The organism is Streptomyces sp. NPDC001401 (genome assembly GCF_042895385.1).
GTDB lineage: Bacteria > Actinomycetota > Actinomycetes > Streptomycetales > Streptomycetaceae > Streptomyces.
In genome coordinates, this window is record NZ_JBIAWI010000006.1 from 271044 (window position 1) to 326631 (window position 55588).

Here is a 55588-nt window from a genome sequence, read left to right on the forward strand (position 1 = left end):
GGGTGCGGCGATACCTCGTACGGAACGGTATCGCGGTCGACCCGGCTCGCTGGCTGTCGGCCCTGGAGACGGTGGAGAGCCGACTGCCGGCCGCCTTCCCCGAGCTGGCCGCGGACCCGGCGTTCACCGCCCTGATCGACGATTTCATGGCTCAGCCCAACGCCGAAGAACTGGTCGAGCGGCTTCGTGAGGGTGTTCCCGTACTGCTGGCGGGTGGCGAGGAGATCGAGGCACCGCACCCGCCGGCGGGCGGCGTTCCCCTGATCTCCGAGCGCATCGATCTCGTGTTCATCGGCGTCCCTGCCTCGGGCAAGACCACGCTGATGGCGCACATGGTGAACGCATTGCAGAGCGGCGCCAGCAGACGGGGCTACATCCTGCAGCCGGCCGACCCGGACGACGAGCGCTGGGGCCGGGATGTACGCAACCTCGCCGTACATGCGGCGTTTCCTCCGGCAACCCGCGCAACGACACGTCAGTCCATGCTCCTGAAGGCCGGGCGTACAGAGCGCCTCCTCACGATCGTCGACGTCACCGAATTGCCCCGCACCGGGCAGCACGCGTCGGGCCTGAGCCAATGGGTCAGCGGCAGGACTGCCACCACCGTGGTGCTGGTGCTGGACCCTGTCCGCCTTGTCGCGAGGGAGCGTCAGGCCGACTCGCTCCCGGGGGACGTCGTTCCGCCCGACCAGACCGAGTTCTTCCGGAGTTGGGCGGACCCGGCGCGGTCCACTGGCGTTTCCCTGCACGAGGTGAGGCTCGCCGTGGTCCTGAGCAAGGCCGACCGGCTCGTCGGTCCCGACCAGCTGGCCGAGAACTTCAACAGGGGCAGCTGGGTGAGGAACTGGGCCGTCGAGGAGCTGGGTCTCGAAAGTCTCATCTCATTCGTGGAGCTTGAGTTCAGGCAGGTCGAGTACTTCTTCACCTCCGCCGTCACCCCCGACGCGGGCGGGGTCCATTCCGGAGTCGTCGCCCTCACGGACTGGTGCATCGGATAGGCGATGCCGGTTCATGACCTCTGCACCACCCCCGCCAACCGAGTAGGCGGCAGATACTCCCGCACATAGGTCCGCTCCCAGCACGCCCCCGTCTCCCGCAGCTCCCGCCAGCTCGTGTACTGGTAGCGGAAGAGGCGGGCCCGGATGTAGCGGGGCGGGGCGTCGGGCGGGAACGGGGAGCGGCGCAGCAGGCGCAGGGTGTCGCGGTCGTTCTCCAGGAGGCGTTCCACCAGGGCGCCGAACCAGGCGCCGGCGTACGAGGGCGAGAGCGCGGCGAACCACATCAGCCAGTCCAGGCGCAGGTGGTAGGGCGCGAACTGGCGTGGCCAGTGCCGTGGATCGCCCGGCTTGCCCTTGAACTCGTACTCCCGCCAGTCCGAGTCCTCGTGCGGTACGGCGTCGTCGGTGCCCTCGACGACCACCTCGTACCGGATCCGGCTGACGCTGCCGAACGCGCCGTAGGTGTTCACCAGGTGGAGGGGGTCGAAGGAGCGGTTCATGATCTGGCGGCGGGAGATCATGTTCGCGACCGGGTGGTAGCTGAGCCCGAGGAGCAGCGCGGCGACCGCGAGGACCACGGCCTCGTACCAGAGCGGGGCGCCCGGCACGGAGGACGGTGGGCCGGCCGGGAACTTCAGGGCGCAGACGGCGAGGACGATGGTGATCCAGTTCAGCCAGGCGAAGTTGCCCGACAGCACCAGCCACAGCTGGGTGACGATCATCAGCGACGCGGCGGCCGTGGCGACCGGCTGGGGGGTGAACAACAGCACGGGCACGACGAGTTGGGTGACATGGTTGGCAGCCGCCTCGACCCGGTGCAGGGGCCGGGGAAGGTGGTGGAAGAACCAGCTCAGGGGACCCGGCATCGGCTGTGTCTCATGGTGGTAGTACAGACAGGTCAGCTTCCGCCAGCACGCGTCGCCGCGCATCTTGATCAGGCCCGCGCCGAACTCCACCCGGAACAGGATCCAGCGCAGCAGGAAGAGGACCACGATCGGCGGGGCCACCTCGTCGTTGCCGAGGAAGACGGCCAGGAAACCCACCTCCAGCAGCAGCGACTCCCAGCCGAAGGCGTACCAGGTCTGGCCGACGTTGACGATCGAGAGGTAGAGGATCCAGGGAGCCAGCCACAGCAACATCCCTGCCCAGAGGGGAAGTTGGGAGTCGACTCCGGCGATCAGTGCAGCCGAGACCGCGCAGCCCGTCCAGGCGCAGGCCGCGAAGAAGCGGTCCGAGTAGTGGAGTTGGAACAGGCTGGGAGCCTGTCTGAAGCGCACCCGGCCGACGAAGCGCGGGATAGGAAGCATGCCCCGCTCGCCGATCAGCGCACGGAACTGCAGGGCTGCCGTCAGGAACGCCACGAGGTACAGGCCGGCCAGAGCCCGCTGGAAGACCAGCCGGCTCCACCAGTACTCGGGTGCGATGAACCAGTCCACGGCCGTGTGCCTCTCGCTCCATTGTCGCGCCGACCCTATGTCACTCTCCGTATGTCCATCCTCCGCTTGCGTAACCCAAGTGAGTGACGCAGACAATAGTGATGAATTGCCTTCAGTGAGGTGAATTGCCTTCAGTGAGGCGGGAGGAAGAGGTGCGGACAGTCACCGGAACCTTCGCCACGGCCTGCGCGCTCGCGGTGGCGCTCCTCGCCGCCGGCTGCGGCGGCAGCGGCGGCCAGGACACGAAGTCGAGTGGAGAGGTCTTCCTCCAGCCCGTTGCGGCGCAGGGACCGGACCCCTTCACGCCCTCCACGGCCGTTTCGACCGCCACCCCGTCCCGCGTCACACCCCTGCCGCAGCCGGACCGGTCGGCATCGACGGGGGCAGCGCAGGCGGTGCGGTCGATTTCGGGCTCCATGCCCGGCCTCTACGGCGGCACACAGCGCGTCGGCAGCTGCGACGTCGACCGGCAGATCGACTACCTGACCTCGGACCGGGCCAAGGCCCGCGCCTTCGCCGGAGTCGAGGGCATCTCCCCGGCGTCCGTCCCCGACTATCTGCATGCTCTCGCCCCGGTCGTGCTGCGCGCCGACACCCGGGTCACCAACCACGGGTTCCGCGGCGGCCGGGCCACCGGCTTCCAGTCCGTGCTCCAGGCCGGCACCGCCGTCCTCGTCGACAACCGGGGCGTGCCCCGGGTGCGTTGCGCCTGCGGCAACCCCCTGAACCCGGCCGTGGCGACACAAGGCAGCCTGCGCCTCAACGGCCGCCCCTGGTCCGGCTACCGGCCTGCCCAGGTGGTCGTGGTGACACCGGCACCCCAGGTGATCACCAACATCACGATCATCAACATCGTCGACAACACCTGGATCGAGCGGCACATCGGCCATGGCGTCCACCACGACCACATCGTGCCCCCACCGGTGCTGACGACGCCCCCGCCGAGCCCGGACCACAGTTCTCCGAGCTCGGGCCCGAGCACCGGCCCGAGCAGGAGCACCGGCACCCCGTCCCCGGGCGACACGAGCCCCTCCCCGTCCGGGTCGGCCACCGACTGCGCAACCCCGACCCCCGCGCCCACACCGACCCCGACGGTGACCGTCACGCCCGGCGCCACCGACGACGTGCCGACCGGGGAGCCGTCCGCCGCGCCCACCGGCTGTCCGTCGACGACGGCCACGGCCGTACCCCCGACGTCCAAGCCCGGCTCCAGCACGCCCGGCCGGGAGACGACCGTGCCCGGATCGCCCCGCACCTCCCCGGGCGCCACGGACGAGATCGGCCCGGAGACCGTGCCGGACACCCCAGCCCCGCCCGACAGCAGCGGACCTGTCCCCGACGACACCACGAGCCGCAGCATCCTCGACAGCCCCACCCGCGTTTTCGACGGCTGAGCACCGATGGCGACCGGAGAGCCGGGAATTCCTCCCCGCATCCCGGTCGAAGAATCGGGTGAATCCTGGCAAGGTGGGCCCATGGTTGATCGGGGCGTGAGCGCCCTGTCTCTCCCGGACGACTGGCCCGCCCACCCGGATCCGATCCTGGCGCTCAACCGCATGGGCAGCTTCGACTGGGACCTGGACACCGGTCTGTTCCACATGGACGCCCAGGCCCACGAGGTCTTCGACCTGCGCCCCGACGAATACGACGACCACCCCGAGACGCTCGCCGTCCGGGTGCCCAGGGCCGAGGCCTACCGGCTCGACGGCCTGGTCGCCCAGGCCATGAAGGACGGCAGCGAGAACTACGGCGCCTACTTCCGCATCCGCCGCCGCGACGGCACCCTGCGCTGGACCCACACGCAGGGCTACATCCGGCGCGACGAGACGGGCCGCCCGCGCCGGATCATCGGCATCGTCCGGGACGCGACCGAGGAGCTCCGCGAGAGCCAGGACGGCCGCGCGGAGGACGCCGAGGACGCGGCGCGGCGCGAGCAGACCAACGTCGTCCAGCTCACCACGGCCGCCCTCGCGCACGCCCGCACCGTCCAGGACGTCATCGACGTCCTCAAGGACACCCACGGCCTCACCCACCTCGGCGCCACCAGCCTGGTCGTGGGCCTGGTCGAGGCCGGCCGCATCCGGCTGATCGCCGAGGGCCCCGCGGGCAGCTTCGTCCCCGGCACCGACATCACCCGCATCGACGAGCCCTACCCGATGAGCGAGGTCGTACGGACGCTCACGCCGCGCTTCATCGAGTCGCCGGAGGAGTTCGCCGAGGGCTACCCCGTGCTGTGGCCGCACCTCACCGGCCTGAGCATCACGGCGGCCGCCTATCTGCCGCTGATCGTCCAGGCCCGGCCGATCGGCGCCATGGGCCTGCTCTACAGCGACCGGCGCGGCTTCTCGCCCGAGGAGCGCAACGTCCTGCTCGCCCTCGGCAGCAGCATCGCGCAGAGCATGCAGCGGGCCATGTTCTACGAGCAGGAGAAGGACCTCGCCACCGGCCTCCAGCAGGCGATGCTGCCGCGCACCATCCCCAGCGTCCGCGGCGCCGACGTCGCCGTCCGCTACCGCTCCGGTTCCACCGCGGGCTCCCTGGGCCGCGACATCGGAGGCGACTGGTACGACCTGATCCCGCTGCCCGGCGGCCGGGTCGGCGCCGTCATCGGGGACGTCCAGGGCCATGACACGCACGCGGCGGCCGTCATGGGCCAACTGCGCATCGTGCTGCGCGCCTACGCCGCCGAGGGCCACACCCCCGCCACCGTGATGGCCCGCGCCTCCGTCTTCCTCCACGAACTCGACACCGACCGCTTCGCGACCTGCCTGTACGCGGAGGCCGACCTGGCCACCGGGGTGGTCCAGGTGGTCCGGGCCGGTCATATCGACCCGCTGATCCGGGGCGCCGACGGCAGCTGCCGCCGTATCTCCCTGCCGGGCGGACTGCCGCTGGGCCTGTCCGCCGAGTTCGGGAGCCTCGAATACCCCGTCGGCACCCTCGAACTCGACCCCGGCAACACCCTCCTGCTGTGCACCGACGGGCTGGTCGAACAGCCCGGCGCCGACCTCGACGACGGCATGCGGACCCTCACCGCCCTCATCACCGGCGGCCCGGACGACGTACGGGACCTCGCTGACTGCCTCATCGACGTGGCCGAGGAACGCGGCGGCGACGACGACGTGGCCCTGCTCCTGCTGCGCCGCCGCGGCCTGGACACCCCGCAGTCCGGCGGCCGGCTCCAGCAGCACGTGGCACCCGGCGACCCCGAGGCCCTCACCGACGCCCGGCACATGATCCGGGCCGCGGTCCGCGCCTGGGGCGCTCGCGACCGAGCCGACGAGATCGAGCTGGTCGCCGACGAAATGATCACCAACGCGCTGATGCACACCGAGGGATCCGCGATCGTCACCCTCCGGGTCCTCGGCGGCAGCGACCGCCGCCTGCGCGTCGAGGTCGAGGACTCCTCCAGCGCCCTGCCGCGCCGCCGCGAGGCGGGGGAGTCGGGCGTCTCCGGGCGAGGCCTGCTCCTGGTCGACCTGCTGACGGACGTGTGGGGCGTGGAGGCGCGGGGCGGCGGCAAGTGCGTGTGGTGCGAGTTCGTGGTCCCGGACCCCGACTGACCCGCTGCGGCCGAACCCACCTGGCACTGTCGGTGCCGGGTGGCACTCTGGACCTATGCCGGAACTCCCCGAGGTCGAAGCGCTCAAGGACTTCCTCACCGAGCACCTGGTCGGTCACGAGATCGTGCGGGTGCTGCCCGTCGCCATCAGCGTCCTGAAGACGTACGACCCTCCGCTCACCGCCGTCGAGGGCCGCGAGGTCACCGCCGTGCACCGGCACGGCAAGTTCCTCGACCTCGAGACGGACGGCGGCCCGCACTTCGTCACCCACCTGGCCCGCGCGGGCTGGCTGCACTGGAAGGACAGGCTCCCGGACGGCCCGCCCCGCCCCGGCAAGGGCCCCCTCGCCCTGCGCGTGGCCCTGGAGACGGGCGAGGGCTTCGACCTCACCGAGGCGGGCACCCAAAAACGCCTCGCCGTCTACGTCGTCCACGACCCCCAGGAGATCCCGGGCGTCGCCCGCCTCGGCCCCGACCCCCTGGCCGACGACTTCGACGAACGCCGCTTCACCGACCTCCTCAGACCCGAGCGCCGCCGGCTCAAAGGCGCCCTGCGCGACCAGAGCCTGATCGCCGGCGTGGGCAACGCGTACAGCGACGAGATCCTGCACGCGGCGAAGCTGTCCCCCTTCAAACTGGCCGCGAGCCTCACCCCCGAGGACACCGCCCGCCTCTACCAGGCGCTGCGCACCACGCTCACCGAGGCGGTCGAGCGCTCCCGCGGCGTGGCGGCCGGCCGTCTGAAGGCGGAGAAGAAGAGCGGCCTGCGCGTCCACGGCCGCACCGGCGAGCCCTGCCCGGTGTGCGGCGACACCATCCGCGAGGTCTCCTTCAGCGACTCCTCGCTCCAGTACTGCCCGACCTGCCAGACGGGCGGCAAACCGCTCGCGGACCGGAGGATGTCGCGGCTGCTGAAGTAGCCGCGCGACTCAGCCGCCGCCCCCCTTCTCGTCCTTGCCGTGCCTGCCCTTCCCGCCGTGCCGTTCGTCGTCTCCGCGGCCCTTCGCCGGAGCCGGACCGGCGGGCGGGATGGCGGCGGACGGCGTGGCGTTGGCGGCGGTGCTCGCGGGCCCGTCGGTGACGGCCGTCGGAGTCCGAGTCGGCGAGACGGGCGACGCCGGGCTCTCACCGGCCGAGTCCAGCGCGGCCCCGAGTGCGGTGGCTCCGGCGAACAGAGCGACGGCCACACCCCCGAGCACGGCCTTCGACACCTGCCTACGGCGCTTGCCGGGGCGGGAATGCGTTGCGGGGGCGCGGGATTGACGGGGCGGCGGCGGGGCGGTGGCCGGCGTGGGGGCGCAGGCTGTGATATTTCGTCCGGCGACGGGCGGCGTCCGGTCCCGCGCGCCCTGCCCGTCGGCTGTTTCCCACGTGCTCTGCCGGTCGGCTGCCGAAGTGCCCGACGGTCCGGCCACCTCCTGCGCACCTGGCCAGGCCGCCTCCTCCTGAGTGCCCTGCCGGTCCGCAGCCCGCTGTCTGTCCCGCCGGCCGATTGCTGCCTCCGTGCCCAACCGCGCCGCCGTCTCCTCCGTGCTCGGCCGCTGCTCGGGTTCCTTGGCCAGCAGCCGTAGTACGTAGTCGGAGAGCGGGCGGGGTATGGCGGGGTTGAGGAGGTCGGGTGGCGGCGGGGTGGCGGCGACGTGCTGCCGTACCACGTCGAGCGAGGTTGCGCCCCTGAACGGCGGCCGCCCGGTGAGCAGTTCGTACAGCACGCAGCCGAGCGAGTAGACGTCCGAGGCGGGCTGCGCGGTCCGGCCCAGGGCCCGCTCGGGAGCCAGGTAGTCGGCGGTGCCGAGGATCTTTCCGGTGGCGGTCGCGGTGGCGGCGGTGTCGTCGGTGAAGCGGGCGATGCCGAAGTCCGTGATCTTCACGGTGCGGCCGGTGGTCAGCATGATGTTGGCAGGCTTGATGTCCCGGTGGATCACGCCCTGGCGGTGCGCGGCGGACAGCCCCGCGGCCACCTGCGCGGCGATGGCGGACGCCTCCTGCGGTTCCACGGTCCCGCGCAGCGACCGCTCCTGGGCCAGGGTCCAGCCGTCCAGGAGTTCCATCACCAGATGGAGCCGGCCGTGGTCGGAGCCGAAGTCGTACACGCTCACCACGTGCGGATGGTTGAGGCGGGCCGTGGTCTGTGCCTCCGTGCGGAACCGCTCGATGTCGGTGGTGTCTTCCGCCTTCAGCAGCTTGACCGCCACCGGGCGGCCCAGGACCTGGTCGGTCGCGCGCCACACCTCGCCCATGGCGCCGCTGCCCAGCATTTCCTCCAGCTGATAGCGGTCCGCCAGCAGCACGTGCACACCCATCCCGGATTCCGACATCACCACTGGCTACAGCGCAGCGTCGGACGGGGGTGTCACAGCGGGCGGTGAGCGTTGCGGCGGTTGCGCTAGCGGGACTGGAGCGTCACCAGATGCTCCCCGTCCGCCGTGCGGAGCTCGTAGCGGGCGATCTCGCCTGTGTGCATGGCCGAGCTGCCCTGCATGGTGATCGGGCGGGCGTCGTGGCTGGGCACGGTCCAGCTGGTCACGGTCTGCTCGGAGCCGTCCCGGCCGATGGCGATCAGGCGGCAGGAGCGCGGGCCCGCGCCATCCTTCACCTCGAGCTTCACCTCGCTGCCCGAGTAGTCGTCGGCCGTCGTCACCCGCGCCCAGACGCCCGACTTCGCATCGGTTGCGGTGATCCGTACGGCGTTGTCGCCGCCGGAGGCGGCCATCATGATTCCGGGTCCGGCCGCGGCGACCGCCACCGAGGCGGCCACGGCGTACAGGAAGCGCCGCCGGCCGGCCCGGTGCCGGGTCGCCACCACGCCGAGCAGCCGGTCGAGCAGCTGCGGGCCGGGCCTGGTCATGGGGCTCACGAACCGTGGCGTCGCCCGGCGGTACAGCATCATCTGCCGGGTGATGGGCCCGAATTCGGTCACGTGAGCGGCGCAGCGTGCGCACTCCATGAGGTGGTCCTCGAAGCGGAAGGCGTCCGCCTCGTCCAGCACGCCGAGCGCGTACGCGGCGACGTCGCGATGCCTCTCCTGGGACCTCATGCCGAATCCTCGTGCCGTTGGGTGCGGGTGGGGTTACTCCTTGCTCCCACCGGTACGCACCAGACAGTCGAATCACTCAAGGCGTTCAGAGAATCGCGAACCTTGGGGTTCGGAGCCGCCGGGCCCGAGGATTGGTCCGGATCGAAACGAGTCTAAAAAAGGTGGATGGCGAGGTGGCCCAGGGGCAGGCCCAGTTGCCACGCCTTCGTCCACACCTTCGGACCCTCGTCCTCGCCGACCACCGCGGCACCGCCCGGCACCGCGTTCAGATCGGGCGCGAGGAGCTCGGTCTCCTCCAGCCAGCGCCAGGCCGCCCGGGCCAGTTCCAAGTCGGGAGCGGGGCCGCCGGATTCGACCGCCTCGGCGGCCAGCCTCGCCATCCGCTCGCGCACCCAGTCCTGCCACGGCTGGTCGTACGCCGTCAGCGACAGCCAGGTCTCCAGCTGGGAGACCACCCGGATACCCGGGAGTTCGCCGTCCGTGTCCGAGAGGAAGACGGTCAGCGCCAGGGCGTCGCGCCCGGCACGGAACTCGAAGGACGTCGGCGGCATCAGGTCGCCCGTCCGCAGCAGCTCGTCGGCGATGTACTCGGCATACAGCCAGGCCATGGGGACGACCAACTCACCGCCGTCGGTGCCGTCCGTGCTCTCTTGACCTCTGTGCAGCATCCCTTCCTGCCTTCCTCCGGTGCGTGCGCGTCGCCCGACTCCGGGCCCCGGTTTCGGGGCCCCGAGCCCCCAGTCCGGAACACGGATGAGGACAGCTGATTGCTCAACCGGGGTCCTCAGCAAGGCGCTTTACGGAGGTTTGACTCAGCCGTCGGTTTCACCGCAGGTCGGCCGCATATCCGGGAAGCACCCGTCGCAGGGCGCGCAGCGCGTAGTACGCGCGGGACTTCACCGTACCGGGCGGGATTCCGAGGATTTCGGCGGCTTCCGCCACACTCGCCCCCTGGAAATACACGAGCACCAGGACTTCACGGTGCTCCGGAGTGAGTGTCTTCACAGCCTCGCGGACGTCGAGGGCGGCGGCGGCCCGCTCGGCGTGGTCGCCGATCACCCGCGCGTTCTCCAGGACCGCGTCCCCGACCTCGGCCGGCCGCGCCTGCCGGGCCCGCCGCGCGTCGATGGCGAGCCGCCGTCCCACGGTCATCAGCCACGGCCGTACGGAGTCGAAGTCGTCGGCGCGCAGCGCCTCGGGATGCTGCCAGGCGCGTACGAGGGTCTCCTGTACGAGGTCCTCGGCGCGCTGCCGGTCGCCGTCGCTGAGCCGGAGCAGGAGCGCAAAGAGGGGGCGGCCGTGCTCGCGCTGCAGCGCGGCGAGCTCGTGCTCGGCGGCGTTCGTGAGGGTGGTTCCGGCCGTCATGGCCGTATGGCATCGCAGGGTGCCCTTTCGGGACAGGGCCCGTACCGGGATCTGCGGCGGACGGTCGATCGCGTCGACGAACGGTACGACGAACGGTCCCGCACCTCCCGCGAGCGGTCCCGGGCGCCCGTTCGCGGGCACCGGACGGGCTAATCGGGGTGGCGGGGTTGTTTGGGGGCGCACTCAGGTTCGTACCTATTTATGCGTAAATGTGACAACAGTGGGGTGAGCTGATGATTGCACGGAGACGACAGGTTGCCCTGGCGCTCATGGCCGTTCTGACCGCGGGCGCGGCCTGCCTGGCCCAGCATCAGCAGGCGTCCACCCGCGGCGGACACCCGGGAGCCCCGGCTCCGTCCGCGGCCCGTGCGTTCACGCTGGTCGCCGCCGGTGACATCATCCCGCACAGCTCGATCATCGACCGTGCCCGCTTCGACGGCGGCGGCGCCGGCTACGACTTCCGGCCGATGTTCTCCGGCATCAACCCCGTCGTCTCCCGCGCCGATCTGGCGCTGTGTCACATGGACACGGTCTACGGGGCGAACGGCAACTACACCGGCCGCCCCCTCTTCAAGTCCCCGCCCGAGATCGCCCAGGGCCTGGCCGCCACCGGTTACGACGCCTGCTCCACCGCCTCCGACCACAGCCTCGACGACGGCGCCGACGGCATCCGCCGAACCCTCGACGCCCTCGACGGCGTGGGCGTACGGCACGCCGGTTCGGCGCGCACCGAGGCCGAGGCGCGCACCGTCACCCTCCTGCGCGCGGGCCCCGCCAAGGTCGCCCACCTCGCCTACACCTTCGACACCAACGGCGTCCCGCTGCCCCAGGGCGAGCCGTGGGCCGTCAGTCTCCTGAACGAGAACAGGATCATCGAGGACGCCCGGGCGGCCCGGCGGGCCGGCGCCGACGTGGTCGTCGTCTCCTTGCACTGGGGCACCGAATGGCAGGACGCGCCCGACCAGCAGCAGCTCGCCCTGGCCCAGCAGCTCACGGCCTCCCGCACCGGCGGCCGCCCCGACGTCGACCTCATCCTCGGCACCCGCGCCCACGTCCCGCAGGCGTACGAGAAGGTCAACGGCACCTGGGTGGTCTACGGCCTGGGCGACCAGATCGCCGGCGAGATGGACAACCGCGAGGGCGCCCAGGACCCGCGCGGCAACGAGTCCAGCATCGCCCGCTTCACCTTCGCCCAACCGGCCCGGCCGGGCAGCCGCTGGCAAGTGACCAGGGCCGAGTTCATCCCCCAGCTGTTCGACGTCGACGCCGGCCGTGCGGTCAATCTCAACCAGGTGCTCAAGCAGGGCGCCGAGGTGCAGGGCGTGCGCGACCGCATCCGGGACGTCGTCCTCAGCCGGGGTGCGGCGAAGGACGGGCTGGTGATGGGGGAGTAGGTCAGTCCGCGTCCACGTGGTCGAAGGTCCGCAGCATCTCCTTCAGCACGCGTACGCACGCCTGGAGTTCGGCCTCGGTCAGATCGCCGCCGACCTGCCGGTTCAGGGCGTGCTCGCGCACGAGGATCGCGGTGATGACGGCCGTGCCCTCGTCCGTGATCCGAATCAGTGAGGACCGCTGGTGTGCGGGGTTGGGCGTGGCCTCCGCCCAGCCCCGCTCCATCGCGTCGTTGACCATGCGCTGCACGAACTGCCGGGTCAGCGTCATGACCCGGCCCATCTGAGGCACCGTCATGGGCCCGTACCTGTGCAGCAGAACCAGGACGGAGCGCACGCCGACGGACACCCCCTCGACCTCTTCGCCCTGTTCGAGTTTGCGCAGGCCGCGCCGGTAGAGCGCGCCGATCAGGTCGAACACCTCGCTGATGCGGTGGCCGAGATCGTCGGGTGGCAGCGGTGCGTCGATGTCGTTCACCCGGCCATCATGACACCTCGGTTGCCAAAGTCGCCTGAAGATGACACCTTGGTTGTCATGACAGTTGATTCGGAACTGAGCTGCTTCCCGTCCTCCGACGGTGACCTCGCCTACCTCGACACCGGCTCCGGTGATCTCGTGGTCCTCCTCCACTCCGGGTACGTCGACCACCGCGTCTGGAACGACCAGATACCGGCCCTCGCCGCCGAGTACCGAGTGATCGCCCCGGACGTACGCGGCCACGGATCCTCCGCCAACGCCACCAAGCCGTTCCGCTGGGCCGACGACCTCGCCGCGCTGCTGCGCCACCTCGACGCGGGCCCCGCGGTCCTCGTCGGTCTGTCGATGGGCGGCGTGATCGCCACCGACACGGTGCTGGAGTACCCGGAGCTCGTGCGCGCGGTGGTCACCTGCGGCGCCGCGACCGGGGACTTCCAGTACACGGACGACTGGACCCGGGAGATCCGGGCCGAGTACGCCCGCACCCTGGGCGCCGGTGACCTCGAGGGCTGGCTCGATGTGTTCGTGCGTGTCGTGCCCGGCCCCTACCGCAGCGCCGACGACGTCGACCCGGACATCTCGCGCCGGTTGCGGGAGATGGCCTTCAACTCGATGTCGAAGCACACGCCCGACGAGAAGGACTGGCACGAGCGCGTGAGCGACTCCTGGTCCCGCCTGCCGAAGATCGACGTCCCGGTGCTCACCGTCAACGGCACCCTGGAGCCCCCCGAGATGCTCGACGCGGCCGAACGCCTCGCCCGCGCCGTCCCCGACGGGCGTGCACAGATCGTCGAAGACACCGCCCACTACCCGAACCTGGAGAAGCCGGAGGTCTTCAACAGGATCCTGCTGGACTTCCTCCGCACCCTCTAGGAGGGGCTCGCAGACGCGGACGCAGACGCAGGCGGGTAACTCGGGTGCAGCGAAGGGGAAAGCGGAGCCAGCCCCTTGCACAGCGAGGCCGGGAAATCCGGCTGCCTGCGCTGCACGTCCCGGCAGCCACCGGCCACCCCTTCGACGACCGGCACCCAGCCGGACTTCCCGGCCCGGAAGAACCAGCGGTCACCGAGCCGGGACGAGCAGCCGGGCGCCGACGCGTCGCCGCAGGCCGGTCCGGTCCGCCAGGAGAAGTCCAGCACCAGCCACTTGCCGTCGCACTCCTGCGAGTCCCGGTAGGTATGCTCGGGCGCGTCCACCGCCATCAGCGCCTGGTCGTAGGAGGCGTCCGTACAGCCGGTCGCCGGCGGCGTGCAGCCCAGCTTCCCGCACAGCCGCAACGCGGGCGGCTCGGCCCCCTCGGCGGTGAACTGCACATAGTTGTCGACGACCACCTTCCGGCTGCCCAAGGGGGCGGGCAGCCGGACCCGCGCCGTGGCCGACCTCTCCTTGGTGCAGCCGGAACGCCGGTCCCCGGACGGCGAGTAGAAGCTGATCTGGACCCGCACGAGGTCCTTCTGCACGGGGTCGGTGAGCACCGCCTTGAACGCCCGCACACACGGGTGCGCACCACTGGGCACCTGCGCGTCGAGCAGCAGCGTACGGCCGCCGTCGGCGAGGCGGGCCCCTGTGACCTCCGAGGGCTCCGCAATGGTCCACGGGATCGGCCCGGCCGTCGACGGCGACGCTCCCCGATCGGCCACCTGCGTCCCGCACCCGCCGAGCAGCAGCACGGCCACGGCACACAGCACAGCGGCCACAGCCGCTCCCCGCCTGCCGCGCCCTGTGCCTGCACGCCTTCTGTCTGATCGCATCCGCGCTCAATCCCCCCGTATCGCACCGGTGTTGACCGGGCCGACGCAGAACTCTAATGCCGTGACGCAGCTCACTGGAAAACGGTGACACGACGTTGTCGCGGACAGCTGCGACCGTCGACGTCATGACGATCACAGACGAGGACTGCCTCGCCGAGACCCTGGCATTCAACCAGCAGTTCGAGGCCACCGCCGCAAGCCGCCCGACCCGCGGGCAGGCGCCGGACGCAACCGTGCTGGCGCTCCTGCGGCGCAACCGGCTCGGCGGCCACACACCACCGGTGAGACTGCCGCAGGGCCAGGACCGCGTCGTTGCAGGCGGGGTCGGAGTCCGGGCGTTCGTGCCGGACCACGTCGACGGCGTATACCTGCATCTGCACGGGGGCGGCTGGGCGTTCGGCTCTGCGGGCGGGCAGGACGAGAAGCTGTGGCGGCTTGCCGTACAGGCACGGCTGGCCGTGGTGAGCGTGGAGTACCGCCTGGCACCGGAACACCCGTTCCCCGCCGGACCCGACGACTGCGAAGCGGCCGCCCGATGGCTGGTGGAGCATGCCGCGGCCGAGTTCGGCACCCGGCGGCTGCTGATCGGCGGCGAGTCAGCCGGCGCCCACCTGAGCGTTGTCACCCTGCTGCGCCTGCGCGACCGGCACCACATCACCGGCGCGTTCCGGGCGGCCCATCTGCTCTTCGGCCCGTACGACCTGTCGATGACACCGAGCCAGCGGTCGTTCGGCCCCAAGCGGCTGCTGAGCAACACCGACTCGCTGCGGGGCAGTTATGAGCTGTTCACACCGGGTCTGGGGGCGGAGCAGCGGCGCGACCCGGAGATCTCGCCGCTCTTCGCCGACCTGACCGGCCTGCCACCCGCCCGGATCGTCGTCGGTACCGAGGATCCGCTGCTGGACGACTCCCTGTTTCTGGCCCAGCGGTGGCGGGCGACGGGTGTGCCCGTGCAACTCGGCGTCGTCGCCGGCGCGATGCACGGATTCACCCTGTTCCCGCTGACCATCACCGAGCGGGAACAGGGGCGCGAGCGGGAGTTCCTGTCCACGGCGGGACGGTAGCGTCGGCCTCATGAACCGCACTGCCCGGCTGTATGCGCTGGTGGAAGAGTTGCGCGCGGGTGCGCCGCGACCGCTGACCGTCGCGGCGCTCGCCGCACGGTTCGAGGTCAGCACCCGCACCGTGCAGCGTGACCTGCAGGCGCTGATGGAGTCGGGCGTCCCGGTGCGCACCACCCCTGGGCGCGGCGGGGGCTGGACGATCGACCCGGCGACGACGCTGCCCCCGATGCACTTCACCGCCGACGAAGCCTGGGCGTTGGCCGCCGCGCTGACCGCGGCCGACGCCTCCACCCCCTATGCCGGGGCGGCCCGCACGGCGTACCAGAAGATCGTGGCCTCGATGACCGGTCCCGCCTCGGCGGCGGCCCGGGAGCTCGCCGCACGGATTGTCGCGCTGCCGAGGCCGATCGACTCCGCGGTCCGCGCCGCAGTGGAACAGGCCCTCACCGACAACAGGGTGCTGCGGCTGTCCTACGTCGACGCGGCAGGACGCGAGAGCGACCGCGAAGTGGAACCCGCCGGGCTGCTCACCGCCGACGGCCGGTGGTACCTCATCGCCTGGTGCCGCACACGGCAGGCCGGCCGGGGCTTCCGGCTGGACCGGATCGCAGCAGCAGCTCCCACCGGTGACCAGGCCAACCCCCACGACCTGGCCCAACTGCTGCACGGCTCGGCCGCCGCCGACGCGGTGCGGCCTGCTGCGCCGGCCTCACTGCTCTAGCGGCCGGCGAGCTGCGACCCTGTGTACCGCGGTCGCCACCTGGCCGCTGAAGCGAGACGTTGTTCAACTGCCGCGCAATGCCGTCCGGACCGACTGTGCCCAGGCCCGCTGGAGGGGCCACAGGGCGGCGGTGAGAAGCAGCGCGAGCAGCAAGAAGCCGAGGACGCTCCTGATGTGGAACGGCAGGGCCGTGTAGGTACCCAGCCAGCCGATCAGCAGCAGCTTCACCGCGTTGAAGACCAGGCGGACGCCGAGATCGCGCGAGCGCGAGGGGAAGGCGTAGGTGTAGTCCGGCAGGTGGAACAGTGCGGCCAGGACCGCCAGCGTGAGGGCCTGCCGCCACCCGGGGCCCGAGGCGAGCCCGACACCGTCCACGAAGGCCGCGGACAGGGTCAGGATGCCGAGACAGACGAGGTATCCCGCGACCCGGTAGCGCGAGCCGCCCATCAGCCGGCCCGGCGCCACCCGCAAGTGCGGAGGCGCGACGCTCAGGCCGACGACGGCGTAAGTCGTGGCGTATGCGAGCAGCACGGAACCGATGCCGGCGATACGCAGCGGGAGACCCACCGCCGTGCAGATGCCCAGGCCCAGCCAGAAGAGCAGCACCTCCAGCACGAGGAGAAGCAGTGCCATGTGGCAGCCCAGGGACACTCTCAGCCCGCCCGCCCACTCGTACGCCCGGTTGAGCTGCTCGTCGGACTTGCCGGTGGCGTCCGCCCGTATCTCGTCCATCCGGCGGGTGAACTCCGCCATCTCCTGCTCGGTCCTCGCTTCCTGGCGATGGCGCCAGGCCTCGGAGATGGGTTGCACCATCCGGTGAGGCACTGCCTGACTCAGGAGCACGGCCACGGCGACGGTCAGCAGCTGCATCGGCGCGGAGCCGTGTATGCGGAATCCCTTCCAGGTCCGACCCGCGACCCAGATCCCCACGGCGGACACAGCCACCCACAACACCCGCCGGCCCGCACCTTCACCCTCGCCCCGCATCTTGGGCCTCGTTCCGCCGCCCTCCCCGGCCAATCGTGGCCCGACTGCCGGGCGCCCGGAACCCCTTGAGCGCATCCGACGCACGTGGAGGGGAGGCAGTGCCCCTTTTCAAGTGACCCCGGCTCAGCAGGGACTGAGCGAGGCACGGGCCGCTTACAGACCTCCGGGCCGTCCGTGCGCAGCCCGTCCTGTCAGGCCAGCTGCTTTGCGGAGGCGACGACGACTCCGTACGCGTCGGCGATGGCCGCCAGTGCGCTGCGGTGCAGTTCGGCTGCGGACACGTCCACGATCGACCGGGTGGCGCACGTGTCCGCAGGGACGGTGGGCTTGTTGCCGCGCAGGGCCGCGGACGCCGCCGTGTACGCGACGCACATGTGGGTCATGAACCCGGCGACGATCACGGTCTCGTTGCCGGCCTCGTCCACGAGCCTGCCGAGGTCGGTTCCGTGGAAGGCGTCCGGGGCCTGCTTGACGACCACGGGCTCGCCCGCTGCCGGCGCCACACTGGGGTGGATCCGGCCGATCTCCGTGCGGATGTCGTAGGGCGAGCCCTCGCCGCCGTCGTGCTGGACGTGGATGACCACGGCTCCGGCCTCGCGGGCACGGGAGAGCAGGTCCGACGCGGCTTCCAGGGCGGGCTTCCAGCCGTCGAGCTCCATCACACCGCGGGTGTAGGTGTTCTGGTAGTCGACGAGGATGAGCGTCGAGGACGCGAGGGCTGCGGGGGTGTGGTCGGCACCGCCGAGTTCGCGCAGCGTCTTGCTTGCCACAGGTCTTCTCCAGGGTTCTGCCGGGGACTTGAAGGGGGTGTTCAACAGACTGTTGAACGCCCATGCGACGCTATGGCGCGAACCGGGGTGTCGGCAATGACGCACTGCTTGCAGAAACCGACACCCCCGTCCGTGAGCGAAATCGGGGGTTACAGGGTGGGGACCGTCAACCGGTTGATCGTGATCGTGCTGTTCGAAGGCGTCGACCTCCTCGACGTCACCGGCCCACCGGAGGTGTTCTCCCTCGTCCCGCGCGAAACCACGGAGGGAGTCGGCCACGAGGTCGTGCTGGCCGCCGAGACGCAGGCGCCGGTGACGACGGCGGCCGGTGTGCGGATCCTGCCCGACACCACGCTTCACGACGTCGGCCCGCGGGCGATCGACACGCTGCTGGTGCCCGGCTCCGTCGAGGTCGACAGCGAGCGCCGCATCCACCCCATCACCGAGCCCGGCACGGTGGCCTGGGTGAAAGCGCTGGCTCCCCGCGCCCGGCGCGTGGCCTCGGTGTGCGTCGGTGCGCACATCCTCGCCGCCGCGGGACTCCTCGACGGCAAGCGCGCCACCACGCACTGGTCGACCGCGCAGCGGCTCGCCGCCGACCATCCGGCGGTGCGGGTCGACCCGGATCCGATCTTCATCCGCGAGGCGGGCGGGGTCTGGACCGGCGCGGGGATCAGCGCCTGCCTCGACCTGTCCCTCGCTCTGGTCGCCGAGGACTTCGGAGAGCAGGTCGCGCTGCGCGTCGCCCGCCGGCTCGTGATGTACCTGAAACGGCCCGGCGGACAGTCCCAGTTCAGCGTGCCGTTGGAACAGGTGTCCACGACACGGCGCATCGAGGACCTGCGGCATCACATCCTCAGCCACCTCGACCAGCGCCTCACGGTCCCGGACCTGGCCGCGTACGCGCATGTCAGTGACCGGCAGCTGACCCGGATCTTCAGGGCCGAACTCGGCACGACGCCGCACGCCTACATCGAGTCGGCCCGGGTCGAGATGGCGGGCAATCTGCTGGAGACCACCGACGACACCCTGGAACGCGTCGCCTCCGTATGCGGGTTCGGCACCGTCGACACGCTCATCCGGGCGTTCCGCCGCCGCCTGGCCACGACGCCGAGCGAGTACCGGGCCAGGTTCCGTGTTGCCCCGTCCCGGAGGAGGTCCGACACGGTGTGATCACGGGTTCCGGCAGGTACCGGCCCCGACGGCCGCGAAACCCGAACGGAACCCGATCCCGCCACCTCTCGGCTACGGCACCACCGTCACCGGCCACCGCCCCGCCTTCACCAGCCGCACCGCCACCGACCCCACGATCCGGTGCCCGGCCTGCTCGGACGCGCCCACCACCACCGCGTCCGCCTTCAGCTCGTCCGCCGCCTTCACCAGGCCGCTGTAGGGGTCGCCGCGGAACGTGTGGAACTCCCAGCGGACCTCGAATATCCCCTTGAGGCGCTCGGTCGCGTCCCGGATGTAGGTCTTGAGGTCCTCGGCGATCTCGTCCGTCGTCTCGGCGACCGGCGCCCCCATCGCCGCGCCCGCGGCCATCACCGGCTGCACATAGACGACGGCGAGCAGCGCGTGCTGGCGCCTGGCCAGGCCACCGGCATATGCCGCGGCGCGCATCGAGGAGTCGGAGCCGTCCACGCCGACCACGATGACCTTGGGCCCGTCCGTGCCCCGCTCGAACTGGTGGGAGTGCTGTTCCGTCACGGCTGTGAGGCTATCGGAAACCGCAGGTCCCGCCGCCATGCGGGACCTCTCGACGGGCGAGGCGGCCCAGCCCTTCCTACAGTCGGAACCATGAGTGCCACAGTGGAGGCCTCCCCGCCCAAGGACACCACGGGCCCGATACGGCCGCCCGGAACCGGGCCGATGAGCAAGGTGCCCGAGGTCTTCGCGGCCTTCTTCGGCGCCCTCGGCCTGCTCTGCGGCCTGCTGGCGCTCATCCCACCGCTGCGTGTACTGCTGCGCCCGGTGGTCCGCTTCCTCGACCTGCTCATCGTCCCGGTCAGCGCCAACCTCGCCTACGCCGTCTTCCTCTTCCTGCTCGCAGCCGCGACCGCAGCCCGGAAGAAAATCGCCTGGTGGCTGGTAGTCGTCTATCTCGGCCTGCTGGTCCTCGACGACATCCTCGGCGTGGCGCTGGGCCTGTATGCCGAGTCCGTCCCGTCCCTCGTCGTCTGCTCTCTCGCACTGGCCCTGCTGATCGTCGCCCGCAAGGAGTTCTACGCCGCCTCCCGCCGCGCCGCCGTGCGCCGTGCCCTCGTGGTGCTGCTGGCCGGGATCGCCGTCGGCATCCTCGTCGGCTGGGGGCTGGTCGAGCTGTTCCCCGGCACGCTGCCACACGGCCAGCGCCTGCCGTGGGCCGCCAACCGCGTCTGCGGCGGCCTGGTCTCGGGGCGTTCCTTCGACGGCCGCCCGCCCCGCGCCCTGTTCTTCCTGCTCGGCCTCTTCGGCGCGCTCGCCCTGCTCAACGCCGCCGCCACCCTGTTCCGTTCGCAGCGTCTGGAAGGCGCCCTGCACGGCGACGAGGAGCCCCGCATCCGCGCCCTTCTGGGGGCCTACGGCGAGCAGGACTCCCTCGGCTACTTCGCCACCCGCCGCGACAAGGCCGTCGTCTTCTCGCCCAGCGGCAAGGCCGCCGTCACCTACCGCGTCGAGGCCGGCGTCTGCCTCGCCAGCGGCGACCCCGTCGGCGACCGCGAGGCCTGGCCGCACGCCATCGCCGCCTGGCTGGACGTGGCCCGCCGGCACGCCTGGGCGCCCGCCGCGATGGGCGCCTCCGAGGACGGCGCCAAGGCCTTCGCCCGCGCCGGACTCGGCGCGCTCCAACTCGGCGACGAGGCGATCCTGCACGTGCCCGACTTCGACCTCGACGGCCGCGACATGCGGGTCACCCGGCAGGCCGTGCACCGCGTGCGCCGCACCGGCGCCCACTGCCGCATCCGCCGTCACGCCACCCTCACCGACGAGGAGATGGAGGAGGTGATCGACAAGGCCGACGCCTGGCGCGACACCGAGACCGAACGCGGCTTCTCCATGGCCCTGGACCGCCTCGGCGACCCGGCCGACGGCGACTGTCTCCTCGTAGAAGCCCTCAGCGAGGACGGCCGCCTGCTCGCGCTGCTCTCCTTCGTACCCTGGGGCCGCGACGGCGTCTCCCTCGACCTGATGCGCCGTGACCGCAGCGCACCCAACGGCGTCATGGAGTTCATGGTCGCCGAACTGTGCGCCGCGGCACCGAAGTTGGGGGTCCGCAGAATCTCGTTGAACTTCGCAGTCTTCCGCTCGGCCTTCGAGGAGGGCGCCCGCATCGGCGCCGGCCCGGTGCTGCGTCTGTGGCGGCGCCTGCTGCTGTTCTTCTCCCGCTGGTGGCAGCTGGAGGCGCTGTACCGCTCCAACGCCAAGTACCAGCCGGAGTGGTACCCGCGCTTCATCTGCTACGGCGACACCGGCTCCCTCGCCCGCATCGGCCTGGCCTCCGGAATCGCCGAAGGTTTCGTTTCGGTACCGTCCTTGCGCAAACTCTGGGGAAAGGGGCACCCGAAGGGCGCGTCCAGGCCCGCGACCACCGAGGGCCTGCCGTCGCTGTCGGCGCTCGGCCTCGACGGAGGGGGCGAGGCCGGGCCCGACGATTCCCTGGTCGGCCTGCCCGAACAGGTCCGCATCCGGCACGGCACCCTCGACCGGCTGCGCGCCGAGGGCACCGACCCCTACCCGGTCGTCATCCCGCGGCGCACCCACGCCCTCGCCGACGTCCGCGAGGGCGAGCAGGTCACCGTCGCCGGCCGGGTCATGCTGGTGCGCGACTTCGGCGGCATCGTCTTCCTCACCCTCCGCGACTGGTCCGGCGATCACCAACTCGCCCTCACCCGCGAGGAGTCCGGGCCCGCCCTCGCCCGCTTCACCGCCGACACGGACATCGGCGACCACATCACCGCCACGGGACGGGCCGGCGTGAGCGACAAGGGCGAACCGACCGTCTTCGTCACCTCCTGGCAGCTCATCGGCAAGTGCCTGCGTCCGCTGCCCGACAAACGCCGCGGTCTGGCCGACCCGGAGGCCAAGGTCCGCATGCGCTACCTCGACCTGGTCTCCAGCCCCGACGCCCGCACGGTGATCCGCGCCCGCTCCACCGCCGTACAGGCCCTGCGCCAGGGCCTGCTGGAGCGCGGCTACCTCGAGGTCGAGACACCGATGCTGCAGCAGATCCACGGCGGCGCCAACGCCCGCCCCTTCACCACCCATATCAACGCCTACGACCTCGACCTGTACCTGCGCATCGCACCCGAGCTGTACCTGAAGCGGCTGTGCGTCGGCGGCCTGGAGAAGGTCTTCGAGATGGGCCGCACCTTCCGCAACGAGGGCGTCTCCTACAAGCACAACCCCGAGTTCACGATGCTGGAGGCCTACCAGGCGTTCGCCGACTACGACGTGATGCTCGACCTCACCCGCGAACTGATCCAGGGCGCGGCCACCGCCGCCTTCGGTGCGCCGATCGCCCGCAAGGACGGCAAGGAGCACGACATCTCGGGCGCGTGGCCGGTCAAGACGGTGTACGGCGCTATCTCGGAGGCGCTGGGGGAGGAGGTGGACGCGGACACGGAGCTGCCGACGCTGCACAGGCTGTGCGACCGCGCCGGTGTGCCGTACACGCCGGACGACGGCCGCGGCGACGTCGTACTCGAAATGTATGAACGCCTGGTGGAGGAGAAGACCCAACTCCCCACCTTCTACAAGGACTTCCCGACCGACGTCTCCCCGCTCACCCGCCAGCACCGCACCGACCCCCGACTGGCCGAGCGCTGGGACCTGGTCGCCTTCGGCACCGAACTCGGCACCGCCTACTCCGAGTTGACCGACCCGGTCGAACAGCGCCGCCGCCTCACCGCCCAGTCCCTGCTCGCCGCCGGAGGAGACCCCGAGGCGATGGAACTGGACGAGGACTTCCTCGACGCCCTCGAATACGCGATGCCGCCCACCGGGGGCCTGGGCATCGGCGTCGACCGGCTGGTCATGTTCCTCACCGGCCTGACGATCCGTGAGACGCTGCCGTTCCCACTGGTACGCCGCCGCTGACCGCTCACGGCCGCGGCGGGCACAGCAGCCGCAGAAGGCGCGCTGGGTGTGCGGATCACCGGCTGCCGCTCGAGCTCCCACTGCCCTCGCCGCCACGGGCAAGCTCCGCATCACGATCGACTCCGAGATCCCGCCGGCCGAGGCCCCCGCTGCGATCGAGTGCTCCCGCTCGGGCCACGCCTGCGGCAAGTCGGTCAGCCGGCTCTGACGCGCCCCCCACCTCGCAGGGCAACTCCGCGCCTGCCGTGGGTTACCCCGCCTGTCCGGGACACGCCCGGCGGCTTGGGCCGGGCGTGTGTTTTCCTGCCGCCGCTGCGGTGTTGTTGGGGAGCGCCGGTGCTGGTTCGGGCGACTGATGAGACATGAAGAAGGATCAGTTGCTCACGAGGCGCCGGGCGTTGATCGCCGGTGCCGCCGCTCTGGGCGCGACCGGCGCCGCCGGTGTGCTTGCGTCGGGCGGGGGCGACGAGACGGTTCGGCCCGTCGCCCCCGCTCCCGCCCCCGTCCCCGCGCCCCAGGAGAGCTCCGCGCTCGAGCCGTCCGACTATCGCCTCCAGCCCCTGACCGGATACGGGCCGGCGCGCGCGGCACCTCGCAGGACCCGTGTGCGGCATCAGCCGTTTCTGCGCGTGTACGGACGCGGTCGCACCATGGTGCTGACCTTCGACGACGGGCCCGACCCCCGCTACACCCCGCACATCCTGGACACCCTGGCCGAGTACGACGTCCGCGCCATGTTCTTCGTGTGCGGGGAGATGGCCGTCGACAACCAGGACCTGCTGGCCCGGATGGCCGACGACGGCCATATCGTCGGCAACCACACCTGGACCCACCCGCTGCTGACCCGGCTGAAGCGGTCCGAGATCCGCTCCGAGATGAAACGCACCAGCGACGTCATCGAGAACGCCTACGGCGAGCGGCCCCTGTGGTTCCGCGCACCCTACGGCGCCTGGAACCGTGCGGCCTTCCAACTCGGCGCCGAGATGGGCATGGAGCCCCTCGCCTGGACGGTCGACACCCTCGACTGGACCACCCCCGGCACGGGCACCATCGTCGACCGGGTCGAAGACGGCGCCGCCCCCGGCGTCGTGGTGCTCTCGCACGACGCCGGGGGCGACCGCTCCCAGAGTGTCCGGGCCCTGCGCCACTATCTGCCGTACCTGCTGGATTCCGGCTACCACATCACCGTGCCGAGACGGCGTCACGCGTAGCCGGATTCCGCCCGCCCGGCCGGGGCACGCTCAGCGGACCTCGACCAGGCGGGCGAAGGCGACGACGTTCCCCGCGTACCCGTGCTTTTTGGAGAATCCGCCGCCGCAGGTGATGACCCGCAATTCCGCGGTGCCCTTGGAGGCGTAGACGCGGTCGCCGGGGAAGTTGTTCTTCTCGAAGACCTCGATGCCGTAGATCTCGAAGACGGCCGTCTTTCCGTCCTTGCGGGCGATCTCGACGCGATTTCCCTTCTTCAGTGCACCGAGGTTGTAGAACACCGCGGGACCCTGTTTGTTGTCGACGTGGCCGACCACCACCGCGGTGCCCTTCTCGCCGGGGGTGACGGCACCCGTGAACCAGCCGGCCAGGTTCGGGTCCTCGGGGGGCGGTGCGCCGACCCAGCCGTCCGCGGCCAGGCCGACCGGCAGGACCGGTGCGTCGACCCGGATGGTGGGGATCCTGACCCGGTCGGGCAGGGAGTACGGCAGGGGCTGGACGGTGTCGGCGGTGTCGAGGGCGGCGGGGACGCGGCTGTCCGCCGCTGCCGCAGTGGCGGGCTGCGGCGGCCCCACGTCGAACTCCCCCGAACCGTTTCGAATCAGCGCGATGCCGGTCAGCAGAACAAGCGCTATTACGCCCCAAGGGGCGCGCTTCTTCCGTCGCTCCTCCTCTTCGGCCAGTTCGGCAAGTTCGGACGCAGACATTCGTATCCCCTCTCGACGAGGCTGTCGCCGCGTCAATCGCGCATGAGGCAACGCTAGATGGCGTGTGTGAAACCGGCGACGGGGCGGATGCGAACGGGTGGCCCGCCCGACCGTGGTGCGCCATCCGAGTTGCCAGGGACAGGAAATTTCCGACGGTCGGTGACCTGCAGAGATATCTGATTATGTGCTTAATGCTCGGCGTGTCTTCTCACCGGGACGGACCATCGCCGAAATGCGGGCGCGCGCACCGCATCTGAGGGTCATTTCTGGGAGGCGCTATCTCGCCGACATTACCGGGGACGGGACCCGGGACGCCTCCCGCGGAGGATCACATGAGTACTCATCGTGCCCTGGCGGTCACTGCCGCCGCGGTCGCCGCCCTCGGCCTCGCCGCGCCGGCGGCCGTCGCGCGGGACGGTATGAACATCAACCCCAGCAACATCGTCGCCCTGCCGAGCGTCATCGCCCGCGGCGGGCAGCTGACCATCACCGTCGACGGCTGCCCGACCGGGGGCACCGCGACTTCGGACGCGTTCCCGAGCACGAACCTGACGCCGGTCGCAGGCAGCAATACGGCAAGGGGTACGGCGACGGTGAACAGGGACGCGAGAAACGGTTCGCACGCCATCACCGTCACCTGCGGCGGCAAGTCCCTGACCAACCCGGCCGCCTTCACCGTCATCGGCGGTGTCCAGGGCGGCTTCGGCGGAGGCAGCTCCAACGGGGCCACGCCGACCGACGTGGCCATCGGCGGCGGGCTCGTGGCCGCGGCCGTCATCGCCGGCGGAGCGTTCTGGCTGCGCCGGAGGTCGGAGAAGCGGATCTGACCCTCCCCCCTTCGGAGACCAGACCGCACGTCGAAGGGCCTTCGCCGCCGATCCCTGAACAGGATCCGGGGCGAAGGCCCTTTGTCAGGCACCCTCCTCGCCGCTGCGCCGGCGCGAGAGGTGGTACGCCGCGCCGACCGAGCCCGTGATGAGGGCGAGGCCCATCCCGATCTCCCTGAGGTCGAACCCGGCGATGCTGCCGCCCGCACCCGCGTGCACACCCCGGTGAGGGTGGTCCGGCACCGGGAAGGGGTCGATCGGCACCGGTGTGGGGTGGTGCGGGCGGCCGCCCACGATGGTCAGATCCGTCGACCCGCTCGCTCCGTCGCACGAGAACCTCACCCGGTACACCGCGCCCGGCTTGGCGTCCCGGTCGACCATCGCCGTCGCCCAGGACCGTCCCGGCGGAATGACGACCGTGTCGAACACCACCGACGTGACCCGCGCCGGCCCCTTGCAGTCGCCGTCCCGGTTCACATGCAACTTGACCTGGCCGCCTGCCGCGATGGTCGACGGCAGCACGCTGAATCCGAACGGCGTGATGTTGTGGCCGTCGTCTCTCGCGACGGCGGCGGGTGCGGTGACGGCGAGGGCGCTGATGCCCAGCAGAGCGGCCGAAGCAATGCGTATCGCGCGCAAGGTCGTTCCTCCGGTCCCCGAGGGGCAGCTGCGGACCCGTTCCGCTTTGGGTGTATATGCACCTCGACAAACGAAACGCTAGGAACAGGTGTCCGATCGCGCGATCGCTGTCGTGCGAATGGGGCAAACATGTGGGCCACCCAGGGGATGGCGGCGGCGTGGCGCGCGTCCCTTGGGGGCCCGTGGTGTGACGGCCTGTCGGTCAGGCCTGGATATGCGGGAAGAGGTTCAGGAAGGGGGCGGCCGAGGCCGTGATGCCGCGGGTGTAGGGCGCGTCGAAGTCCCAGATGAGGAAGAGCAGGAACGCGATCAGGGCGGAGAACAGCCCGGCGAGGACCAGTTCGCGCGTGGTGCGCCGGATCTGCAGCGCGAAGACCATGCCGATGGTGACCACGGCCCCGCCGAGCAGCCCGAACCACACCACGCCCGGCATGGTCGCCCCCATGGAGTCGGCCCGGGCGCTGCGGGCCTGGTCCGCCGCGGTGACCTGGTCCAGGAGCGGCTGGTAGGCCTGGGCCTCGAAGTCCGACTTCGGCTGGTAGTCGGTGACGTCCTGGCGGATGCGGTCGAAGAGTTCGTCGCCGCGCGGGGTGACATGCCCGTCGTCGGCCATCGTCCTCCACTCGGTGTTCACGACGTGTCCGACATAGGCGTTGACATCGTCCCGAATACGGTCACGGATGTCGGTGGGATAGACCCGCACCCGCTCCGAGATCTCGTGCAGCGCGACGGCCTCCGCCTGCACATGGTCCTGGGCGGCACTGCGCCCCTCCCACACCCCGGCGATGGCCAGGCCCAGGACGATGGCGTACACCACGCCGATCCACATCGTCATGTACTCGATGACGTCCGGGGTCTCGCTGGGGTCCTCGTCCACGGGCGCGGCCCGGTGCCGTACGAAGGTGACGATGACCACCACGGCGCAGGCGGCCAGCATCGCGAGGGTGAGAACAAGCCATTCCGGCAAGGGATGCCTCCAGGAATCAGCGCGGCCGCAGCGCGGCGACGGCGATCACGGCGGGGGCCGTGATGAGCAGGACATAGGTGACGGGTGAAGGCCCGCCGTGCGGCGGCCGTTCGGGCACCGGCGCCCGGTAGCGCGGGTAGGTCACCCGGGCCATGAGCGGATGCAGGGCGGGCTTGGCCGACGGCTTCGGGGAAGGAGCCGGGGCCGGAGCGGGCGGGGGAGTCGGGCTCGGGCGAGGCGCCGCGGGGCGCGGAGCGGGCGGGGCAGGCGGCGGCGGTTCGGGCTTCGGCGTCGGCTTCGGAGCGGGGGCGGGCGGCGGAGGCTTCGGTTCCGGCGGTGCGGGCCTGGGTGTCGGCGTCGGCGTCGGCGTGGGTTCGGGGCACAGCGGCGGAGTCGGCCAGGCGGGGTCTCCGGCGACCGCCACCGCCACCGCCCGGGTGCCGTCCGGGCCGGTCGAGGCATACGCGCAGGCGTCGGCCGTCGCGGTGCCTGCCGGTGCTCCCACCAGAAGCCAGATCAGCGTCGCCAGTGCCAACGCCCTTGCGGCGATGGCGGTTTGGGTCGGTTCGGGTCCATGCACGACCAAGATCCTGAGCCCTGCTGCGCCGGGGCGCGCCCGAGCGCGCCCGGGATTGGCACGAACGGGGGACGGGGGGCGTACGGCGGTTTGATCGGCAGGCACCCGGGCGTACGACGATGCGCACGCGTGTGCGAGATGGCGCGCCGGTGCCACAGGTTCCGGAAAGAAATTTGTGAGGCGGTTGAACACAACCGCTGGTCCCATTCGTACCCATGCTCGTGCGGCGACGCAGCAGGGCGCTGCAACACCTTTTGGGATAATGGGGAGTTGACGATGAAGACCTCCTGGCGGAGCGCCTCACTCGTGGCAAGCGCTGCGGCTGTACTGGCGCTGACGACGGCGTGCGGTCAGGAAAGCGGCACGTCGTCGGTGGGCAGCCAGAACGTGGGCGCCACGGCCGCGGCGGGCGATTACGGCAGCGTGGGCGCCGGCGCGAGTGCGAGCGCCAGCCCCAGCAACGGCTACGGGGCCGACGGGCAGAACTCCGGGGCCCAGTCCTCGGCCGCGGGCAAGCTTGCCGTCACCCAGAACGCCGAGCTCGGCAAGGTGCTGACCGACGGCACCGGCCTGACGCTCTACCGCTTCGACGAGGACACCGCCGAGCCGCCCAAGTCCAGCTGCGACGGCGACTGTGCCAAGACCTGGCCGCCGGTTCCCGCGGACGACGCCACGGCCGGCGCCGGCATCGACAAGGCCCTGCTCGGCGAGGTCACCCGGTCCGACGGCAGCAAGCAGCTGACCATCGGCGGCTGGCCGGCGTACCGCTATGCGAAGGACACCAAGTCCGGGGACATCGCCGGTCAGGGCGTGGGCGGCAAGTGGTTCGCGCTTGCCCCCGACGGCAAGAAGGCCACCCTTGCGAGCCTGCCGGGCCTGTCCGTCCGCAAGGATCCCAAGCTCGGTGACATCGTCGTCGACAAGAACGGCAGGACGGTCTACCGCTTCCTGAAGGACGTGGCCTGGCCGAAGCCGATCTCCAACTGCACCGGTTCCTGCCTGGAGAAGTGGCCGGCGGTCGGGATCGTCTCGCCGGACGACACCAAGGGCATCGAGAAGAAGGGCCTGATGGGCTTCACCCGGCCCGACGGCGTCAAGCAGATGACCGTCGACTGCTGGCCGGCGTACACCTTCTCCGGGGACACCAAGCCGGGGGACACCAACGGGCAGGGTGTCGGCGGCACCTGGTACGTCATGGCCCCCTCCGGAAAGCCGATCGGCGCGCCGAAGAAGTAGGCATCACCTCCCCAGGGTTGATCGCACCCCGACGCGCGCACGATCGCAGGTCCGCCCCCTCCGCACCGCACGGAGGGGGCGGACCGCTTTGTGCTGCTGCCGTTTTGCCGCTGGGGTCCGGGGGCCCGCGGCGGAGCCGCTGATGTCACAGCCCCAGGGAAGGCGCACTACCGGGCGAATGCGGCAAGTGCCGCAGGCAGTGACCGGGAACGGACGGTCAATTTCCGTTTGGGCTCGCCCCGTTGGCAGGCGATCAGTAGCCTCAGCTCGAACACCGGATCGCCTACGCCTTGGAGAGATAGATGGAGCGTCCCGCCTGGGCCCCACGAAGCATCGACATCTCGGTGCCCAGTGTCTCGCGGATCTACGACTACTACCTGGGCGGCTCGCACAACTTCGAGGTCGACCGGGAAGCGGCCCGCAAGGCGATGGAGTTCATGCCGGGACTTCCGAAGATCATGCAGGCGAACCGGGCGTTCATGCGCCGCGCGGTGCGCTTCGCGGCCGGCGAGGGCATCGACCAGTTCCTGGACGTCGGATCCGGGATCCCCACCTTCGGAAACGTGCACGAGGTGGCGCAGTCGGAGAACTCCGGCGCGCGCGTGGTGTACGTCGACCACGACCCGGTCGCCGTCGCACACAGCCAGGCGGTTCTCGCGGGCAACGACGGCGCGGGAGTCGTCGCCGCCGACCTCCGCAAGCCCCGGGAGATCCTCGCGAGCGCCGAAGTGGAGCGCCTGATCGACCTGAACCGGCCAGTGGCGCTGCTTCTCGTTGCCATACTGCACTTCGTGGAAGACGCGGACGACCCGTACGAGGCGGTGGCCGAGTTGCGCGACGCACTCGCGCCGGGCAGCCTGCTCGTCCTCACGCATGCCTCGTACGAGGGAATCCCGCTGCCGGCGGAGCGGGCCGAGGGCGCGGTGGACGTGTACAAGGACATCCGCAACCCGCTGATCATGCGCTCGCGCGAGGAGATCGCGCGGTTCTTCGAGGGGTACGACATGGTGGAACCGGGATTGGTGCCGCCGCCGTTGTGGCGGCCGCAGGAGGCGCCGGAGGACGAGGATCCCTATGCCTTCTCCGGGTTCGCCGGCGTGGGGCGTACGGCGTGAGTGGGGAGCCGGACGGGCAGCAGGACAGACTGCGCAGGTTCGCGACGATCTGGAGCCGGGCGGTGTTCCCGGTGACCTCGACGTCGCTGACCCGGCCGGAGTTCGAGGAGCAACTCCTGCCGCTGGCCCGGCGGTTGAGCCAGGCGCTGCACACCCGCATCCTCGACGCGGACGAGGGCAGGGCGGTCGGTGCCGCCCTCGTCGCCGCGCACTGCACCGACCCGGACGCCCTCACCCGCACCCTGGACTGCGTCGACGCCTACCTGGTGCTCTACTGCGGTGAGGACGGCGACCAGGAGGAACTGCGGGCGCGCTCCTCGCGGTTGCAGCACGCCATGGCCGCCGGGTTCGCCGAGGCGCTGCGCGAGCGGACGCTGGCCGAGCAGGAGGCGATCTCCGCGGCCGCCCTCCAGGCGCAGGGCGTCGTGGCGCAGGCGCTGCACGCGACCGAGGCCCGCTTCCGCGCGGTCTTCGAGGGCGCGGCCATAGGAATCGGCATCGCCGACCTGGAGGGCAACATCCTCCAGGTCAACGGCGCGCTGCTGCGCATGTTCGGTATCACGGACCTGGTGGCCCACGGCCGCAAGGTCCAGGAATGGACCCACCCCGAGGACGCGCCGCAGACCTGGAAGCTCTACGAGGAGCTCGTCCGCGGCGAGCGCGAGCACTACCACGTCGAAAAGGCCTTCTACCGCCCGGACGGAACGGTCCTGTGGACCAACCTGACGGTCTCCCTCCTGCGCGACCCGGACGGCAACCCGCAGTACCAGCTCGCCCTCATGGAGGACACCACCGAGCGGCGGCTGCTCAACCTCCGGCTGCGCTACGAGGCCACGCACGACGCGCTCACCGGCCTGCCCAACCGCACCTTCTTCTTCGAACGCCTGGAGAAGGCGCTGGGCGCGGGCCGGGGCCAGCGCTACGGCCTGTGCTACCTGGACCTGGACGGCTTCAAGACCATCAACGACAGCCTCGGCCACGCGGCCGGCGACCGGCTGCTCGTCGAGGTCGCCGACCGGCTGCAGGCGTGTGCCACCGCGCCCGGCGAGATGGTCGCCCGGCTCGGCGGCGACGAGTTCGTGGCGCTGACCACCGGCGCCGACACCGAGCGCGAGGTCGACGAGCTCGCCGCCCGCATCATGAACGCCCTGATCGCCCCGATCAGCATCGACGGCCGGGAACTGACCGTGCGCGGCAGCATCGGCATCGTCGAGGGCCCGGCGGGCGAGCGCAGCCCGGCGGAGGTGCTGCGCAGCGCCGACATCACCATGTACCGGGCCAAGTCGGCGGGCGGCAACCGCTTCGAGCTCGCCGACGAGGAGGCCGACGCCCGCGCCATCACCCGGCACGGCCTGACCACCGCGCTGCCGGCGGCCCTGGACCGGGGCGAGTTCTTCATCGAGTACCAGCCGCTGGTCCACCTCGGCGACGGCAGTGTGCGCGGCGCCGAGGCCCTGGTGCGCTGGCTGCACCCGCAGCACGGCATCCTCGGCCCGGACCGCTTCATCCCGCTCGCCGAACACACCGGCCTGATCGTGCCGCTGGGCCGCTGGGTCCTGGAACAGTCCGTCCGCCAGGCCCGCGAATGGCGAGAACGCTACGACGATGCGGGCCCCCTCCGCATCAACGTCAACCTCTCGCCCTGCCAGCTCACCCATCCCGGCCTGGTCCAGGACACGGTCGACATCCTCGAGCGCGCGGGCGTCGAGCCGGACGCGCTCTGCCTGGAGGTCACCGAGTCGGCGCTGATCGGCGCGGACGACGACCTCCTCAAGCCCCTGCGCCGCCTGGCCGAGATGGGCGTCGACATCGCCCTCGACGACTTCGGCACCGGCTACTCGAACCTGGCGAACCTGCGCCGCCTCCCGGTCAGCATCCTCAAGCTGGACCGCTCCTTCACCCAGAGCATGCAGCAGTTCCCGGCGGACCCCGTCGACCTCAAAATCGTCGAAGGGATCGTTTCTCTCGCCCACAGCCTCGACCTCGCGGTGACGGTGGAGGGCGTGGAAACCGGCGCCCAGGCCGAGCAGTTGCGGATACTGGGCTGCGACACGGCCCAGGGCTGGTACTACGCCCGCCCGGGCCCACCGGACCGGCTGCACGAACTGGCGCTGGTGGACGCGACGGGCTGACGTACCCACGGGCACACAGGGACGGATGCCGGAGACCGGCCCTGTGAACAGTGCTTACTGACGGGTTCTGGTCGTACGAGGGGGCAGGGCCTGTCAGTCTGTATGCGTGGCGGCGGACGGGCTGGTTTTTCATGTACTGCCGGACGGCGGGGACGAGCGGGGGAGCAGTTTCACGCTGCCTGCGACGTGGCTCGATTCGAGCGTCGGAGGACCTGTCGACGTACATGTGACGACGCTTGTGCCCGGATCCGTGCGGGGCAACCACTTCCACAAAGCGCGCCGGGAGTTGCTGCTCGTTGTGCATCAGGGGGCGTGGTCGGCGCACTGGGACGAGGGCGGCGACGGCACGCCCGTTCACAGCCGAGTGTTCGAGGGGCACGGGGCGGTGCTCATCGAGGTTCCCCCGTTGGTCTCGCACGCGGTGCGCAACGACGGCTCCGTCAGCCTGCAGATCACCGCACTGTGCGACGGCCCCTACGACCCGGCCGCACCTGACGCGTACGCAAGGAGAGTGGTGGCCGGATGAGGCCGTCGTCGGCGGTGCGGTTCGCGACGTTCTGTCACATCAGCGAGCTGGGTGCACCGGGGTACCGGGAACTGCACCGGATGCTTGCCGCCAGTAGTCCTTTGACCTTGTGGGCGCCGTCCAGTGTGCTGCTGCAGGACCGGGACTGCCGGATCACGCCGGCCCGGTTCGTCGAGTACGTCGAGAACGGGCACATACGAATCGTCGCGCGGCGCAAGTGGCTGATCGACCGCGAGGCCCGTGACAACCACCCATGGCCGGGGGCCCGTTGGGACACGACCGTCGACGGGGCGATCCGCAGCATCATGGAGGACGACCTCTCGATCGCGGACCGGAGCCTGCGCCGTGTCGTGGCTGCCGACGACGAGCAGGGCTGGGAGTTCGCGGAGGCGGCCGTCGAGGAGGATCCGGAGGGCACGCGCGAGTGGGCGAGGCTGCTGGCGTCGGACGAGGCCGAACACGTCGTCCCGCCCGGCACCTTGGAGACCGCTCGGAGGGTCGGGGGCGACGATCCGCACCGGCAGGTCGTCGCCGTTCTGCGTGACGCCTACAACCACGGCCACGCGGTGCGTGAATCGGACGCGGACATCCCCTTTCTGATGCGCAGCACGGACCAGGCGTTCATCACCCGGATCGCTTCGATGTCGTGCCCGCCACCGCTGCCGCACCTGCCGCAACCCGCACAGCCTGCCGGCGTTTCCACGCTGCCCGTCGGAATCGCCGACGTCACCGGACAACTCCTCGACGTCCTGCGCAGCCTCGAGACGAGACGGACCGACGTCGGGAAATTCGTCGGGACCACGGAGCACGCCGCTCTGGTCGCCTGGGTGGCCGCGGTCTGTGAACGCGTCAAGACCCAGGGCGTGGCCGCGGCGAACGTGGACGTCGCCCGGGAACTCGCCGCGCAGCTCGCCCGGGGTGGTTTTCCGGGGCTCAGACTGTCCGAGCTGGGTCGCCGCTGGACGGCCGGCGAAGCAGCGGCCGCGGCCGTCGCGAGCCTGGACCTGTGGCTCACCCTCAACCCGCTGGTCACCGGCTCGCCGGGCGTGAACGACCTCCTCGGCATGCTGACCGCCGCGTTCCCCGTCGGCCGTGGACTGTGCAAACGAGTGGGCCTGGTACCGGGCTTGTTCGAGGGCGAGCAGTGGCCCTTCCTGTACGCCGGGCGGAAAGCCACCCGGCGCTCGGTACCGGCAGTGGTGGCGCAGCTGGACGAACCGGCGGGCTGAGTTGCCGGACCGCTCGTCCGCCTGGCCCGGACGGGCCGGATCAGCGGTCGCGGGTGAAGAGCTTGCCCTCGGTGGAGCCCGTGGAGCACAGCTTCTTCTCCGCGGACGTCATCTTGCGGGACTTGACCACGACCGCGTTGTGCATGCCGTCCGTGCCGTTGGGGGCAGGGCCGGTGATCACGTCGGGTACGAACCAGTAGTAGTGGCCCCACTTGGGGTCGTCGTAGTGCGTCTGCCAGGTGCCGGTTATCTGCTGCATCACCTGGGCGCGGGAGACCCAACCCACCTCTCCCGGCTGCACGTTCACGGTGAAGGTACTCGTCTCCGTGTGCGAACTCGACCATGTGTAGTTGTACGTCGCCGTCACACTGGCGGTGATGATGCCTTCGATGCCTCCGCCGACGGTGATGGAACCTCCGACGGACTGGGAGGAGCCCACGGTGTCGGCCCAGGACATCGACTGGGAGGCGGCCGAGGTGGTGCAGTTGTAGAGCAGTTCGGACACCTGGCGAGGCTCACCGAGGTAGGCCCGCCCGATCTGCGGGGAGTTGAAGCTGCACTTTCCTGCTCCGGAAGCGCAGTCGGCCATGATCTGCTCCGCGGTCGGCTGGTCCTCGGCCGCTGCGGGCACGGCCGCCGTCGCGATCGTTCCGAGCGCGGTCGCCGTCACCGCCAGCAGCTGGCCGCCGTAGCGCAGTGCGCGGTTCATCGTCATCGTTGGTGCCTCTCACCGTACGTGGGGGGACGGTCAGCACGCTGCGCCCGGTTCTGGCGGGGCTGCGGTCACCGCCTGGTGCCCATGAGGCTCACGTAAACGAGGGTCCAACTACACCAAGAAGAGGCAAAGTTGTAGTTGATCGTGGAATTGATGACCAATCAATTTCTTTTCGGACAGCTTCCTTTCGGGCAACTCGATTTGGTATTTGTGCGCATGATGGGCTGTGAGTGAGTTTCCTACGACCGGAGGAACGGATGGACATCGGAATTGGCCTTCCCAACACGGTTCCCGGAACCGAGCCCGCCAGGCTGCTGGACTGGGCCCGGCAGGCGGAGGGGGCGGGCTTCAGCACCCTGGGTACGATCGGGCGGCTGGTGTACCAGGGCTACGAGGAGCTGATCGCCCTCGCTGCGGCCGCCGCGGTCACCAGCAGGATCCGGTTGACGACGAGCGTGCTCCTCGCACCGCTCCACGCCAACGCCGCGTTGCTGGCCAAGCAGGCGGCGTCCCTGGAGCGCATCTCCGAGGGACGTTTCGTGCTGGGGGTGGGCCTGGGCGGGCGCGACGACGACTTCGCCGCCAGCGGGCTGTCCACGAAAGGCAGGGGGCGCCGTTTCGAGGAACAGCTGCAGGAGATGAAGCGCATCTGGTCCGGGGAGGAGCGCGGATTCGCCGGCGGGATCGGGCCGAGGCCCGTGCGCGACGGCGGCCCCGAGCTCATCCTGGGCGGTTCGACCGCGGCCAGTTTCCGGCGGGTGGCCGAGCTGGGCGACGGCTGGATCATGGGCGGCGGCACACCGGAGATGTTCTCCCAGGCCGCGGCCGGGGTGGACGCGGCCTGGGCGGAGGCCAAGCGCCCGGGCACGGCCCGCAAGCTGTCACTGGCCTACTTCGCGCTCGGCCCCGACGCCCGCGCGCAGGCCGACTCCTACCTCCTGGACTACTACGGCTTCCTCGGCGACGTCGCCGGCCAGGTCGCCGCGAGCGCCGCGGTGACCCCGGACATGGTCAAGTCCTATGTCGCCGCCTTCGAGGCCGCCGGCTGCGACGAACTCATCCTCGTGCCCACCGGATCGGGACTCGACCAGATCGAACTGCTCGCCCAGGCGATCGCCTGACACCGCGACGGAGTCCGAGGGCTGCAGGGGGTGAGGGAGGGCTTGACGGCCGGTCCGCTGCTCGGTAGGTACATGCCAGAGAGTTGGTATGGACCAATTCCGTGCGGCTTCACGCGTCGACTCGGCGCCCACCCCCCCTAGTGGAGGCAGCAAAATGCGAAGACCGTCGGCACTTCTCACCCTGTTCGCCGGGCTGCTCCTTCTGATCCTGGCCCCACCCGCCTCCGCCGCGGGCACACCGAACGCCGCCTTCTCCAAGACGTCGACCTGGGACGGTGGTTACCAGGGCGCGTACACCATCACGAACGCCGGCAGCACCACGCTGTCGGGCTGGAACGTCGAGTTCGACCTTCCCTCCGGCACCACCGTCGGGTCGTACTGGGACGCGTTGCTCACCCAGAGCGGCAACCACTACACCTTCAAGAACCGTGAGTACAACGGCACATTGGCGCCGGGTGCGTCCGCGTCCTTCGGATGGGTGTCCAACGGCACCGGCACGCCCACCGGCTGCAAGCTCAACGGCGTGTCCTGCACCGGTGGTTCGGGCAGCGACACCACACCGCCCAGTGTCCCGGCCGGAGTCACCGTCGGCTCCGCGACCGGCTCCTCCCTGACCGTACGGTGGAACACCTCGAGCGACGACTCGGGGTCCGTCGCCGGTTACGAGGTCTCGCGTGACGGCGGCACGCCCGTCACCGCGACGGGCACCTCGTACACGGCGACCGGGCTGCAGGCCGGCACGAGTTACTCGTTCCGCGTGCGGGCCCGCGACGCCGCGGGCAACGTGTCCGCGTACTCCGCCGCCGTCAGCGGCACGACCTCCACCGGCGGTCAGCAGCCGAGTGCGGGTCTGGCCACCGCGCCGTACATCGACATGGGGGCGTGGCCCACGCCGAGCATGCCCGAGATGGCCTCGGCGAGTGGGGTGAAGAACTACACGATGGCCTTCATCACCGCCTCCGGCTGCAAGGCGATGTGGTTCAACGCCTACGACCCGCGCGACGGCTGGGCCAAGGACCAGATCGACGCCATCCGGGCCGGTGGGGGAGACGTCAAGGTCTCCTTCGGCGGCGCCAGCGGCATCGAACTGGCCCAGGCCTGCAGCTCGGTGGACGCGCTGTACGCCGAGTACGACGCGGTCGTGTCCGCGTACGGCCTGAAGTACGTCGACTTCGACATCGAGGGCGCGGCCACCGCGGACCCGGCCTCCGTCACCCGCCGCTCCCAGGCTCTGGCGCGCCTGCAGCAGGCCCACCCGGGGCTGCGGATCTCGCTGACGCTGCCCGTCCTCCCGGAGGGGCTGACCTCGGACGGCCTGAATGTGGTGAAGGCGGCCCGCGACGCCGGCGTCGACCTGGACGTGGTGAACGTGATGGCCATGGACTACTACCGCAGCGTCGACTACGGCGACGCGGCAGTCCAGGCCGCGCAGAGCACCTTCAGCCAGCTGAAGTCGCTCTATCCGGGCAAGACCGACGCCCAGGTCTGGGCGATGGTCGGAGTGACACCGATGCTCGGACAGAACGACGACGGCCACATCTACGACCAGGCCGACGCCCGCCAGCTGGTCTCCTTCGCCCAGGGCAAGCACCTGGGTGAGCTCGCCTTCTGGGAGGCCACCCGGGACCGCAACGCCTGCACGGGCGCGCTGTACCAGTGCACCAACATCCCGCAGTCTCCCTACGAGTTCGCGAAGATCTTCGCGGCCTACAGCGGCTGAAGCGCCGCCGGTACCCGGCCCTGGGTGGATGCCCGTCGGGCATCCACCCAGGGCCGCATGACATAGATCACTCCAGAGGGCGGCTCGATCTTGGAATGCGCGGACTCCTGTCGCTGCTGCAGTGGTTACGGGGTTTGCCCTGTTGGACTGCTGTTTTCGAAAGGTTCTCCCGCACCATGCCTCTGGCTCTGCTGGCCCTGGCTGTCGTCGCATTCGGCATCGGCACGACCGAGTTCGCCACGATGGGGCTGCTGCCCCAGATCGCCGACGGGGTCGGTGTGTCGGTGCCGCACGCCGGCAACCTCGTGTCGGCCTATGCGCTCGGCGTCGTCGTCGGTGCCCCCGTGCTGACCGGCATCGGGGCACGCATACCGCACAAACGGCTCCTGCTGCTTCTGTCGGGGCTGTTCGTGATAGGCAACATCGCGTCCGCGCTCGCACCCGGCTTCGGTCTGCTGTTCGCCGCGCGTTTCCTGGCGGGGCTGCCGCACGGGGCGCTGTTCGGCGTCGGCGCCGTCGTCGCCTCCCGGCTGGTCGCCCCCGAACGGGCTGCGCGCGCCGTCTCGAGAATGTTCCTCGGACTGACCGTCGCGAACATCGTCGGCGTCCCGGCCGGCACCGCCCTCGGACAGCAGCTGGGCTGGCGGGCCGCCTACGCCGCCGTCGCCGTCATCGGCCTCGTCGCCCTCGCCGCGCTGGCCCTCTTCGTCCCGCACCAGCCACGAGGCAGCCAGTCCGGCATCCGGCACGAGCTGCGGGCCATGGGCAACAGGCAGGTCGCGATCGGCCTGGCCACTGCAGTCGTGGGCTTCGGTGGGTTCTTCGCCGTCTACAGCTACCTGGTGCCGATGCTGACGCACCTCACGGGCATCTCCGACTCCTCGACCACCCTGGTGCTCGCGCTGTACGGCGTCGGCATGACGCTCGGCACACTGACCGCCGGCCCCCTCACGGACCGCGCTCTGCGCCCGACCCTGTACGCGGGACTCGCTCTGCTCGCCGCCGGCCTGGTGACCTTCTACTTCACAGTCCACAGCACCGTTCCGGCACTGCTGACGATCACCTTCATCGGTGCGATGGGCGCCTTCGTCACCACACCCGTCCAGATGCTCCTCATGGCCAAGGCGAAGAACGCTCCGACCATGGCTGCGGCCTCCAATCACTCCGCCTTCAACCTGGCCAACGCGGGCGGCGCCTGGCTCGGCGGACTGGCCATCTCCGCAGGCTGGGGCTGGGCCTCGCCCAACCTCGTCGGCGCCGCCCTTGCCGTAGCAGGCCTCGGCCTCGCGTTCACGGGCGGCGTGATGGACCGGGGCAGCCGACGCTCCGAGGTGATCACGTCGTCCGTCGTGGAAGCATCGCCGGAAGCGGGGGTAAGGGCGTAGCGGCTCGCCTTCGGCGCCCTGTTCCACCATCTCGTGCACCTCAATAGTGGCCAGCGGGCAACTCCCGAGCGGATCCCGGCGTGGTTGTGGGTGAGACGGCGGGCGCGAAGGGGGCGGGCGTGCAGTTCATCGAGGTGACCGGACTGGCCGGGGTGCGATCGGCCGTCATCCGGTTTGCGCGGCCGGGAACGGGGCTGACCTTCGTGCTCTTTCCCATGATTCATCTGGGAGAGGCCGCCTTCTACCGGGAAGTGGCGGCGCGGTTGCGTCGCGACTGCGACCTGGTGGTCGCCGAGGGAGTCGGGGAGGGCTCGGCCGGCGCCGACGCCCTGGTCGCGTCGTACAAGCGGCTGGACGGTCATGAACGCCTGGGACTGGTGGTGCAGGACATCGACTTCCACGCGCTCGGGCTGCCCGTGGTGTGCCCGGACATGAGCGGTGCGGAGTTCCAGGAAGGGTTTCGGCGGCTGCCGTTGAAGGAACGCGCGATGGTCGCCACGGTCATCCCGGCCATGACGGCCGGCATGCGCCTGCTGGGAACGCGTCGCTGGCTCGCCCGGCACCTCGCGTTGGAAGACCTGATGAGCGAGAGCGAGGAGGCCGTGGCGGACTTCTGGCCGGGCCTGGACGACTTGGTGCTACGGCGCCGCGACCGCTTGCTCGGCAAGGCCCTGACCGACTTCGACCGGGGTTATGCGGGACGCACCGGCCCGTTCACCATCGCCGTCGTCTACGGCGCCGGTCACATGCGCGCGGCCTCCGAGACCCTGGCCGGCCTCGGCTACCACGCCGCGGACGCCGAGTGGATCACCGTATTCACCGTGGACCCGCCGGACGGACCCCGGTCCCGAGCCGAGAAGGGGAGCACGTGAGCTGACGGCTGTCGTGGTCAGCGCACCGCGCGGTGCCTTCTTCCGCCACGGCGGAAGCGCACGGCGGCGTACGCGAGGTCGGCGAGCAGGACTACGGCGCCGATGATCAGCAAGTAGAACAGGCCGTGCGCGGCGAATCCGATGATGCCCAGAACGAGGGCCACGAGGATGAGGAAGAGAAAAAGACCCATCGGAACTCCCAGTGGCTTCAGTGGTTTCGCCGCGGCGTCGGCGGCTTGGACGGCCTCCAGGACGCCGATCTTGTGGCCGTCCGGGTCGACCACATCATGAACCTCCGCAAGCTGAGTACCCCTGATCGCGTTCCTGATGTCCGGCACGCCGCCTGCGGGTCAGCGCTCCAGCAGCATCCGCTGCAGCTCCCGAGCCGCCCGCGGCGGAGCCACATCGCTGCGGTGGGCCAGCGCGATCGTGCGGTGCAGTCCGGGGCGGGCCAGCGGGGTGACCCGTAGTCCCCGCCCGGACCGCGTCGCGACCATGCGGGGCACGACGGCCACGCCGAGCCCCGCCCGCACGAACCCCAGCACCGCGTCCATCTCGCCGCCCTCCACCGCGAAGTCCGGCTCGAAGCCCTCGGCGCGGCATGCGGCGACGGTCAGTTCGCGCAGGTCGTAGCCGTGCCGGAACATCACCAGGGGTGCGCCCTCCAGGTCGGGGATGCGCACGGTGCGCCGCCCCGGGCCGGTGGGCGCGGGCGACTCCGGCGACGACACCACCACCAGGTCCTCGCGCAGCAGCTCCACCGTCGTCAGCGCGGGGGAGGGAGAGGGCAGCGGCAGCACGACCAGGGCGAGGTCGAGGGCGCCGCGGGCGAGTTCCCGTACGAGATCGTGGGAGCCGCCCTCCTCGATCAGCAGCCGGATGCCGGGATAGCGGTCGTGGAAGGCGCGCAGCACATCCGGCAGCAGACCCGTGCACACGCTCGGCGTCGCGCCCAGGCGCACCCGGCCGCTGCGCAGCTGTACCAGCTCCTGCACCTCGTGCCGGGCGGTGTCCGCGTCGGCCAGGATGCGGCGGGCCAGCGGCAGCAGCGCCTCGCCCGCGTCGGTGAGGGTGATGTTGCCGCGCGCCCGCAGGAACAGATCGGCCCCGAGCTCCCGCTCCAGCGCCTTGATCTGCTGGGACAGCGACGGCTGCGCGACATGGACCAGGTCCGCGGCCCGGGTGAAGTGCCGTGTCTCGGCGACCGCCACGAAGTACTGGAGCTGCTGGAACTGCATGCTCCTACGATAGCCGCCGACTATGGAATCAAGCCGGACCATGTCTTGGACCGATCGGGACCTTCGGCCCTAGCGTCTTGACCCATGGCTCTGGCAACGCGGACGGACCGACGGCCGTCCATGGCGCGCACCGTGTGGGACAGCTCCGTCGGCAAGAAGACAGTGATGGCCGTCAGCGGCGTGATCATGCTGCTGTACCTGGTCGTCCACATGATCGGCAACCTGAAGATCTTCTTCGGGGCGGGCGAGTTCAACCACTACGCCCACTGGCTGCGCACCATCGGCGAGCCGTTCATGCACTACGAGTGGACGCTCTGGCTGATCCGGGTCGTGCTCGTGGCCGCGGTCGTCGCCCACGCCACGTCCGCCTACCAGCTCAGCCGCCGCGACATCAAGGCGCGGCCCAGCAAGTACGTGCACAAGAAGCCGCGGGCCAGCTACGCGACGCGCACCATGCGCTGGGGCGGGATCATCCTCGGCCTGTTCATCGTGTGGCACCTCCTCGACCTCACGACCGGCACCGTGCACTCGGGCGGCTTCCAGGAGGGCCACCCGTACCAGAACGTCGTGGACACCTTCTCCACCTGGTACGGCAACGTCATCTACATCCTCGCGATGCTCGCCCTCGGCCTACATGTGCGGCACGGCTTCTGGAGCGCCGCACAGACCCTCGGCGTCGGCAGCCGCACCCGCGACCGCGCGCTCAAGACCGTCGCCAACGTCCTCGCACTGCTGCTCACGGCCGGCTTCATCGCCGTACCCGTGGGCGTCATGACCGGAGTGGTGAGCTGACATGACAACCTTCGTGGACTACAGCACGGGCGAGCCGGTCGTCGACGGCAAGGCCCCCTCCGGACCCGTCAACGAGCGCTGGGACAAGCGCCGTTTCGAGGCCAAGCTGGTCAACCCGGCCAACCGGCGCAAGCACACGGTGATCGTGGTGGGCACGGGACTCGCGGGCGGCTCCGCCGGGGCCACCCTCGCCGAACAGGGCTACCACGTCGTCCAGTTCTGCTACCAGGACTCCCCGCGCCGCGCCCACTCGATCGCCGCGCAGGGCGGCATCAACGCCGCCAAGAACTACCGCAACGACGGCGACTCCATCCACCGGCTGTTCTACGACACCGTCAAGGGCGGCGACTTCCGCGCCCGCGAGTCCAACGTCCACCGGCTCGCGCAGATTTCGGTCGAGATCATCGACCAGTGCGTGGCACAGGGCGTGCCGTTCGCCCGGGAGTACGGCGGCCTGCTCGACACCCGCTCCTTCGGCGGCGTACAGGTGTCGCGGACCTTCTACGCCCGCGGACAGACGGGCCAGCAGCTGCTGCTGGGCGCCTACCAGGCCCTCAGCCGGCAGATCGCCGCGGGCAACATCGAGATGCACCCGCGCACCGAGATGCTGGACCTGATCGTCATCGACGGGAAGGCGCGCGGCATCGTGGCGCGCGATCTCATCACCGGTCGCATCGACACCTACTTCGCGGACGCCGTCGTCCTGGCGAGCGGCGGCTACGGCAACGTCTTCTACCTGTCGACGAACGCCATGAACTCCAACGCCACCGCCATCTGGCGGGCCCACCGACGCGGCGCCTACTTCGCCAACCCCTGCTTCACCCAGATCCACCCGACCTGCATTCCGCGCACCGGCGACCACCAGTCCAAGCTCACCCTGATGAGCGAGTCGCTGCGCAACGACGGCCGGATCTGGGTGCCCAGGGCCAAGGGCGACGACCGGCCGCCGAACAAGATCCCCGAGGACGAGCGCGACTACTACCTGGAGCGCATCTACCCGTCCTTCGGCAACCTGGTCCCGCGCGACATCGCCTCCCGCGCCGCGAAGAACGTCTGCGACGAGGGCAGGGGAGTGGGGCCCGGCGGACAGGGCGTCTACCTGGACTTCGCCGACGCCATCAAGCGGATGGGCCGCAAGGCGGTCGAGGAGAAGTACGGCAACCTCTTCGACATGTACGCGCGGATCACCGCCGAGGACCCGTACACCGTCCCGATGCGGATCTATCCCGCCGTGCACTACACGATGGGCGGCCTGTGGGTCGACTACGACCTGCAGACCACCGTCCCGGGCCTGTTCGCGATCGGCGAGGCCAACTTCTCCGACCACGGCGCGAACCGCCTCGGCGCCTCCGCGCTGATGCAGGGCCTGGCCGACGGCTACTTCGTGCTGCCGGCGACCATCAACGACTACCTCGCCCGCAACCCGCACCACGAGCCGGTCACCGCCCAACACCCGTCCGTACAAGAGGTGTTGGCCGAAACCGAGGACCGCCTCAACCTGCTCCTCTCCGTCGACGGCGACCGCACCCCCGACTCCTTCCACCGCGAAGTCGGCGAACTCATGTGGGAGTTCTGCGGGATGGCCCGCACCGACAGCGGACTGCGCAAGGCGCTGGAGCGCATCCCGCAGATCCGCGAGGAGTTCTGGCGGCGCATCAAGGTGCCCGGCACCGGCGAGGAGTTCAACCAGTCGCTGGAGAAGGCCAACCGCGTCATCGACTACCTCGAGCTCGCCGAGCTCATGTGCCTGGACGCACTGCACCGGGCGGAGTCCTGCGGCGGCCACTTCCGCGAGGAGTCGCAGACGCCGGACGGTGAAGCCGCCCGCAGGGACGACGAGTTCGCGTACGCGGCCGCCTGGGAGTTCACCGGCACGGGCGAGGCCCCGACCCTGCACAAGGAAGACCTGGTCTTCGAGTACGTCCATCCCACTCAGCGGAGCTACGCATGAAGCTCACCCTGCGCGTCTGGCGGCAGCAGAACGCCGAAGCCGAAGGCGCCATGTCCACGTACGAGGTGGACGGCATCTCCTCCGACATGTCGTTCCTGGAGATGCTCGACACGCTCAACGAGGAACTCATCCTCAAGGGCGAGGACCCGGTCGCCTTCGACCACGACTGCCGTGAGGGTATCTGCGGGGCGTGTTCGCTCGTCATCAACGGCGACGCGCACGGGCCCGAGCGGACCACCACCTGTCAGTTGCACATGCGGTCCTTCAAGGACGGCGACACGATCGACATCGAGCCGTGGAGGGCGTCCGCATTCCCGGTGATCAAGGATCTGGTGGTGGATCGGTCGGCGTTCGACCGGATCATCCAGGCCGGTGGGTACATCACCGCGCCGACGGGGGCCGCGCCGGAGGCGCATGCGACGCCGGTGCCGAAGCCGGATGCCGACTTCGCCTTCGAGCATGCGGAGTGCATCGGCTGCGGGGCGTGCGTGGCGGCCTGCCCGAACGGCGCGGCGATGCTCTTCACCTCCGCCAAGGTCAACCACCTGAACGTGCTGCCGCAGGGTGCGCCCGAGCGGGAGACGCGGGTGCTGGACATGGTGGCGCAGATGGACGAAGAGGGCTTCGGCGGCTGCACGTTGACGGGGGAGTGCGCCACCGCCTGCCCGAAGGGCATTCCGCTGGTGTCCATCACGAGCATGAACAAGGAGTGGCTGCGGGCGACTCGGAAGGTGGCCAAGCGATAACGCCGGCCGGGCAACAAAAAACGTTCGCCGAAAACGTGCGGACGGGCGGGGCCGGGAGTGGTGCTCCCCGGCCCCGTCTCGCTTGAGGGCCGGCGCTGGGCGGCGACCGGAGGGGGAGAGATCCCCGATCCGGATCCGGACGCAATGGACGAAGCGGCCCTCGAACGAGTCGGCCAGGACGCGGCGGAGGGCTGGCTGACGCTGCCCCCGTGGGAGATGGCGTCCGTGGCGATGCTCAACCACGCCGCGGTGCGGGCCGAACTCGGCGACCGGCGCGTCCGGCTGCTGGAGGCGGTGCGGTCCGTGCAGGAGGCCTCCGACCACGACTTCAAGTGCCTGTACTACGCCCTGCTCGTCCTCGACGACGAGCCGATGGGCGTGCTCCACCGGCCGACCGGCACCGGCTATGCGCTGCGCATGAGCGGCCTCGGCGACAACTTTCAGCTGCACACCCTCCTCGCCGATGTCCTCGTGGGCGGCGGCCACGTGCCGGTCACGCCCCGTCCGCCCAGGAGGCGGCGGTGTGCCGCGACGCGGCCGGGCAGGCGCCGACCACCGGTTCCTTCAATCTCGTGGGCCCGGACGGCGAGTGGGTGTGGAACGAGGGAACTCCCGCGGACATCCCGGTCGTTGACGGCGTACGGCTGCTCGTCCTCGACCCGCCGCCGGCGCATGATCGGCAAGCAGCTCAACATCGCCGAGGCCCGCCACCGCCTGGCCCGGCGGATCTTCTTCGGCCAGCGCGGCGAACTGCGCCAGCACTAGCGCAAGGGCATGGAGGGCCAGCCCTTTTTCTGCCCCGCGCAGGCCGGCCGCCGATCACTGCGCCAACCGTCGGCCGATGAGAACGCCGGCGAGGCGTAGCGGAGCGTAGCCCAGGGCAGAACAGTTCACGTTTCGTAGCGGCCATGGTGCGCGCGTGAGAGGGCGGCGGCGCCCTGGCAGGCGAGGGTGGCGGCATCGTCTGCGTACTGGGGGATGTCGTCGGGCCATTTCGAGGTCGGCTGGAGGATCAGCAGCGAGACGGCACCGTGCAGGCACGCGCAGATGGCCCGGGTCAGCGCCGTCACATCGCCGTGGAGCACGCCGGCGTCGGCGCATCGCTGCACCGTTTCCCGCAGGAATCGGAAGCAGGCGTCGGCGACCTGCTCGGTGGCGGCTGTCGCGGGTCCGGTGGCGACCAGGCGGTAGCGCAGGGGATGGTCGAGCCCGAATCTGATGTAGGCGACACTGCGCTGGTGGAGTTCGGCGAACGGGTCGGTGGTCTGGGCGCTGATGCTCAGCATCCGTTGGCCGAGCTCGTCCCAGACCCCGAGGCACACGGTGTGCAGCAGTTCCAGTCGGTTGTCGAAGTGCAGATATACCGAGGGGGTGCTGACCCCGACAGCCTGTGCCACCGCACGGATGGTCACGCCGTCCTCGCCGGCGTCGTCGAGCAGCGTGCCGGCCGCTTCGATGAGCTCGTCCCTCAGTCGGCCGCCGTGGCCTCGCTTGGCGCGACTGCGCCGACGGCCTTCGGTTGTGCCGGCGCGGCCGTCGGCCGTGGTCTGGCCGGGTCCCTTAGTCATGGCGCCTCCGGAGGGCGACGAGTTGAGTGACGCGGACGCAGAGCCGGTCCTTGTCATCCCTGATGTCGATTTCCACGGCGACCGTTGACTTGCCGACGTGCAGCGGGCGGGAGGTCGCGAAGGCGCCGGTGCCGTGTACGGGCCGCAGGAAGTGGGTGGTGGATTCCATGGTCGCGGGCACGGTGTCGGCGGTCCCGTTCAGCGTGGCGCACACGGCGCCGGCTACATCGGCCAGCCCCATCAGTGCCCCGCCGTGCATCGCGGCGCCGACGGTGGACTGCTCGGGCGTGTAGGCGAGTTGCGCGGTGACAGCGTCGGCCTCGAGGGCTCCGAAGCGTATCCCGAGCGTCCTGGCGAACGGCGCCAGGGTGTAGACGTCTTGCGCGGTGATGGTCATCGCGGCCCCTCAGGTTGTCGCCGTTAAGTTAACGGTGACATGTTATGTGGACGTCACGGTTCGCGTCCACGCCTGTGGCGCGAGGCTGCAGGGCTGTGCAGTCTTCCGGTGCCGATCGGAGGCGTGCTGAGGGGCGCCGAGCTGTCACTCGGATGAGACGACTTCAAGTGTCTGGAGAACCCGGAATGACGGGGGACCTGGTCCTGGAGCGTGTGCTCGACGAGGCGGAAACGCGGGGATGGCTGGAGCAGTGTGTGGCCGCGAAGTGAACGGCAGCGCACGATTGGCCCGCTGAGCAAGCCGTTCAACAACCCCACACCCGCTCTCTCTGCGCCGGACACGCGAAGGTCAGCCGGCATCGGAAGAACAGGGGCGGCAGACCGAACGCTACCGGTCTGCCGCCCGCTCCGCCGACCCGGCCCGCGATCAGGAGAGAGCCATGACCGGCGTAACCACCCTCGACCGTCCCCCGCAGTCCGAGGCCCCCACCCGCTACTCCGTCTCCCTCGCCCGCGACGAGGCCGATGTGCGTGCCGCGCAGCGGCTGCGGCACGAGGTGTTCGCCGGCGAGATGGGGGCCCTGCTGGCCACCCCGCAGCCGGGCTACGACATCGACGCCTTCGACGCGTACTGCGACCACCTGCTGGTACGCGAGGAGGTGACCGGCCAGGTCGTCGGCACCTACCGGCTGCTGCCGCCGGAGCGCGCCGCGGTCGCCGGACGGCTGTACTCCGAGGGCGAGTTCGACCTGACCGCGCTCGACGCGATCCGCCCCGGCCTGGTCGAGGTCGGCCGCTCCTGCGTCCACCCCGACCACCGCGACGGCGCCGTCATCGGCCTCATCTGGGCCGGGATCGCCCGCTACATGGTGGACCGCGGCCACGAGTGGCTGGCCGGCTGCTGCTCCATCCCGCTCGCCGACGGCGGCGCGCTCGCCTCCGCGACCTGGGAGAAGGTGCGGGGCAAGTACCTGGCCCCGGAGGAGTTCCGGGTACGGCCGCTGCTGCCCTGGATCCCGGATGCCGCCACGCCCGCCGCTGGCACCGAACTGCCCGCCCTGCTGCGCGGCTACCTCCGCCTCGGCGCCTGGGTGTGCGCGCAGCCCGCCCACGACCCGGACTTCGGGGTCGCCGACCTGTATGTGCTGCTGTCGATGCGCCGGGTCAACCCGCGCTATCTGCGGCACTTCCTCTCCCTCGTGCCGGCCTGATGAGCGTCTGGCAGCCCAGTGCGCCCTGCACCCCGGGGGCGTGCATCGAGGCGACGGGTTCCGCCACGGCCGTACCGCGTGCCGTGCTGCGGATGGCGGCGGTCCTTGCCCTGGTGCTCGCCGGGGTCGTGCTGTCGCCGCTCGGCGGGCGGATCCCCGCCGAGCTGGTGAAGCGGTGGTGCCGGTGGATCGTACGGGCCGCAGGGGTCCAGGTCCGTATCACCGGCACCGCCGCGCCCACCGGCGGACTGCTGCTGGTCGCCAACCACATCTCCTGGCTGGACATCCCGCTGCTCGCCGCCGTCCGCCCGGCGCGCATGCTCGCCAAGTCCGACATACGGGGGTGGCCGGTGGCCGGCTGGCTGACGGCGCGGAGCGGCGCCCTGTTCATCGACCGCAACCGGCTGCGTGCCCTGCCGCAGACGGTCGCCCAGATCGCGGACGCGCTGCGCAGCGGCCATGCCGTCGGGGTCTTCCCCGAGGGCAGCACCTGGTGCGGACGCGCCCAGGGCAACTTCCGGCGGGCCGCCTTCCAGGCCGCACTCGACGCGGGCGTCCCCGTCCAGCCGGTACGTCTGCATTACCGCATCACCGGAGGCACACCCAGCACGGCGCCCGCCTTCATCGGCGACGACTCGCTGCTGGCCTCGGTATGGCGGGTGGTGTCGGCCCGGGGGCTGGTGGCCGAGGTCGACGTGCGGGACGCCATCGCGCCCGGCACCCACCCGGACCGGCGCTCGCTCGCCCGGGCGGCCCAGCCGGGGGCGACGGCCCAGGCGGACTGGATCCACGCGGCTTTGGTGGCCTAGTACTCCAGCTGTAGATCTTGCGTCTTGCGGCGGCGAGGTTGAGCGCGTGCCTCCGACAACCGGAGCGCCTCGACCTGGTCGGAGGCGCCGTAGCGTTACATGTTCTGGCAGGCCTTGGCTTTGAAGTCGGCTATGGAGACGGTGATTGCGGATTCGTCGCCGTTGTCCGAGATGTTGTCGTAGCGGACCTTTCCCGGGGTGAGCCGGTTCCGGTCAGCCAGGGTGAAGGAGATGCTGTTCGCTGACCACGAGTTGTCCTTGGTCCACCCGTAGAGCGCGTAGGTGGTCTTGGCGGTGAGCGGAGCGAGGGATCTGGTTGCCCTCCAGCCGGCGGCAGGAGAATCGAGGGTCCAGGTGGCGAGACCCGGTGTGAGGGGGTGGTCGGCGGTCCATGAACCGACCGTCACCTCCTTGTTGACGTCGTCGTTGTCCACGTAGAGGGTCGCGCCATCGATCTGATGTCCGCAGACCACCATGACGCCGAGCAGATGGCCGTCAGCGGTCACGGAGATGCCGGCGACGGCGTCGGGGGGAACGGTGCATCCTGAGGTTGCGGCCAGGGCCACGCCGACCGCGGCGGCGCCGACGAAGCGCCGGAACACCGGACGTGAAGTGGTCGACCGCATGCTTAGCCCCCTGTCCGGGGTGCGCGTGGGGCCCCCTGCCCCCGGATGGTAGGGGGCGAGCGGCGTCTGGCCGCAGTGTCGCCACCCACCCGTTGCGCGCTCGTTGTTGCCTTGTAGTTGCTCGGCTGAGTCAGCCCGATCACGGCATCGATGCCCCCTGCACCTTCTGCTCAACGATCGGCGGCATGCGAAACCGATGCGACCGAGCACGCCGGCGATGCCACCCCGTACGGCCTGCAGCATCTGCTGTCGGGGGCGAAGTGGGATGCCGATGCGGTCCGGGACGATCTGCGCAGCTTCGCCATCGAGCAACTGCATGATGAGGACGCGGTGTTGGCGGTCGATGAGACCGGCGACCTGAAGAAGGGCACCGCCACTGTCGGCGTGCAGTGCCAATACACCGGCACTGCCGGGCGCATCGAGAACAGCCAGGTCGCCGTCTACCTCGCCCTATTCCAGCCGACGCGGGCACGCGATCGACCGGGAACTGTATGTGCCGCGCTCGTGGATCACGGATGCGGCCCGCTGCCGGTTGGCCGGGATTCCCGAGGAGGTCGGCTTCGCCACGAAGCCCGCGCTTGGCCTCCGTATGATCGACCGGACCCTGGGTGCCGGGATCCGTGCAGCCTGGGTGTCCGCAGACGAGGTCTACGGAGGCAATCCGCAGCTGCGGAGCGCGCTGGAATACCGCCAGGTCGGCTACGTCCTCGCGGTCGCCTGCGATCACCGGATCGGCACCCGGGCGGGCAAGGTTCGGGCCGATGCACTGGCCAAGAAGCTGCCGAATCGGGCCTGGCAGAAGCTCTCCGCAGGCGCTGGCGCCAAGGGGCATCGCTACTACGACTGGGCCCTGGCCGACGTTGCCGACGACCAGCCCGGTCACCGCCATCTACTCGTTCGCCGCAACCGCAACAGCGGTGAACTCGCCTTCTACCGCTGCTACTCGGCCACCCCGGCGCCGCTGGCCGCGCTGGTGCGGGTGGCCGGGCGCAGGTGGACGGTCGAGGAGACGTTCCAGGCCGCCAAGGGGCTGGCCGGGCTGGACGAACACCAGGTCAGACGCTGGACGTCCTGGCACCGCTGGGTCACCCTCGCGATGCTCGCCCACCCGGTCCCGGGCCCGCCACTGCCAACGGCAGGCCGCCCATCAACGATGAAGATCATGATCTACAACTGGAGTACTAGAGAGTCTCGGTGCGAGGCGGGACCTTGCTACGGATCAAGTGATCGCACTCTTCGGCGGCACCCTCGTAACTGCCCAGCAGGAAGGCGTGGATCGCCTCCAGTTGGTCGCCGTCGAAGGTGGCCATCAATCGGCGGCTGCGGGCGTCGATTCCTTCGTAGAACGAAGCGATCCGTTCGAGTCCTGGGGCCCAGGCTTCGACGAGTACGCGGCGGCGGTCGTGTGGGTCCGGTTTGCGCCGGACGTATCCGGCCTTCTCCAGGCGGTCGATCATGTGCGTGACCGCGCCGGTGGTGCGCCCGAGCCGAGAGCTGAGTGCGCCGGCGGTGGAGGCTCCGGCGCGGTGGAGTACGTGCAGGCAGAGCAGATCGGTCTGCGCGATGCCGAGATGCTGGGCGATCAGGTCGTTGAGGCGTCCCAGGGCTCCGGCGAGGTCCGTCATGGACGCGATGATCCGGTCGGCCAGTTCGTCACTCTGGTCGTCCTGTGGTTTGACGGGCATCCATGACCCCATTTACCTTCATGATTAAGATACTTAGTGATGCAGGTATTGTATAAGGAGTCCTGCCGTGGACGGCTGGTACGTGGACGACCGCTGCATCAACTGCGATGCCGCCCGACAACTCGCGCCCGGCCTGATCGGCGAGGCCGACGGACGGTCGCAGATCCTGCGCCCGCCGGGCGACGAGGCGGAATTACGGCGCCTCCACGCCGCCGCCTTCGCCTGCCCCACACGCTCGATCCGCCCGGCGGACGGGCGGCCCGACCAGACGCTCGACCCCTTTCCGATGGCCTTGGACGACGGCGTACTGCTGTGCGGGCACCATTCCCGGCACACCGCCGGGGCCAGCTCCTACCTGCTGTTACGGCCGTCCGGCACGGCCATGATGATCGACACGCCCCGCTGGAGCCGTGAACTCGCCGAGCGGTACGCGGCATCGGGCCTCGTCACCGATGTGCTGCTCACCCACCGGGACCACGCCGCACACGGCCGACGCTATGCGGACCACTTCGGCGCCCGGCTGTGGATCCACGAGGGCGACCTCGACGCGGCACCGGACGCGGACCACGTGATCCGGGGCCTTGAACCACTGCAGATCGGCGACGGGGTCACCGCCCAGCCACTGCCCGGCCACACCCGGGGCAGCGTGCTCTACCTCGCGGACGACCGGTACTGCTTCAGCGGAGACAGCTTCTACTGGTCACGCGCCACCGGTGATCTGGAAGTCGCGCAGAGCGTGACCTGGTACTCCATCGAGGAGTTGGCCGCATCCTTGGCCAGGGCGGCCGGACGGCTGCGCTTCGAGTGGATCCTGCCGGGCCACGGCGACCGCCACCGGCTCACCGCCGACGAGATGTCCCGGCGACTGCGGGCCCTGGCAGAACGCACGCGCCTGCTGCGGCCCGAGCCGATCGACTTCACGGCCGTCCGCTGGTGAGGGACCGGCCCAACCGGTACCAGGGCGCACGGCGTCGGCCACGACCTTCCTGTTCACACGGGCAACTGACAAGGAAACACCATGACGATCCTGGGAACCCTGCTGAAGAACAAGCGCGCCGGCGAGGCCAAGCTGGCTTGGCACATCCCGGCTCTGGCCGGACCCGAGGTGCTGGGCCTGCACAGCTCCGATTTTGCGCCCGAGAGCCTCATCCCCAGGGTCCACGCGGGCAAGCGCGCCGGCGGTGAGAACCGCTCTCCTGCTCTGGCCTGGAGCGGCACACCCGACGGCACCGCCCAACTCCTGCTGGTTGTCCAGGACATCGACTCTCCCACCCGCACCCCGTTCGTCCACTGCGTCGCCCTGCTCGATCCCGATCTCGTCACACTGCCCACCGGAGCCTTGAACACGGGGAACTCCGTCAAGGGGGTGCGAGTACTTCGCTCAGGAATGGGGCGCGGCTACCTGGGCCCCGAACCGATCAAGGGACACGGCATGCACCGGTACGTCTTCCAGCTGTTCGCCCTGCCCACCGCCATCACCTCGGCGCAAGGCAACGCAACCCTGGACACCGCCAAGCCCGCAGCCGTGCTCGCCACCGTCAGCGGCCCGGCCCTGGCCCGCGGCCGCCTCGACGGTCTCTATGCGCGCTGACACCCCACCGGCAACGTGCCCACCGCGCTGCGGCGGTGGGCACTGTGCGTGACCGTTGGCCGGAGGTGAGCCTCGCTCACCTGCGGTTTCAGCCCCACATGTCGTACTGCTCGAAACCGGTGCCGACCGAGACCCGGGTGGCAAAGATCTCGGTGGTCGCCTGCCTGGTCCCCTTGTAGAGGTAGAGCGTGCCGCCGCGGGTGCGGGCCAGGAAGTCGGCGTTGCCGTCGCCGTTGACGTCCCCGACCGCGTCGAAGGCGTTGTAGCCGGTCCAGGCGCTGCGCACCTTGATCCGGGAGGAGAAGGCCTCGGAGCCGGACTTGCCGGTGCCCTTGTACAGGTACAGATCGCCGGTGCTGGACTGGCGGGCGAGCAGGTCGGCCTTGCCGTCACCGGTGAAGTCGCCGTGGCCGCGCAGGGAGTTGTACTGGTTCCAGCCGGTGCGGACCGAGAAGCGGGAGCCGAAGGTGCCGTTGCCCTTGCCCGGGTAGATCCACAGGGTCCCGCCGGAGTCCACCGACAGCAGGTCGGGCAGGTAGTCGCCGGTGACGTCGCCCGGCGTGATGATCCGGGTGCGGGTCTTCCAGCCGGTGAAGATCTTCGTGTCGGTCCAGGAGCCGTCCGTACGGGCGCTGTTGAGCACGAAGTGTGCCCAGTACACGTCACCGGTGGAGCCGACCCGGTAGATCAGGTCCTGGAAGCCGTCCCGGTTGAGGTCCGTCTGGAGGACCAGGTTGGCGCCGCCCCAGTTGCCCCAGGAGGCGCCGGCGCCGAAGGAGGTGCCGCTGGAGTTGGCATCCTTCTCGTAGCCGGTCTTCGTGGAGGATTCCCGGACGAAGATGTCGGCCCTGCCGTCCGGCTTGTTGTTGAAGGTGCTCAGGCTGGTGTCATCGATCTGGGGGTAGGCCGAGCCGACGTAGAAGCTGGTCTTGGTGAAGACGCTGTAGCCGCCCTGCTTCACACAGTCGTTGTAGTAGCCCCAGGAGGCCACACCGGCGATCCTGCCGCCCACCACGAGCGGGCCGCCGAAGTCACCGTCGCAGATCGCGCTGGTACCGGTGTCGCTCCCGCTCTGCGTGCCCGCGCAGACCATGCGCCCCGCGACGAATCCCGAGTCGTAGACGCCGGAGCAGGTGCTGTCGGACTGCACGGTCAGCGTGGCCGTCTGCAGCGTCTGCGAGATGTCCTGGCTGGTGGAGCTGGTACGGCCCCAGCCGTAGACCTTGGCCTGGGTGCCGGCGGCGTACGAGGCGGTGTCGTCGGAGGTGACCATGCGGATCGGCGTGGCCTTGACCGGGACGGCCAGGGTGAGCATGCCGAGGTCGTCCTGGTGCGTCCCCACCTCCCTGTCCACCGGGTCGTATCCGCCCTGCCACCACTGGCGCAGCACGGCCGTGGCCTGCCCGCCGTGCAGGTCCGTGGTGCCGGTGGAGTCGGTGGTGGGCAGCTGGTCGGCACCCGTGACGACGACGCCGTAGCTCTTCCAGTCGTAGTTGGTGTTGCCGTCCCTGACGCAGCTGGCGGCGGTGAGGATCTTCGTCGGCGCCACGACCGCGCCGCCGCAGAAAAGGTCCACGTCGTCGCTGGTGTCGGTGGTGTTCCGGTCGTTGTGGTACCAGAGCTGGGCCATCCACGGGGCCGTGCTGATGGTGGTGTCGGTACCGCCGATGACCATCGGTTCGACGCTCGCCGTGCTCGTGCCGGAGCTCAGCGACGACTTCTTGGTCGTCCCCTCCGCGGTGTCGTCGGCGGCGCGGGCGCCCGCGATGCGCTTCTCCAGGGTGGAGAGCGAGGGCGAGGCGATGGCCGGCTTGACCGTCGGTGCCGGCACGGCGGTGGCCGCACTGGCGGAGGAGGTCATCATCGCGGCGGCGACGGCCGCGGCGACAGCGGCGGCGGCGACGGGCAGGGCGATGCGTATCCGGCGTCTGTGACGGCCGCCGGACGGTGGCGTGGTCAAAAGAGTCCCCCCAGAGGAACATGAGACAGGAGGGACGCGAGGTGCGTCCCTCCCTGTCAGCGCCAAGAAGCCGACCTCCGTCACTGATGACGGAGGTCGGCCACAGTGGCTCGGCGAGCCGAGCCGGCGGCGATTTCCGCCACGTCGGCGCCGAACGGCTTGACGTCGACGACGAGGTTCCGGATCTCCGGCCGGAACACGCCGAGCACGAAGGCGTCCCGCAGGTCCGGCCGCTCAGGATGCCGCGGCATCCGGGGCCATGGAGCCGCCGCAAAAACCTGTTGGCGGGCCGCGGCGACCACTGCTAGTTTCCCGGAGGCCGTGCCAGAGAACGAGGAGGTGGTACCCGTGAACACAGTATCGACATGGGTGCTCCCCTCCGGGGTCACGGTCGGGCGATAGGTCGTCCGGGAGCGCCGTTCACGAGCACTCCCGAAAGGCACGACCATGCACTTCACCTCCGAACAGCGCCTCGACGACGGCGTCCTTGAGCGCGAATTCACCCTCGGCGAGATCCCCGGCACCCTGTGGACGCCGGAATCCGCCGCACCAGCCCCGCTGATCCTCATGGCCCACAACAACGGCCTGCCCAAGGCACAACCCCGGCTGGTGGCCCGCGGCCGGCACACCGCGGCGCACGGCTACGCGGTGGCCACCATCGACGCCGCCGGGTGCGGCGACCGGCCCCGTTCCGCCGCCGACGAGCAGGCCCGCGCCCACCTCCGCCGGGCGATGCAGGCCGGCGAGCCGGTCGACGACATCTTCGAGTCCCTCGTCGGCCCGCTGGTCGAAAAGGCGGCCCCGGAATGGCGGACCACCCTGGACGCCCTCCTTGCGCTGCCCGAGATCGGCGGCCCGGTCGGGTACTCGGGGTGGATGGCCCTCGGCATCCGGCTGGCGGTGGTCGAACCGCGCATCGCCGCCGCCGGCTTCTTCGCCGGGGGGTACGTGCCCCGCGCCCAGCGCGAGGAGGCCCGGCAGGTCACCATTCCGCTGCTGCTCCTGCTGCAGTGGGACGACGAAGGGAACCCCCGGCAACGGGCCCTGGACCTGTTCGACGCCTTCGGCACCAAGGAGAAAACGCTGCACGCCAATCTGGGCGGGCACACCGGCACCCCGTGGTTCGAGGGGGAGGACGCGAACCGGTTCTACGGCCGGCACCTGAAGTGAGACCGGGCCGCCAGGCCGACAGCAGACGGTAGGCGGTGCCGGCCATCGGCGGTACCGGCCGGTCGGGGCGGCGCTCGGCGACCAGCGCCCCGGCCGGGCCGGTGTTGGTCCGTCCAGCCCCTTCACCGGGACGGTTCGCGGAACACCCATACGGAAGGCCTGCACGCCTGGACCGCAGTGGGCCACGCGCCGCAGCCGCCGAGATCCGTCAGTCGCATGGCACGAGACCCTG

54 protein-coding genes and 1 pseudogene (1 of these 55 running past the window's edge) are annotated in these 55588 nt (G+C 70.4%); 32 read left to right on the plus strand and 23 right to left on the minus strand.

What is annotated here, in order from left to right:
• Positions 1–998 carry the end of a P-loop NTPase fold protein gene (locus ACFY10_RS22420; RefSeq protein ID WP_390666930.1) on the plus strand. 1159 nt of this gene lie to the left of the window's left edge, so 998 of the gene's 2157 nt are visible here — the last part of the coding sequence; its start codon lies beyond the left edge, outside the window; its stop codon occupies positions 996–998.
• An 11-nt stretch (positions 999–1009) separates the two neighbouring features.
• On the opposite strand, the gene ACFY10_RS22425 is transcribed toward ACFY10_RS22420, so the two are convergent.
• Positions 1010–2434, minus strand: a complete 1425-nt coding sequence (locus ACFY10_RS22425; RefSeq protein WP_390666931.1) for a lipase maturation factor family protein — start codon at positions 2432–2434, stop codon at positions 1010–1012.
• A 152-nt stretch (positions 2435–2586) separates the two neighbouring features.
• On the opposite strand from ACFY10_RS22425, the gene ACFY10_RS22430 reads away from it, so the two are divergent.
• The 3 genes from ACFY10_RS22430 (at position 2587) to ACFY10_RS22440 (ending at position 6916) form a co-directional block, all read left to right on the plus strand.
• A complete protein-coding gene (locus ACFY10_RS22430; RefSeq protein WP_390666932.1) occupies positions 2587–3828 on the plus strand; it encodes a DUF6777 domain-containing protein in 1242 nt (413 codons plus the stop codon).
• An 81-nt stretch (positions 3829–3909) separates the two neighbouring features.
• The gene (locus ACFY10_RS22435) at positions 3910–5997 is read left to right on the plus strand and encodes a SpoIIE family protein phosphatase (RefSeq protein ID WP_390666933.1); all 2088 of its coding nucleotides are present in this window, start codon (positions 3910–3912) and stop codon (positions 5995–5997) included.
• A 55-nt stretch (positions 5998–6052) separates the two neighbouring features.
• Entirely contained in the window at positions 6053–6916 is an 864-nt protein-coding gene (locus ACFY10_RS22440; RefSeq protein ID WP_390666934.1) for an Fpg/Nei family DNA glycosylase, read from the plus strand.
• A gap of 9 nt (positions 6917–6925) precedes the next feature.
• Here the strand turns inward: ACFY10_RS22440 and ACFY10_RS22445 are convergent, their stop codons facing one another.
• The 4 genes from ACFY10_RS22445 to ACFY10_RS22460 all read right to left on the minus strand — a co-directional run bounded on the left by ACFY10_RS22445 (position 6926) and on the right by ACFY10_RS22460 (position 10398).
• Complete coding sequence (locus tag ACFY10_RS22445; RefSeq protein ID WP_390666935.1) at positions 6926–8314, minus strand: serine/threonine-protein kinase; 1389 nt, start codon at positions 8312–8314, stop codon at positions 6926–6928.
• A gap of 68 nt (positions 8315–8382) precedes the next feature.
• Positions 8383–9033 (minus strand): zf-HC2 domain-containing protein, encoded by a 651-nt coding sequence (locus ACFY10_RS22450; protein WP_390666936.1) that lies wholly within the window; start codon positions 9031–9033, stop codon positions 8383–8385.
• A 152-nt stretch (positions 9034–9185) separates the two neighbouring features.
• Entirely contained in the window at positions 9186–9701 is a 516-nt protein-coding gene (locus tag ACFY10_RS22455) for a hypothetical protein (RefSeq protein WP_390666937.1), read from the minus strand.
• Between the two features lie 157 nt (positions 9702–9858).
• On the minus strand, positions 9859–10398 hold the full coding sequence (locus tag ACFY10_RS22460; protein ID WP_390666938.1) for a sigma-70 family RNA polymerase sigma factor: 540 nt from the start codon (positions 10396–10398) through the stop codon (positions 9859–9861).
• A 233-nt stretch (positions 10399–10631) separates the two neighbouring features.
• Here ACFY10_RS22460 and ACFY10_RS22465 point away from each other — a divergent pair, with 233 nt between their 5' ends.
• The gene (locus ACFY10_RS22465) at positions 10632–11792 is read left to right on the plus strand and encodes a CapA family protein (protein ID WP_390666939.1); all 1161 of its coding nucleotides are present in this window, start codon (positions 10632–10634) and stop codon (positions 11790–11792) included.
• Position 11793: 1 nt separating this feature from the next.
• On the opposite strand, the gene ACFY10_RS22470 is transcribed toward ACFY10_RS22465, so the two are convergent.
• The gene (locus ACFY10_RS22470; RefSeq protein ID WP_390666940.1) at positions 11794–12267 is read right to left on the minus strand and encodes a MarR family winged helix-turn-helix transcriptional regulator; all 474 of its coding nucleotides are present in this window, start codon (positions 12265–12267) and stop codon (positions 11794–11796) included.
• Positions 12268–12324: 57 nt separating this feature from the next.
• Between ACFY10_RS22470 and ACFY10_RS22475 the strand changes: the two genes are divergently transcribed.
• On the plus strand, positions 12325–13140 hold the full coding sequence (locus tag ACFY10_RS22475) for an alpha/beta fold hydrolase (RefSeq protein ID WP_390666941.1): 816 nt from the start codon (positions 12325–12327) through the stop codon (positions 13138–13140).
• Here ACFY10_RS22475 and ACFY10_RS22480 read toward each other — a convergent pair.
• Positions 13137–13964 (minus strand): hypothetical protein, encoded by an 828-nt coding sequence (locus ACFY10_RS22480; RefSeq protein WP_390666942.1) that lies wholly within the window; start codon positions 13962–13964, stop codon positions 13137–13139. The two genes, ACFY10_RS22475 and ACFY10_RS22480, sit on opposite strands and share 4 nt — an antisense overlap.
• Before the next feature lie 179 nt (positions 13965–14143).
• Between ACFY10_RS22480 and ACFY10_RS22485 the strand changes: the two genes are divergently transcribed.
• The gene (locus ACFY10_RS22485) at positions 14144–15082 is read left to right on the plus strand and encodes an alpha/beta hydrolase (protein ID WP_390666943.1); all 939 of its coding nucleotides are present in this window, start codon (positions 14144–14146) and stop codon (positions 15080–15082) included.
• A 10-nt stretch (positions 15083–15092) separates the two neighbouring features.
• Positions 15093–15803 carry a helix-turn-helix transcriptional regulator gene (locus tag ACFY10_RS22490; RefSeq protein ID WP_390666944.1) on the plus strand — a complete coding sequence of 237 codons (711 nt, stop codon included), beginning with the start codon at positions 15093–15095 and terminating at the stop codon, positions 15801–15803.
• A gap of 63 nt (positions 15804–15866) precedes the next feature.
• Here ACFY10_RS22490 and ACFY10_RS22495 read toward each other — a convergent pair whose 3' ends face one another.
• Together ACFY10_RS22495 and ACFY10_RS22500 are read right to left on the minus strand one after the other, a co-directional pair.
• Complete coding sequence (locus tag ACFY10_RS22495; RefSeq protein WP_390666945.1) at positions 15867–16748, minus strand: hypothetical protein; 882 nt, start codon at positions 16746–16748, stop codon at positions 15867–15869.
• Positions 16749–16981: 233 nt separating this feature from the next.
• A complete protein-coding gene (locus tag ACFY10_RS22500; protein WP_390666946.1) occupies positions 16982–17560 on the minus strand; it encodes a cysteine hydrolase family protein in 579 nt (192 codons plus the stop codon).
• Between the two features lie 156 nt (positions 17561–17716).
• On the opposite strand from ACFY10_RS22500, the gene ACFY10_RS22505 reads away from it, so the two are divergent.
• Entirely contained in the window at positions 17717–18733 is a 1017-nt protein-coding gene (locus ACFY10_RS22505; RefSeq protein WP_390667113.1) for a GlxA family transcriptional regulator, read from the plus strand.
• A gap of 72 nt (positions 18734–18805) precedes the next feature.
• Here ACFY10_RS22505 and ACFY10_RS22510 read toward each other — a convergent pair whose 3' ends face one another.
• Positions 18806–19267, minus strand: coding sequence for a universal stress protein (locus tag ACFY10_RS22510; RefSeq protein ID WP_390666947.1), 462 nt, complete (start codon positions 19265–19267; stop codon positions 18806–18808).
• Positions 19268–19357: 90 nt separating this feature from the next.
• On the opposite strand from ACFY10_RS22510, the gene lysX reads away from it, so the two are divergent.
• From lysX to ACFY10_RS22525, 3 genes are all read left to right on the plus strand, one after another.
• Entirely contained in the window at positions 19358–22636 is a 3279-nt protein-coding gene (gene lysX, locus ACFY10_RS22515; protein ID WP_390666948.1) for a bifunctional lysylphosphatidylglycerol synthetase/lysine--tRNA ligase LysX, read from the plus strand.
• Positions 22637–22682: 46 nt separating this feature from the next.
• Positions 22683–22844 (plus strand): zinc-binding dehydrogenase, encoded by a 162-nt coding sequence (locus ACFY10_RS22520; RefSeq protein ID WP_390666949.1) that lies wholly within the window; start codon positions 22683–22685, stop codon positions 22842–22844.
• 154 nt (positions 22845–22998) lie between these two features.
• Positions 22999–23847, plus strand: a complete 849-nt coding sequence (locus ACFY10_RS22525) for a polysaccharide deacetylase family protein (RefSeq protein WP_390666950.1) — start codon at positions 22999–23001, stop codon at positions 23845–23847.
• Between the two features lie 30 nt (positions 23848–23877).
• On the opposite strand, the gene ACFY10_RS22530 is transcribed toward ACFY10_RS22525, so the two are convergent.
• The gene (locus tag ACFY10_RS22530) at positions 23878–24552 is read right to left on the minus strand and encodes a class F sortase (RefSeq protein ID WP_390666951.1); all 675 of its coding nucleotides are present in this window, start codon (positions 24550–24552) and stop codon (positions 23878–23880) included.
• Positions 24553–24884: 332 nt separating this feature from the next.
• Between ACFY10_RS22530 and ACFY10_RS22535 the strand changes: the two genes are divergently transcribed.
• On the plus strand, positions 24885–25379 hold the full coding sequence (locus tag ACFY10_RS22535) for a hypothetical protein (RefSeq protein ID WP_390666952.1): 495 nt from the start codon (positions 24885–24887) through the stop codon (positions 25377–25379).
• 84 nt (positions 25380–25463) lie between these two features.
• Here the strand turns inward: ACFY10_RS22535 and ACFY10_RS22540 are convergent, their stop codons facing one another.
• The 3 genes from ACFY10_RS22540 to ACFY10_RS22550 form a co-directional block, all read right to left on the minus strand.
• Positions 25464–26018, minus strand: a complete 555-nt coding sequence (locus ACFY10_RS22540; protein ID WP_390666953.1) for a hypothetical protein — start codon at positions 26016–26018, stop codon at positions 25464–25466.
• 202 nt (positions 26019–26220) lie between these two features.
• The gene (locus ACFY10_RS22545; protein WP_390666954.1) at positions 26221–26985 is read right to left on the minus strand and encodes a DUF4239 domain-containing protein; all 765 of its coding nucleotides are present in this window, start codon (positions 26983–26985) and stop codon (positions 26221–26223) included.
• A 16-nt stretch (positions 26986–27001) separates the two neighbouring features.
• Positions 27002–27565 carry a hypothetical protein gene (locus ACFY10_RS22550; RefSeq protein WP_390666955.1) on the minus strand — a complete coding sequence of 188 codons (564 nt, stop codon included), beginning with the start codon at positions 27563–27565 and terminating at the stop codon, positions 27002–27004.
• 273 nt (positions 27566–27838) lie between these two features.
• On the opposite strand from ACFY10_RS22550, the gene ACFY10_RS22555 reads away from it, so the two are divergent.
• From ACFY10_RS22555 to ACFY10_RS22575, 5 genes are all read left to right on the plus strand, one after another.
• Positions 27839–28798 (plus strand): SCO0930 family lipoprotein, encoded by a 960-nt coding sequence (locus tag ACFY10_RS22555; protein ID WP_390666956.1) that lies wholly within the window; start codon positions 27839–27841, stop codon positions 28796–28798.
• A gap of 302 nt (positions 28799–29100) precedes the next feature.
• A complete protein-coding gene (locus tag ACFY10_RS22560; RefSeq protein ID WP_390666957.1) occupies positions 29101–29913 on the plus strand; it encodes an SAM-dependent methyltransferase in 813 nt (270 codons plus the stop codon).
• Positions 29910–32045 (plus strand): putative bifunctional diguanylate cyclase/phosphodiesterase, encoded by a 2136-nt coding sequence (locus ACFY10_RS22565; RefSeq protein WP_390666958.1) that lies wholly within the window; start codon positions 29910–29912, stop codon positions 32043–32045. Before ACFY10_RS22560 ends, ACFY10_RS22565 begins: the two co-directional genes overlap by 4 nt.
• Before the next feature lie 226 nt (positions 32046–32271).
• A complete protein-coding gene (locus tag ACFY10_RS22570) occupies positions 32272–32571 on the plus strand; it encodes a hypothetical protein (RefSeq protein ID WP_390666959.1) in 300 nt (99 codons plus the stop codon).
• Positions 32568–33800: a hypothetical protein gene (locus ACFY10_RS22575; protein WP_390666960.1), complete on the plus strand. Its 1233-nt coding sequence runs from the start codon at positions 32568–32570 to the stop codon at positions 33798–33800. The genes ACFY10_RS22570 and ACFY10_RS22575 overlap by 4 nt, the downstream gene beginning before the upstream one ends.
• Before the next feature lie 40 nt (positions 33801–33840).
• On the opposite strand, the gene ACFY10_RS22580 is transcribed toward ACFY10_RS22575, so the two are convergent.
• The gene (locus tag ACFY10_RS22580) at positions 33841–34515 is read right to left on the minus strand and encodes a hypothetical protein (RefSeq protein ID WP_390666961.1); all 675 of its coding nucleotides are present in this window, start codon (positions 34513–34515) and stop codon (positions 33841–33843) included.
• A 257-nt stretch (positions 34516–34772) separates the two neighbouring features.
• Between ACFY10_RS22580 and ACFY10_RS22585 the strand changes: the two genes are divergently transcribed.
• From ACFY10_RS22585 to ACFY10_RS22600, 4 genes are all read left to right on the plus strand, one after another.
• Positions 34773–35636, plus strand: a complete 864-nt coding sequence (locus tag ACFY10_RS22585; protein ID WP_390666962.1) for an LLM class flavin-dependent oxidoreductase — start codon at positions 34773–34775, stop codon at positions 35634–35636.
• Between the two features lie 154 nt (positions 35637–35790).
• Entirely contained in the window at positions 35791–37356 is a 1566-nt protein-coding gene (locus ACFY10_RS22590) for a cellulose binding domain-containing protein (protein WP_390666963.1), read from the plus strand.
• 176 nt (positions 37357–37532) lie between these two features.
• Positions 37533–38741: an MFS transporter gene (locus tag ACFY10_RS22595; protein WP_390666964.1), complete on the plus strand. Its 1209-nt coding sequence runs from the start codon at positions 37533–37535 to the stop codon at positions 38739–38741.
• A 119-nt stretch (positions 38742–38860) separates the two neighbouring features.
• Positions 38861–39613 (plus strand): hypothetical protein, encoded by a 753-nt coding sequence (locus ACFY10_RS22600; RefSeq protein WP_390666965.1) that lies wholly within the window; start codon positions 38861–38863, stop codon positions 39611–39613.
• 17 nt (positions 39614–39630) lie between these two features.
• Here the strand turns inward: ACFY10_RS22600 and ACFY10_RS22605 are convergent, their stop codons facing one another.
• Positions 39631–39897, minus strand: coding sequence for a hypothetical protein (locus tag ACFY10_RS22605; RefSeq protein ID WP_390667125.1), 267 nt, complete (start codon positions 39895–39897; stop codon positions 39631–39633).
• Positions 39898–39963: 66 nt separating this feature from the next.
• Positions 39964–40851, minus strand: a complete 888-nt coding sequence (locus ACFY10_RS22610) for a LysR family transcriptional regulator (RefSeq protein ID WP_275772613.1) — start codon at positions 40849–40851, stop codon at positions 39964–39966.
• Positions 40852–40971: 120 nt separating this feature from the next.
• Between ACFY10_RS22610 and ACFY10_RS22615 the strand changes: the two genes are divergently transcribed.
• The 4 genes from ACFY10_RS22615 to ACFY10_RS22630 all read left to right on the plus strand — a co-directional run bounded on the left by ACFY10_RS22615 (position 40972) and on the right by ACFY10_RS22630 (position 45105).
• Positions 40972–41643, plus strand: coding sequence for a succinate dehydrogenase (locus tag ACFY10_RS22615; RefSeq protein ID WP_390667114.1), 672 nt, complete (start codon positions 40972–40974; stop codon positions 41641–41643).
• A 1-nt stretch (position 41644) separates the two neighbouring features.
• On the plus strand, positions 41645–43594 hold the full coding sequence (locus tag ACFY10_RS22620) for a fumarate reductase/succinate dehydrogenase flavoprotein subunit (protein WP_390666966.1): 1950 nt from the start codon (positions 41645–41647) through the stop codon (positions 43592–43594).
• Complete coding sequence (locus ACFY10_RS22625; RefSeq protein WP_390666967.1) at positions 43591–44340, plus strand: succinate dehydrogenase/fumarate reductase iron-sulfur subunit; 750 nt, start codon at positions 43591–43593, stop codon at positions 44338–44340. The genes ACFY10_RS22620 and ACFY10_RS22625 overlap by 4 nt, the downstream gene beginning before the upstream one ends.
• A gap of 144 nt (positions 44341–44484) precedes the next feature.
• Entirely contained in the window at positions 44485–45105 is a 621-nt protein-coding gene (locus tag ACFY10_RS22630) for a Tn3 family transposase (protein WP_390666968.1), read from the plus strand.
• A gap of 125 nt (positions 45106–45230) precedes the next feature.
• Here ACFY10_RS22630 and ACFY10_RS22635 read toward each other — a convergent pair whose 3' ends face one another.
• On the minus strand, positions 45231–45908 hold the full coding sequence (locus tag ACFY10_RS22635; RefSeq protein ID WP_390666969.1) for a TetR/AcrR family transcriptional regulator: 678 nt from the start codon (positions 45906–45908) through the stop codon (positions 45231–45233).
• Positions 45901–46305: a PaaI family thioesterase gene (locus ACFY10_RS22640; RefSeq protein ID WP_390666970.1), complete on the minus strand. Its 405-nt coding sequence runs from the start codon at positions 46303–46305 to the stop codon at positions 45901–45903. The genes ACFY10_RS22635 and ACFY10_RS22640 overlap by 8 nt, the downstream gene beginning before the upstream one ends.
• Before the next feature lie 439 nt (positions 46306–46744).
• Between ACFY10_RS22640 and ACFY10_RS22645 the strand changes: the two genes are divergently transcribed.
• Positions 46745–47515: a GNAT family N-acetyltransferase gene (locus ACFY10_RS22645; protein WP_390666971.1), complete on the plus strand. Its 771-nt coding sequence runs from the start codon at positions 46745–46747 to the stop codon at positions 47513–47515.
• A complete protein-coding gene (locus ACFY10_RS22650) occupies positions 47515–48324 on the plus strand; it encodes a lysophospholipid acyltransferase family protein (RefSeq protein ID WP_390666972.1) in 810 nt (269 codons plus the stop codon). Before ACFY10_RS22645 ends, ACFY10_RS22650 begins: the two co-directional genes overlap by 1 nt.
• Positions 48325–48419: 95 nt before the next feature.
• Here the strand turns inward: ACFY10_RS22650 and ACFY10_RS22655 are convergent, their stop codons facing one another.
• On the minus strand, positions 48420–48950 hold the full coding sequence (locus tag ACFY10_RS22655; RefSeq protein WP_390666973.1) for a hypothetical protein: 531 nt from the start codon (positions 48948–48950) through the stop codon (positions 48420–48422).
• Positions 48951–49154: 204 nt separating this feature from the next.
• On the opposite strand from ACFY10_RS22655, the pseudogene ACFY10_RS22660 reads away from it, so the two are divergent.
• A pseudogene (locus tag ACFY10_RS22660) lies at positions 49155–50058 on the plus strand (IS701 family transposase); the annotation flags it as partial.
• Positions 50059–50131: 73 nt separating this feature from the next.
• Here ACFY10_RS22660 and ACFY10_RS22665 read toward each other — a convergent pair.
• Positions 50132–50635: a MarR family winged helix-turn-helix transcriptional regulator gene (locus ACFY10_RS22665; RefSeq protein ID WP_390666974.1), complete on the minus strand. Its 504-nt coding sequence runs from the start codon at positions 50633–50635 to the stop codon at positions 50132–50134.
• A gap of 67 nt (positions 50636–50702) precedes the next feature.
• On the opposite strand from ACFY10_RS22665, the gene ACFY10_RS22670 reads away from it, so the two are divergent.
• Positions 50703–51572: an MBL fold metallo-hydrolase gene (locus ACFY10_RS22670; protein WP_390666975.1), complete on the plus strand. Its 870-nt coding sequence runs from the start codon at positions 50703–50705 to the stop codon at positions 51570–51572.
• A gap of 81 nt (positions 51573–51653) precedes the next feature.
• A complete protein-coding gene (locus ACFY10_RS22675) occupies positions 51654–52226 on the plus strand; it encodes a YbhB/YbcL family Raf kinase inhibitor-like protein (protein ID WP_390666976.1) in 573 nt (190 codons plus the stop codon).
• A gap of 88 nt (positions 52227–52314) precedes the next feature.
• Here the strand turns inward: ACFY10_RS22675 and ACFY10_RS22680 are convergent, their stop codons facing one another.
• A complete protein-coding gene (locus ACFY10_RS22680) occupies positions 52315–54090 on the minus strand; it encodes a trypsin-like serine protease (protein WP_390667115.1) in 1776 nt (591 codons plus the stop codon).
• A gap of 176 nt (positions 54091–54266) precedes the next feature.
• On the minus strand, positions 54267–54437 hold the full coding sequence (locus tag ACFY10_RS22685; protein WP_390666977.1) for a hypothetical protein: 171 nt from the start codon (positions 54435–54437) through the stop codon (positions 54267–54269).
• Positions 54438–54633: 196 nt separating this feature from the next.
• Between ACFY10_RS22685 and ACFY10_RS22690 the strand changes: the two genes are divergently transcribed.
• Entirely contained in the window at positions 54634–55356 is a 723-nt protein-coding gene (locus tag ACFY10_RS22690; RefSeq protein ID WP_390666978.1) for a dienelactone hydrolase family protein, read from the plus strand.
• Positions 55357–55588 lie beyond the last annotated feature (232 nt).

Excerpts from the sequence above, each read along its gene's own strand:
- ACFY10_RS22435 (WP_390666933.1), top strand. The coding sequence starts at position 3,910 with ATGGTTGATCGGGGCGTGAGCGCCCTGTCTCTCCCGGACGACTGGCCC.
- ACFY10_RS22440 (WP_390666934.1), top strand. The coding sequence starts at position 6,053 with ATGCCGGAACTCCCCGAGGTCGAAGCGCTCAAGGACTTCCTCACCGAG.
- ACFY10_RS22445 (WP_390666935.1), bottom strand. The coding sequence starts at position 8,314 with ATGTCGGAATCCGGGATGGGTGTGCACGTGCTGCTGGCGGACCGCTAT.
- ACFY10_RS22450 (WP_390666936.1), bottom strand. The coding sequence starts at position 9,033 with ATGAGGTCCCAGGAGAGGCATCGCGACGTCGCCGCGTACGCGCTCGGC.
- ACFY10_RS22455 (WP_390666937.1), bottom strand. The coding sequence starts at position 9,701 with ATGCTGCACAGAGGTCAAGAGAGCACGGACGGCACCGACGGCGGTGAG.
- ACFY10_RS22460 (WP_390666938.1), bottom strand. The coding sequence starts at position 10,398 with ATGACGGCCGGAACCACCCTCACGAACGCCGCCGAGCACGAGCTCGCC.
- ACFY10_RS22465 (WP_390666939.1), top strand. The coding sequence starts at position 10,632 with ATGATTGCACGGAGACGACAGGTTGCCCTGGCGCTCATGGCCGTTCTG.
- ACFY10_RS22475 (WP_390666941.1), top strand. The coding sequence starts at position 12,325 with ATGACAGTTGATTCGGAACTGAGCTGCTTCCCGTCCTCCGACGGTGAC.
- ACFY10_RS22485 (WP_390666943.1), top strand. The coding sequence starts at position 14,144 with ATGACGATCACAGACGAGGACTGCCTCGCCGAGACCCTGGCATTCAAC.
- ACFY10_RS22490 (WP_390666944.1), top strand. The coding sequence starts at position 15,093 with ATGAACCGCACTGCCCGGCTGTATGCGCTGGTGGAAGAGTTGCGCGCG.
- lysX (WP_390666948.1), top strand. The coding sequence starts at position 19,358 with ATGAGTGCCACAGTGGAGGCCTCCCCGCCCAAGGACACCACGGGCCCG.
- ACFY10_RS22525 (WP_390666950.1), top strand. The coding sequence starts at position 22,999 with ATGAAGAAGGATCAGTTGCTCACGAGGCGCCGGGCGTTGATCGCCGGT.
- ACFY10_RS22530 (WP_390666951.1), bottom strand. The coding sequence starts at position 24,552 with ATGTCTGCGTCCGAACTTGCCGAACTGGCCGAAGAGGAGGAGCGACGG.
- ACFY10_RS22535 (WP_390666952.1), top strand. The coding sequence starts at position 24,885 with ATGAGTACTCATCGTGCCCTGGCGGTCACTGCCGCCGCGGTCGCCGCC.
- ACFY10_RS22555 (WP_390666956.1), top strand. The coding sequence starts at position 27,839 with ATGAAGACCTCCTGGCGGAGCGCCTCACTCGTGGCAAGCGCTGCGGCT.
- ACFY10_RS22560 (WP_390666957.1), top strand. The coding sequence starts at position 29,101 with ATGGAGCGTCCCGCCTGGGCCCCACGAAGCATCGACATCTCGGTGCCC.
- ACFY10_RS22575 (WP_390666960.1), top strand. The coding sequence starts at position 32,568 with ATGAGGCCGTCGTCGGCGGTGCGGTTCGCGACGTTCTGTCACATCAGC.
- ACFY10_RS22580 (WP_390666961.1), bottom strand. The coding sequence starts at position 34,515 with ATGACGATGAACCGCGCACTGCGCTACGGCGGCCAGCTGCTGGCGGTG.
- ACFY10_RS22585 (WP_390666962.1), top strand. The coding sequence starts at position 34,773 with ATGGACATCGGAATTGGCCTTCCCAACACGGTTCCCGGAACCGAGCCC.
- ACFY10_RS22590 (WP_390666963.1), top strand. The coding sequence starts at position 35,791 with ATGCGAAGACCGTCGGCACTTCTCACCCTGTTCGCCGGGCTGCTCCTT.
- ACFY10_RS22595 (WP_390666964.1), top strand. The coding sequence starts at position 37,533 with ATGCCTCTGGCTCTGCTGGCCCTGGCTGTCGTCGCATTCGGCATCGGC.
- ACFY10_RS22610 (WP_275772613.1), bottom strand. The coding sequence starts at position 40,851 with ATGCAGTTCCAGCAGCTCCAGTACTTCGTGGCGGTCGCCGAGACACGG.
- ACFY10_RS22615 (WP_390667114.1), top strand. The coding sequence starts at position 40,972 with ATGGCGCGCACCGTGTGGGACAGCTCCGTCGGCAAGAAGACAGTGATG.
- ACFY10_RS22620 (WP_390666966.1), top strand. The coding sequence starts at position 41,645 with ATGACAACCTTCGTGGACTACAGCACGGGCGAGCCGGTCGTCGACGGC.
- ACFY10_RS22625 (WP_390666967.1), top strand. The coding sequence starts at position 43,591 with ATGAAGCTCACCCTGCGCGTCTGGCGGCAGCAGAACGCCGAAGCCGAA.
- ACFY10_RS22630 (WP_390666968.1), top strand. The coding sequence starts at position 44,485 with ATGGACGAAGCGGCCCTCGAACGAGTCGGCCAGGACGCGGCGGAGGGC.
- ACFY10_RS22635 (WP_390666969.1), bottom strand. The coding sequence starts at position 45,908 with ATGACTAAGGGACCCGGCCAGACCACGGCCGACGGCCGCGCCGGCACA.
- ACFY10_RS22640 (WP_390666970.1), bottom strand. The coding sequence starts at position 46,305 with ATGACCATCACCGCGCAAGACGTCTACACCCTGGCGCCGTTCGCCAGG.
- ACFY10_RS22645 (WP_390666971.1), top strand. The coding sequence starts at position 46,745 with ATGACCGGCGTAACCACCCTCGACCGTCCCCCGCAGTCCGAGGCCCCC.
- ACFY10_RS22650 (WP_390666972.1), top strand. The coding sequence starts at position 47,515 with ATGAGCGTCTGGCAGCCCAGTGCGCCCTGCACCCCGGGGGCGTGCATC.
- ACFY10_RS22655 (WP_390666973.1), bottom strand. The coding sequence starts at position 48,950 with ATGCGGTCGACCACTTCACGTCCGGTGTTCCGGCGCTTCGTCGGCGCC.
- ACFY10_RS22665 (WP_390666974.1), bottom strand. The coding sequence starts at position 50,635 with ATGCCCGTCAAACCACAGGACGACCAGAGTGACGAACTGGCCGACCGG.
- ACFY10_RS22675 (WP_390666976.1), top strand. The coding sequence starts at position 51,654 with ATGACGATCCTGGGAACCCTGCTGAAGAACAAGCGCGCCGGCGAGGCC.
- ACFY10_RS22680 (WP_390667115.1), bottom strand. The coding sequence starts at position 54,090 with ATGATGACCTCCTCCGCCAGTGCGGCCACCGCCGTGCCGGCACCGACG.
- ACFY10_RS22685 (WP_390666977.1), bottom strand. The coding sequence starts at position 54,437 with ATGCCGCGGCATCCTGAGCGGCCGGACCTGCGGGACGCCTTCGTGCTC.
- ACFY10_RS22690 (WP_390666978.1), top strand. The coding sequence starts at position 54,634 with ATGCACTTCACCTCCGAACAGCGCCTCGACGACGGCGTCCTTGAGCGC.